Origin of the sequence: Rhizorhabdus antheiae (assembly GCF_049889055.1) — a bacterium.
Taxonomy (GTDB): Bacteria; Pseudomonadota; Alphaproteobacteria; order Sphingomonadales; family Sphingomonadaceae; genus Rhizorhabdus.
This window is the reverse complement of record NZ_JBLTWO010000015.1, coordinates 1-55,488: the sequence shown is the minus strand read 5'-3', so window position 1 is coordinate 55,488 and position 55,488 is coordinate 1. Positions and strand designations below refer to the sequence as shown.

The following is a 55,488-nucleotide window of genomic DNA, read 5'->3' as shown; positions in this document are numbered from 1 at the left end:
GGGCGCCGATATCGAGACGGTCACGACTGTCGCCAACGGCGCAGTAGCCTGGGGCAATGACTCCCGCAGTCTGGTTTATACCGAGGTCAACGAAAATTGGCGGACCTATCGCGCACGGCTCCACCGGTTGGGCAGCGACCCTTCCGGGGCCGTCACCGTCTATGAGGAGACCGAGGAACTCGGCTTCAACGTTGGCGTCGGCAAGACGCAGGACGATCGCTGGATCGTGGTCGCGACCGGCGACAACCAGACGAGCGAGGTGCGCCTCGTCCCCGCCGACGATCCTGCGGCTGCGCCGCTGCTGGTCAGCCCGCGTCAGGTGAAGCGCGAATATTCGGTCGACAGCGCCCATGGCTCGCTGTGGATCCTCACCAATGACGAGCATGTGAACTTCCGCGTCGCGAAGGCGGACCCCGCCGCACCCGGCGACTGGGAGACGGTCGTCGCCGGATCGGACGCGGTCTATATTCGCGGCATCACCGCCTTCGCCCGCCACCTGATGCTGGTCGAGCGGGTCGACGGGCTCGATCAGATCCGGCTGCGCGCCTATGACGGCAGCGAGCATCGCATCGCCTTTCCCGAGGCGAGCTATACCGTGTCGCCCGGCAGCAACCCCGAATATGATCCGCCCGCCTATCGGCTCGGCTATGCGTCGATGGTCACCCCGCAGACGGTCTATGATTATGATCCGGTCGTGCGGCAGCTGACGACGCTGAAGGTGCAGGACATACCGTCGGGCTATGATCCGTCGCTTTATGAGACCGAGCGGCTGATGGTGTCCGCGCGCGACGGGCGGAGCATCCCCGTCTCGGTGCTCTACCGCAAGGGCTTCCCGCGCGACGGATCGGGCAAGCTGTTCCTCTATGCCTATGGCGCCTATGGCCACGCCATTCCGCCGGGCTTCTCCACAGTGCGGCTGTCGCTGGTCGACCGCGGCTGGGCCTATGCCATCGCCCATATCCGCGGCGGCGACGACCTTGGCTATGACTGGTATCTGCAGGGCAAGGCCGAGCAGCGCTGGAACACCTTTCGCGACTTTTCCGATGCCGCACGAGGGCTGATCGACGCCGGACTGACAAGCGCGGGTCGAATCGCAATCAACGGCGGGTCGGCCGGGGGCGAGCTGATGGGCGTCGTTGCCAATACCGATCCCGACCTGTGGGGCGCAGTGGTGGCCGATGTGCCCTTCGTCGACGTGCTCAACACGATGCAGGACGAAAGCCTGCCGCTGACGCCGGGGGAATGGCCCGAATGGGGCAATCCGATCACCGATCCGGCGGCGTTCGAGCTGATCCGCAGCTACAGCCCCTATGACAATGTCGAGGCCAAAGCCTATCCGCCGATGCTGATCACGGGCGGGCTCAACGACCCGCGCGTGACCTATTGGGAGCCGGCCAAATGGGCGGCGCGGCTCCGCGCTACCAAGACCGACGACAATCTGCTGCTGCTCAAGATCAACATGGGCGCCGGCCATGGCGGCAAGTCGGGCCGCTATGACTCACTGCGCGAGGACGCCGAGGCCTATGCCTTCGTGCTGACTCAGGTCGGCGGGCCCCAGGTCGGCGGGGTATAGCGCGGAGGCCCGCCCAGGGCCCGGATCAGGTCGGTCCGCCTTCCTGGCGGGTCAGGCCGCGCGTTTCCGGCTTTCGTCGTTTGCACGACCTATCGTCAGAGGGGCAGGCCGCAACCCGTCGAGGTGGCGCTGGTGCGCGAGCTCATAGGCTCGCTCGATATTCCGGGTGAAGGCTTCGGTATCGAACAATGGCGCCGTTTGCCGATTTGCAGCGATCTTCTGCTTGATGGCGGCGAGGCGATCGGGCTGCCGTGCAAGATCGATGGCCAGCCGGGCATAATCCGCCTCGGTCTCGGTGACGAGTTCGGGCAGTTCCAGCCCATGGAGCAGGCTGCCTGCGACGCGGGCGGCGAAGCTCTGGCCCAGCTTGGTGATGACCGGCAGGCCCGCCCACAAGGCATCGCTGGCGGTCGTATGGGCGTTGCAGTTGAAGCTGTCGAGAAAGATGTCGGCGCAGTGGTGGCGGGCCAGATGCTCCGTCACCGACAGCTTGTCGGAGAAGATCAGGCGGTCCGGACCCACGCCGCGCGCTGCGGCTTCGCGCTTCAGATTGGCCTCCACCCATGGGTTGTCCCTCAACAGCCACAGCACGCTGCCGTCGACCTGTCGCAGGATGTCCATCCAGATGGCGAACTCCGGCGGCCTGATCTTGTAGCTGCTGTTGAAGCTGCAGAAGACGACGCCCTCGGTCGGCAGGCCCTGTTCCGCGCGGGTGTGAAGGGATTCGGGCACCGTGCGACTGTCGTCGTTGACCTGATAGCAGCCGGGGAGGCGGATGATCTGCTCCGAGTAGAACTGGCTATGCGTTTCCGGGACCACGACCTCGTCGGCAATGAGATAATCCATGAAGCTGGCGCCAGTCGATCCCGGATAGCCGAGATAGGCGATCTGCACGGGCGCCGGGCGGTGGGAGAAAATGCCCAGCCGTGCCTCGTGGGTATGCCCTTTCAGGTCGACCGCGATGTCGATCTGCCGGTCCTTGGCAAGTTGGGCGATGGCCCGATCGTCGAGGCCGCTGACGTCGTGGAACGCATCGACAGCCCGCGCGGCGCGATCGCTGAAACCGTCCTTGATCAGGCCGTAGGAAAAGGCGTGAATCTCGAAGCGGGATCGATCATGCCGCTCCAGCAGCTTCGCCATCAGGTGCATGGTGGCGTGGTTATGGAAGTCGGCCGAAAAATAGCCGATGCGGATGCGGGGATCGCTTGACCGCTTGCGCGGGAAACTGAGGCCGGGGCCTTTGACGTTCTTCCCGACCCAGGTCTTCGATCGCATCAGATGCCGTTCGGCATCATCCTCGATCGCCAGCATGGAGAAGGGCGGGATCGCATCGTCCGAGGCATTGATCACGGAGAGCGCCGCGCTGTCCTCGGCTTCGTCCCACGCGCACATCCGCGCGCGCTGATAGAGCAGATGAGCTTGCGCCTCCGCATAGTCCGGCTTCAGCGCAACGGCGCTGCGATAGCAGGCGACGGCTTCGTCGGCGCGATGGAGAAGATGCAGGACATTCGCGAGGTTGTAATGGCTCGTGGCGTCGTCTGGACGATGCTCCGCCACTTTGACGAAGCTTGGCAGCGCCTCTTCGAACCGGTGCAGCGCGATCAGCGCACTGCCGCGATTGACATGCGCATCGAGATGGTCTGGTTCGATCAGGATGGCGCGATCATAGCTCGATACGGCTTCTTCCAGGCGGTTCAGATCCTGCAGGATCGTCGCGTGGTTGTAGAGGATCGCGGCTGAATCGGGCTGGAGAGCTGCGGCCCGTGCGCAGCTTTCCAGCGCCTCGTCGCGTCGCTTCAGATCGCGCAGGACGATACCCCGATTGGAGTGAGCCTCCGAAAAGCCCGCATCGATTCCGATAGCGGCGTCGTAGCTCGCCAGCGCCTCGAATTGCAGACCCAGCTTCCGTTGGGCATTGCCGCGATTGCAATGGGCTGCCGCATAGCCTGGTCTCAGCTCGATCGCCGCGTCATAGCTGGCGATCGCGTCCTGGTGCTTGCCGAGATCCTGGAGCAGGTTGCCCCGATTGTAGCGAAGCTCGGCAGAATGCGGGTCGAGTTCGACGGCCCGTTCGTAGCCGGCGGCGGCTTCCGCCGAACGTCCCAGCAGCCGCAGCACCATGGCGCGGTTGGAATGAGCGCCTGCCGAACGCGGCGAGACTTTTATGGCGCGGTCGCTGGCCTCGGCGGCCTCCTCCAGACGGTGGAGGCGCAGAAGGGCGATGCTGCGGTTGGTATGCGCGTCCCCATCTGCGGGATTGATGCGAATGGCCTCGCCGTGGCTCGCCAGTGCATCCTCCCACAGGCTCAGGGCACCTTGAATGGCACCGGCCAGATTGTGAAGGTCGGAGCGCTTCGGAAACAGGTCGAGCATTGACCGGATGGCGTCGAGCGCCTCGGGCATGCGGCGCTGGTCATAGAGTGCAAGGACGGCTTCGAGACCTTGCTCGTAGGAGCAGGCGGCGAAGGGGTTCGACAGTTCGCGCAACCCCGCCAGCGCACGCTTGTTGGCGGGGAAGGCGGCCAGGATATCGCGGTAGATCTTTTCGGCCCCGGCGGTGTCGCCGGCGCGCGCTGACGAGAGCGCTTTGCGCAGATTCTGCTCGACATTGAATTTCATCGCATCTCTCGCAATTCCGCTCGCAGTGCGTCCGTCCGCTCTGGAGTCGTTGTCCGACAGCTTGTGGCTATCCTTCGCGACTTAAAAATCGATTAACCATTTTCCGGGGGAAAGGAGCAGGCGTTTCGGGCGCTGCTTATCGGTTTGTTAACCCTGTTTTGCTTAGCCACGGAAGTGGCCTGGGCGATCCCGATGCTCTCGTCTTCAAAGGCCGGCCGGGCCCGCACGCGCGGCGACAGACAGGGTGACGCGATGATTCCGAAGATCATGCATTTCATATGGGTCGGTGACGAAACGAAGCGCCCCGACAATTGCATAGACAGCTGGCGCGCGCGGCATCCCGACTGGCAGGTGCGTATCTGGGGCAACCGCGAGCTGCAGGATATCGAATGGATCAACCAGCGCCACATGGTCGACATGTACGAGCGTGAGCTCAACGGCGTCGCAGACCTCATGCGCTGGGAAATCCTGCACCGGCATGGCGGCATCGTCCTCGATGCCGATAGCGTCTGCGTGCGTCCGCTGGACGACCATCTGCTCGATTGCGAAGCCTTTGCATGCTGGGAGAATGAGATAGCCAGGCCGGGTATGATCGCCGCCGGCTATTTCGGGAGCGAGGCCGGTACTGCCTTCCTCGGGCGGATCGTCGCGGACATCGCCGCCGAGCCCTCGGTCGTCGGCGACATGGCGTGGAAGACCGTCGGCCCGCAGCGGTTGACCGACGCCTACCGCAAATATCAATATTCGGCGCTGCGGATCTACCCCAGCCACTATTTCATCCCCCGGCATTTTTCGGGTGTGAGCTATGGCGGCAGCGACCCCGTCTACGCGCACCAGCTGTGGGGATCGACGCTCGACGCCTATGACGACATGCATCGCCAGGACGTCGTCGCCGTAGCCGATGGCGTGGTACCGAAACCCGCCGCGCCGAAGCCCGCTGCGACGCGAGCGCCTGAAGCACGCCGCGCGCCGGTGCGGCGGCAGGCCGCTGGCGTGCCAGCCTGCGGGTCCCCGCTGGAGGCGCAACATTCGCCCTATTTCGTGCAGCGCGTGACCGTTAGCGAGGAGATCGCCGAACTCGGCCGGCTCGAGGTCTTTCGGTATCTGTGCGAGGGAAAGCGCGTCCTGCATATCGGTTGCGCCGACTGGCCGATTACCGATCCGGCAACGTCGCTTCATCTCGCGCTGGAGCCCTATTGCGCCATGCTCGACGGCTTCGACGTCCATGTCGAGGCCCTTGAACAGCTTGCGCCTTATGCCAAGGGCCGGCTCTTCTCGAGCTTCGACCAGATCGACCAGCGCTACGACGTCGTGCTCGTTCCCGAAGTCCTCGAGCATGTACCCAATGTCGCCGAGTTCATGGCACAGCTCCAGGCCATCGATGCGGATTGTTTCCTGATATCGGTGCCCGATGCCTATCAGTGCCAGACGCGTCATTTCGACTTCGTCAGTCAGTCACAGACATTCGTTGAAGTGGTCCATCCGGATCACAATGTCTGGTACACGCCCTATACCTTCTCGAACACGATCCAGAAGTACAGCGACCTGGCGATCGAGCGGATGTGGTTCTTCAACCGTATATCGTTGCTGGCATTGCTCTCGAAGCAGTCGGTGGCACTCGCCGCCTGAGCGGCCTGCCACCCAGCCTGGGTCGATCAGTCGCGTGCAGCGCGGAGCGCGGCGCCCGCCGCGAAGGGGGCGAGCGCGGTCAGCAGCAGCGCTGCGGCGCCGAGCAGCTTGAGTGCGCCCATGCCGTCGGGGCCGAGCGCGCCCGCGCCGAAGATGAGCAGCGGCACCGCGAGCGGCAGCATCAGCAGGCCCGCGAGTGCACCCGCGCCCCGCAGGCCCAGGATCAGCGCACTGGTCATCACCCCGAGAGCCGCGAGCGCGGGCGTGCCGATGGCGAGGCTGAGTTCGAGCCGCAGCAGCGTCGTGCCGTCGAGACGGAGCAGAGCTGCGGCGGGCAGGGCGGCCAGCAGCAGCGGCGGGCCGAAGCCCAGCCAGTGGGCGAGGATCTTGCCGGCGGCGATGGCCTCGTCCGAAAAGCCGCGTACCGCGAACTGGTCGAGCACGCCCTGTTCGGCGTCGGGGGCGATCAGCCGGTCGACCGGCAGCAGCGCCGCGAGCAGCGCCGCCATCCACAGCGCGCCGCCGCCGACCTTGGCGAGCAATGCGCCGTCGGGGCCGACCGCGAAGGGGAAAAGCGTTGCCACCAGCAGGAAGAAGACGAGCGGCAGCAGCGCGCCGCCACCCTGATAGGCGGTCCGCACGTCGCGCAGCACGATGGCCAGCCAGCCCTTCATGCCGTGGCCTTGCCCAGCTCGATCGGCAGCGCATCGGGCAGGTCGAGCGGCTGATGCGTCGCCAGCAGCACGATTCCGCCGCCCGCGCGATGATCGGCCATCGCGGCGGCGAGCCTGCCGAGCGAGGCGGTGTCGAGGCCGTTGCCCGGTTCGTCGAGCAGCCATATGTCGGCGCGCGCCGCGAGGATGCGGGCCAGCGTCGCGCGCTTGCGCTGTCCGGTCGACAGCATGTGCACCGGCACCTCGGCGAGGTTGGCGATCCCCATCCGGTCGAGCGCGCTGCGCACGGCGGTTTCGTCGCTGCCGTCGATGCCCGCCCAGAAGCCGAGCGCGCTTGCGAGCGGCAGGCGCATGTCGAGCGCGGGGGCTTCGCCGGCATGGGCGATCCGCCCTTCGTGATCGATCGTGCCGGCGGACAGGGGCAGGAGGCCCGCTGCCAGGCGCATCAGGCTCGACTTGCCCGCCCCGTTCGGCCCGGTCAGCAGCGCTGCGTCGCCCGCAGCCAGTGCGAAGCTCAGCCCCTCGAACAGCAGCCGGTCGCCGCGCAGGCAGGCGACCCGATCGAAGACGAGCCGCGCCGTCATCAGCCGGCCATCGCCTCCAGCGCTTCCATATCGGCATCGGACAGACCGAAATGATGTCCGATCTCGTGGATCACGACATGTGCGACAAGTGCCTCCAGCGAGACGTCGGTCTCGACCCATTCGTCGAGGATTGCGCGGCGATAGAGGTGGATCATGTCGGGCATGGTGCCCGAATGGTCGACTGACTTCGACCCCAGTGGCAGGCCGGTGTAAAGGCCGGTCAGTTCGAACGGATTTTCGATGCCCATCTCGTCGAGCGTGGCGTCGTCGGCAAATTCCTCCACCTTCAGCACGACATCGCCCAGATGGCGGGCGAATTCGGCGGGCAGGCGCGCGATCGTGGCGCGGGCGATCGCCTCGATCCGGTCGGTGGTGGGCGGGAGGGTTTGACCTTCACTCATCTTGCGTCGACATAGAGGCGAGAAACCGAACACGCCAGCGGAGGATGATTTGTCGATCGAAGCCCTGAACGAAGCCGAACGTGCCGATGCGCTCGATGCATTGCCCGACTGGGACTATGACGAGTCGCGCGATGCGATCACCCGCCGCTTCACCTTCCCCGACTTTTCGGCCGCCTTCGCCTTCATGACGCGGGTTGCGCTCTATGCGGAGAAGAACGACCACCATCCCGAATGGTCGAATGTGTGGAACCGGGTCGACGTGCTGCTGACCACGCATGACGCGGGCGGCCTGTCGCATCGCGACATCGCCATGGCGGAGGCGATCGAGGCGCTGCTCGACTGAGCCTTGCGGCTCAGTCGCGGTGCCAGCGGGCGAAGATCGCGGTCGGCAACAGCAGGCCGCGTGCTTCCTCGCGCACCGCCATCTCGCCGACCTCGACCGCGCCGCCGAGATCGGCGGTGGCCTGGCGTAGCAGTTCGCCGATCGCCAGCGCCGACATGCGGATCGCATAGACGGTCAGCACGAGGAATTTCGACTTCTCGTCGAGCAACGCGCGGCAGTCGGCGATCAGCGCCGGGAGATGCTCTTCCAGCCGCCAGGTCTCCCCATTGGGACCGCGTCCGAACTTGGGTGGATCGAGGAAGATGCCGTCGTAGCGGCGTTCGCGCCGAACCTCGCGCGCGGCGAACTTCGCGGCGTCGTCGACCATCCAGCGGATCGGGCGATCGGCCATGTCCGACAGAAAGGCGTTGGCCTTGGCCGCCTCGACCGACTTCTTCGATGCATCGACATGGGTCAGGCGGGCACCCTTGGCGGCGAGCGCGAGCGTGCCCACGCCTGTATAGCCGAACAGGTTCATCACCTCGTCGCCCTCGGCCGTACGATCGCGCATCCACGACCATTGCGGGGCCATGTCGGGGAAGAAGGCGAGGTGGCGGAAGGGGGTGTTCTGTGCGGTGAAGCGCACCTCTTCCCAGCGCATGTGCCAGCCGCCGCGCGGCACGTCGCGCGACAGGTGCCACTTGCCCCCGCCATCCTCGTCCGAAGCGCCGATGAAGTCGCCATCGGCCTCCCAGTTGGTCGAGGCGGGAGCCCACATCGCCTGTGGCTCGGGCCGGATGAAGCGGAAGCGGCCATAGCGTTCCAGCTTGCGGCCATGGCCGGAGTCGACCAGCCCGTAATCGGTCCAGGGTTCGGTGACGATCGTGGTCAGCTGCATGATATGTCCGTCTCGAAAGGCCTCGCCGCCGGTCGTGCCGGCCGCGCCATGGTCAGGCCGCCGCCTTGAGCGCCGGTCCCACCGTCGCCAGCGTTTCCGTGCCGCCGAGCATCCGGGTGCCCGCCGCCCGGACCTCGTCTAATGTGCAGGCGTTGACCTTGGCGACGATCGTCGCGGGATCGATCGGCGTGCCATGGACGAGTGTCTGGAAGCCCAGGCGGTCGGCGCGGCTCTGCACCGATTCGAGCGCCATCAGGATCGTCGCCCTGATCTGGGCCTTGGCGCGGTCGAGCTCGACCTGCGACAGGGTCACCGCAGTCTCCCGCAGCAGGTCGCGCGACAGATCCGTGGCATGTTGCGCCTCGCGCCGTGCGGTCGCCAGATAGACGGTCAGCATTCCGGTGTCGCGCCAGGCGGCGACCGATGTGCCGACCGAATAAGCAAGGCCCCGCTCTTCGCGGATCGCCTGGAACAGGCGTGAAGAGCTGCCTTCGCCGGCGGCCTGGCTGAACAACAGCAGGGGGTAATAAGCCGGGTCGAAATAGCTGACGCCTTCCCAGCCGAACAGGATATGCGCCGATTCGAGTCGCCGCCGTTCGACGAACAGCCCGCCCTGATAGGCGGCGTTCTCGGCCACCGGTCGCGGCGCCGGCTCCATGTCGCCGAAGCGGCGCTCGGCCAGGTCGACGAGTTGGTCGATGTCGATCTTGCCCGCCGCCGCCAGCACCATGCCCTGCGGCCGATAATGGGTACGCGTCCAGCCGTGGAGATCGTCGACGCCGATCGCGTCGATGCTCTGTTCCTCACCCAGGACCGGGCGGCCGAACGCCTGATCCGGCCAGGCGGTCGAATGGAAATGGTCGTTGATGATGTCGTCAGGCAGGTCGCGCGCTTCGCCCAGTTCCTGAAGCACGACGTCCTTCTCGCGGACGAGGTCGTTCGCCTCGAAATGCGGCTTGCGGACCAGATCGGCCACCAGCTCGACCCCCAGGTCGACATTCTCGGCCAGCAGGCGCGCCTGGAAGGCGGTCTGGTCGCGCGACGTATAGGCGTTCAGATAGCCGCCGACATTTTCGACCGCCTCGGATATCTGGCGCGCATTGCGACCGCCGGCGCCCTTGAACACCATATGCTCGAACAGATGCGCGAGGCCGTTGGTCCGCGCATCTTCATGCCGGGCGCCGCAATCGACATGCAGGCCGAGCGCCACCGTCTCGACGCCGATCATCGGTTCGGCGGCGATGGTGAAGCCGTTGGCCAGCCTGTGGATGTGCGGGCCGTCGGTCATGCTCAGGCGGTTGCCACAGACTGGTCGGCGACGAACTGTTCGATCGCGCCGATCTCTGCCGGCAGCACGACATAGCGCTCCTGCCGCTCGAACAGCTCACCGATCCGCGCGGGCAGCGTCGGGCGTACGCCGGTGGCGCGCTCGACGGCGTCGCCGAACTTGGCCGGGTGGGCGGTCGCCAGCGTGACGATCGGCGTCGATGCATCGAGATCGGCGTCCTGCGCCGCGGCCAGGCCGATCGCGCTGTGCGGGTCGATGGTTTCGCCGGCGCGGTCATGCGCCCAGCGCATCGCCATCTGCATCCGGTCGGAATCGATCCGGGCGCTTGAGAACAGGCCTGCAGCCTCGCTTCGCATCGCGGCGGGAATGTCGAGCCGGCGACTGGACTCGAAGCCTTTCATCGTCGCATTCAGCGCGGTGCCGTCGCGGCCGTGCAGGTCGAACAGCAGCCGTTCGAAGTTGGAGCTGACCTGGATGTCCATCGAGGGAGCGGCGGTCGGCGTCACCGTGCCGACCGAATAGTCGCCGGCCGAAAGCGCGCGGTGGAGGATGTCGTTGACGTTGGTCGCGACGATCAGCTTCGCGACCGGCAGGCCCATGCGCGCGGCGACATAGCCGGCGAAGACGTCGCCGAAATTGCCGGTCGGGACCGAGAAGGCGACCGGGCGGTCGGGCGCGCCGAGTTGCACGCCCGCATAGAAATAATAGACGATCTGGGCCATCAGCCGCGCCCAGTTGATCGAATTGACCGCCGACAGGTTGAAGCGGCTGGCGAAGCCCGCATCGGCGAACATCGCCTTCACCAGCGCCTGCGCGTCGTCGAAGCTGCCCTCGATCGCGATATTGTGGACGTTCGGCGCCAGCACCGTCGTCATCTGGCGGCGCTGGACCTCGGACACACGGCCCTTGGGATGCAGCATGAAGATGTCGACCTTGGCGCGGCCCGCCAGCGCATCGATCGCCGCCGACCCGGTGTCGCCGCTCGTCGCGCCGATCACGGTCAGATGGGTGTCGCGCTTGGCCAGGAAGCGCTCGAACAGCAGGCCGAGCAGCTGGAGCGCCACATCCTTGAAGGCGAGGGTCGGGCCGTGGAACAGTTCGAGCAGCCACTGGCGATGGTCGAGTTGCTTGAGCGGCACGATCGCGGCATGGGCGAAGCGACCATAAGCGGCCTCGCACAGCGCCTTCAGTTCCTGGTCATCGAGCGCGCCCGCGACGAAGGGCCGCATGACCGCGACGGCGGTGTCGACATAGGACAGGCCGCGCATCGCCGCGATCTCGGCGGTCGTGAAACTCGGCCACTGATCGGGCACATAAAGTCCGCCGTCCGAGGCGAGGCCCGCGAGCGTGACGTCTTCGAATCCGAGGCGGGGGGCCGAGCCCCTGGTGCTGACATACTGCATGACCGGCGGCCCTTAGCGAGCGCGCGCCGTTGCGGCAAGGAATTGGGAGTATGAAGGCCCGAAACATCGCGCCTGTGGCGGATCGGCATCGCCCAACCGCTTCGTGCTGTTGTTGATCAGGAGAACCAGGCGATCAGAAAAGATATCAAGGTCGCGCCGCCGATGGGGGCGACGAGGAGGAGCAGGAGGTTGATCGCCACCACGATCGCCAGCGTCTTTTGTTGGCCGGCGTTCAGCGTGGGTCGCCGGTCGGGTTGCTTAGGCTGCCAGGGCGGCGGCGGCGGTTGATCGCGGAAGTCCATGAACATGATGGCTGCCTCGCTCGTTTCGGATGCTCCGGCGTGGCGGCTGGGGCTTGTGCCGTCGACCTGCCGTTTGGGGTAGCGGCTAGAAGTCGAGGCCGACCGACAGCCGTACGTCGCGCGCCGAAATCTGCCCGGTGTCGGGCACTGCGCGGTAATTGCCGATCCGCGCACCGACATTGACGGGTCCCTTCGCCTCGGGCGGCTGGACCGTGATCGACTGACCCTCGCTCGCCATCCGGCGATAGCCGGTCCGCGTGGCCGAGGTGGTCGATCGGTCCTCGACTCCGAGGGCTCTCGCCGCGCGCTTCGCCTCATTTTCGGCGCGCGCTGCGCGGGCAGCGTCTTCGATCGGCGCGATCGCGGCGCCCGCGGGCAGGTTGCGGGGCGGGTCGCTCAGGCGGAAGGAACCCGACCAGTCGAGCACGACCGGCTGTGGCAGAGCGGGGGAAACGGAGGGCTCGTCCTCGACCGGCGCGGCCTGGCCGGGGGGGCTCGTGACAGCGGTCGCCAAGGCCGCTCCGGTCAGCAGAAACCGGCAGCATCGGTGCTGCGAGTCGACAAGAAGCGTCCACATGCCGTTGCCCTAGCATCGCGGGCTGGTTTTTCCCATCCGGTCGCAGGGGAATCGCGCGACGAAGCGTTTGACGAGCATGGGGCTGCGTCACTATATGCGCGCTCCGTCAGGCGGCCGGTGGCCGCCTTTTTGCATTTTCGGAGCGATTTCAGAGCCGATCGAAAGGAAAGGGAGTTTTTGCCATGACCATCACCCCGCTCATGCCGGTATATCCGCGGTGCGGCGTGCGTCCGGTGCGAGGCGAAGGCTGCTACCTGATCGGCGAGCGCGGCGAGCGCTATCTCGACTTCGCGAGCGGTATCGCAGTCAACCTGCTCGGCCATGGTCATCCCGAACTGGTCCAGGCGATCGCCGACCAGGCCGCGACGCTGATGCATGTGTCGAACCTTTATGGCAGCCCGCAGGGCGAGGCGTTCGCCCAGAAGCTGGTCGACCGCACCTTCGCCGACACGGTCTTCTTCACCAACTCGGGCGCCGAGGCGGTGGAGTGCGCGATCAAGACGGCGCGCCGCTACCATCATGTGAACGGCCAGCCGAACCGGACCAAGATCATCAGCTTCACCAACGCCTTCCATGGGCGGACGCTGGGGACGATTTCGGCCACCAACCAGCCGAAGATGCGCGACGGCTTCGAGCCGCTGCTGCCCGGCTTCGAGGTGGTCGCGTTCAATGATCTGGACGCGGCCCGCGCTGCAGTCGACGCGAACACGGCCGGCTTTCTGGTCGAGCCGGTGCAGGGCGAGGGTGGCATGACGCCCGCCAAGCCCGAATTCCTTCAGGGTCTGCGCCAGATCTGCGACGAACAGGGGCTGCTCCTGATCCTCGATGAGGTCCAGTGCGGCTATTGCCGGACCGGTACCTTCTTCGCGCATGAGCAGTACGGCATCACCCCCGACATCATGGCGGTGGCAAAGGGCATCGGCGGCGGCTTCCCGCTCGGTGCCTGCCTGGCGACCGAAGAGGCTGCCAAGGGCATGGTCGCGGGCACCCATGGCTCGACCTATGGCGGCAACCCGCTCGCCATGGCTGCTGCCGAAGCGGTGTTCCGGGTCGCGGTGAACGACGCGTTCCTGGCCAATGTCCAGACGATGGCCGCCCGCCTGCGCCAGGCGATCGAGCAGATGATGCCGAACCACGATTCGGTGTTCGACAGCACGCGGGGTCTGGGCCTGATGATCGGCATCAAGCTGAAGGACGCCGTCGAGGCACGCGCCTTCGTCGCCCATCTGCGCGACAATCACGGGTTGCTGACGGTCGCGGCCGGCGAGAACGTCGTTCGCATCCTGCCGCCGCTCGTCATCGACGACAGCCATGTCGCCGAGTGCGTCGAGAAGCTGTCGGCCGGCGCCCGGACGTTCGAGGCCGCGCAATGAACCGGTCCTTCATCGACCTCGCCGATGCCGGCACCGCCGGACTCACATTGATGCTCGACGAGGCGATTGCTCGCAAGCAGGCCCGCATAGGCCTGCCCAGGGGCCGGATCGACGCCGATGCGCCGCTCGCGGGCTACACGCTGGCGATGATCTTCGAGAAGAACTCGACCCGTACCCGTGTGTCGTTCGACATGGCGATGCGCCAGCTGGGCGGCACCACGATCGTGATGGACTCGGGCAGCATGCAGCTCGGGCGGGGCGAGACTATCGCCGACACCGCGCGCGTGCTCGGCCGCTATGTCGATGCGATCATGATCCGCACCGACGATCATCAAAAGGCGCTCGATCTCGCGCGCTATGCCGATGTGCCGGTGATCAACGGTCTGACCGACCAGTCGCACCCGTGTCAGATCATGGCCGACATGCAGACGGTGATCGAGCATCGCGGTTCGCTCGCTGGCTCGCGCTGGGCGTGGTTCGGCGACGGCAATAACGTCCTTCATTCGATCGTCGAGGCGGGCAGCCTGCTCGGCTTTCCTGTCGGCGTTGCTTGCCCTGAAGGCTATGATCCCGATCCGGCGGTGATCGCAGCGGCGCGGGCACGCGGCGGCGACATCCGCCTGTCGCGCGACGCGGCCGAGATCGCCGCCGGTGCAGACGTCATCGTGACCGACACCTGGATCTCGATGGGGCAGGCGCATGCCGAGGAAAAGCTCAAGGCGATGATGCCCTATCAGGTCGACGAGGCGCTGATGGCGCGTGCGGCACCGGGTGCGGCCTTCCTCCACTGCCTGCCGGCGCATCGTGGCGAAGAGGTCGTCGATGCGGTGATCGACGGGCCGCAGTCGCTGATCTGGGAGGAGGCCGAGAACCGGCTGCATGCCCAGAAGGCGGTGCTGCTCTGGTGCCTGGGCAAGATCGGCTGAACATGGCCGGGCAGGCGGTGGCATCGGCTCCTGCCTGCCCGCTTCAGCTTGAAATCCATAGGATCCGTATCGATTTGGTGGCGGACAGGAAATCGCTTTGACCATCAACACCACCCTCGACACTGCCCTCGGCTTCACCATTCCGGAGCGCCATGTCCGCGGCCGCGTCGTGCGTCTCGGGCCGACGCTCGACCGCATTCTCGGCGCGCATGGCTATCCGCCCGCGATCGAACGGCTGCTGGCCGATGCGCTGGTGCTCGCGGCCTTGCTGGGCTCGACCTTGAAGCATGAGCAGGGGCAGCTCACCCTGCAGGCGCAGGCCGAAGGCGGAGCCGTCGAACTGCTCGTCGCCGATTACAAGGCCGGCGAAATGCGCGGCTATATCCGCCACGATCCCGAGCGGGTCGCCGAAATGCCCGCCGATCCGACGCTGTTCGCGTTGTTCGGCAAGGGCTATCTGGCGATCACTTTCGACCAGGCCGTCACCGGTGAACGCTACCAGGGCATCGTCCCGCTCGAGGGGGCGTCGCTTGCCGAGGCGGCTGAAGCTTATTTCACCCAGTCGGAGCAGTTGCCCAGCCTCGTGCGCCTGCACAGCAAGCGGCTCGACGACGGCAGCCATGTCGCAGGGGGCATCCTGATCCAGCATCTGCCGGAAGGCGAAGAGGGCAGGGAGCGACTCCATACGCGGCTCGACCACCCCGAATGGGAGCATGTCCTGGCCCTGGCCCAGACGGTCACGACCGCCGAGCTGGCCGATCCGAAACTGACGCCCTCGGCTATCCTGTGGCGACTGTTCAACGAGGACGAGGTTCGCACCTTTGCGGCGGTAGACCTGCAGCGCGGTTGCCGCTGCGATCCGGGGCATATCCGGTCGGTTATCGCGCGCTTCCCGGTCGAGGAGCGTGCCGAGATGGCTGATGCGGCGGGCCAGATCCATGTCGACTGCGAGTTCTGCGCCAAGCGCTTCTCGCTGTCGCTCGAATCGATTTGATGCAGCGCTTCCCGAATCCGTAACGCTTTCGGTACAATACAGCTTTCTTCAGCGTTCTCGCTGTCCGTCATCGGCTATCGACACTTGGTCGAAAAGGGATGGCGCGGACGGCGGGGCAAGCGAATCGCGACGTCGACTTTGATCGAGCGGGGGATGTGATGCGTAGGGTGGTCGTAGCGGTTACGGGGATGGCGATGATCCTGGGCGTGATCGCTGGCGCGCGCCTCATCGCCGCACCCGCCGCTCCGTCAGCGCCCGTCTCGCCTGCGACGGCATCGGTGCCGGACGCGCTCAAGCAGCTTGAGCCCGGCTCGTGGCAAATCGAAGTCGAAGGGCGACCAAATCGTCAGCTCTGCCTCGCCGAGCCGATGGCGCTGGTCCAGATCGAGCATGATCAGACGGGCTGCACCCGCTTCGTCGTCGCCAACGAGCCGCGCAGCGCCACCGTCCAATATAGCTGCCCGCGCGCGGGCTGGGGTCGCAGCACCCTTCGCGTCTCCACGCCGCGCCAGGTTTCGATCTCCACTCAAGGCATCGCTCACAACGAACCGTTCGACTATAATGTGATAGCGCACCGGGTCGGAGATTGCAGCGCGGCAGAAGCCGGTTCGTCGCGCTGAGCGGTAGCGTCATTTGGCTCGGCCGGGCTTGGTGCCGCACCCGATCAGACCAAAGTCGAATCGCCCAGTGCAGTCATGACGTCGGCTGGTTAATCCTTTGTTTAGGCAGGCCGTAGTAGAGAGAGGATGTGCCTCCCCCTTGGGCACATTTTCCTCCCTTAGCAGGCTTTCAGCCTCCCTGGGCCGCCTCCGGGCGGCCCTTTCTTTTGGCATGCCGCCTCCGGGCGGCCCCTTCCTTTTGGCACTCCGCCTTCGGGCGGCCTTTTCTCTTTTGGAAAGATCCTCACCCCTTGGCGCGGAGCCGGTCGACGATGTCGCTGGCGGGATCCTCGGAGCGCAGGAAGGGCGGATCCGGGATCGAAGCGCGGGATTCGTTCAGCAGCATCGACCAGCGCGCCGAGAGGTTGCGGAAATAGGCGTCGTCGGCCTCGATCCGCCGCGAGACGACCGGAGCCGTAACATCCTGCCGGATGAGGATCAGGTCGAAGGGCAAGCCTACCGACAGATCGGACCTGATGGTGGAATCGAACGACAGCAGCGCCACCTTCACCGCCTCTTCCAGCGAACTGTCATAATCCATGGTCCGGTCGAGGATCGGCTTGCCATATTGGGTCGCGCCGATCTGGAAGAAGGGGCTGTCCTGCTGGCACTCGATGAAATTGCCGGCGTCGTAGATCAGGAACAGCGACAGCGGCCCGCCCGCGATGCGCCCGCCCAGCAAAAGCGAAATGCCCGAAGGCACGCCCGCTGCGTAGAGTGCAGGCTTCAGCTGCGCGCCGGCCGCCATGACCGCTTCGCCGACCAGCTGGGCGGCCTGGAACATGCTGGGCATATGTTCGATCCGACGGGGGCCTTCCTCGTCGTTTCGCGGCGGCAAGCCTTCGGACAACATGCCGCGCACGAGCTGCGTCACCGACAGATTACCTGCGCTGGCGAGGACGACGAACCTGTCCGGCTCATCGGCGAGGATGTGGAGCTTGCGATAGGTGGAGATGTTGTCGATGCCGGCATTGGTCCGCGTGTCGCCGATCATGATCAGCCCCTCACGCAGCATGATTCCCAGACAATAGGTCATTCTGCCCCCGCTTCGCCTCTCCACTCCACCGCGCAGGATATCCTATGGGCGGGATTTGTCAGCGGTCGAATTGTCGGGGCGGGCGGCGAGAATCATGTGCCAGACTAGCGGTGGATTCGCGCGATCGAATCGCCTAAACGCGCGCCATGTCTGACATTGCGAACAGCGAAAGTCGCCGCGCCATCGTGCTGCTGTCGGGCGGGCTCGACTCGATGGTATCGGGTGGTCTCGCGCGGGAGCAGGGCTATAGCCTCGCTGCGCTGACGATCGATTACAACCAGCGGCACCGGGTCGAACTCGAAGCGGCCAAGCGGGTCGCTTATGCCCTGGGGGTCGACCGGCATGTCACATTGCCGCTCAACCTGCGCGCCTTCGGCGGGTCGTCGCTGACCGACGACATCGACGTGCCCAAGGACGGCGTGCAACCCGGCATCCCGTCGACCTATGTGCCGGCGCGGAACACCATCTTCCTGTCGCTGGCGCTCGGCTTCGCCGAGGCGACCGGCGCGCGCCACATCTTCCTGGGGGTGAACGCGCTCGACTATTCGGGCTATCCCGATTGCCGGCCCGAGTTCATCTCCGCCTTCCAGCATCTGGCGGATCTTGCCACCCGCATGGGGGTGGAGGGGCAGGGGTTCACCATCCATGCCCCGCTCCAGCACATGACCAAGGCCGACATCGCGCGCGAGGCCGATCGCCTGGGGCTCGACGCCGGCATGAGCTGGTCATGCTATGATCCGACGCCCGACGGGCGCCACTGCGGCCTGTGCGACAGCTGTCGCTTGCGGTCCAGGGGGTTCGAGGAAGCGGGACTTCCCGATCCGACGGTCTACGCCTGACATGGGCAGCTATGCGGTCAAGGAGATGTTCCTGACCCTGCAGGGCGAAGGCATGCAGGTCGGGCGTCGTGCCGTGTTCCTGCGCTTCGCCGGGTGCAATCTGTGGAGCGGGCGCGAAGAGGACCGGGCGACCGCCATATGTCGCTTCTGCGACACCGATTTCGTCGGTCTCGATGGCGACAATGGCGGGCGCTACGACGCCGCTATGCTCGCCGACAGGGTGCTGGCGCTATGGGGCGCGCTTCCCGAGCCGCTGGTCGTGATGACGGGCGGCGAACCGCTGCTGCAGGTCGACGCCGAGTTGATCGACGCGCTGCGCGCTCGGGGAATCGAGACAGCGGTGGAAACCAATGGCACCCAGCCGGCCCCCGACGGGATCGACTGGATCTGCGTCAGTCCCAAGGCCGGCAGCGAGGTTGTTCAGCGCAAGGGGCAGGAACTCAAGCTGGTCTGGCCCCAACCCGGCATCGACCCGGCCGAGCTTGAACGCTGGGACTTCGAGCACTTCCTGCTTCAGCCGATGGACGGCCCGGACCTTCCGGCCGCGCGCGAAGCGGCGATCGCTTACATCCTCGATCATCCCCGCTGGCGGCTGTCGACCCAGACCCACAAGGTCGTCGGGATCCGATAGCCGCTGCGTGGCGGCTGTCTCAGCCGCCGGTCTTGCCCACCTCGGTGCTTGCCTGCTGCATGCGCGGCGCGCAAACCGCCTTGAGCTGATCCTTTTTCGTCCAGCAGGCCTGATCCATCGACGGGGTCTGGACCGAAACCTGAATGTAACGGCGCGCATGGATCATGTCGCCGGTCGGAATCAGGCTGTTGCGGAACTCGCGCATGCGATCGACGGCGAGCTGCGTCAGATGGCCGCGTCCGAGCTTGCGGGCGTCGCGCCCGATCGCCGAGGCTGTCTCGCAGAAGCCCAACTGGGCGTGCATGGTCGAAAAGCCGTTATAGGTCCGGGTCGTGTAATCGTCGAACGCCTTTTGCCAGCTCTTGCCCTGGGTGCGTTTGAAATAGGCACCGAGCGTCTTGTAGGCAGCGTTGAGCTCGTCGGCATTCTTCGACAGCAGATCGTTATAATTGGGAACGGCGAGGAGGATGGGTGAAAACTGACACTGAAGCGCGGCGACGTTGAGACCCGCGCGCATGTTCCAGAGGAGATGCGCTCTGAGCTCGGCCGGGGTTGCCTTCGGCATCGCGATGCCAAGGCCGGGCTCGTCGCCCTGGACGGGCGCCGCCTTGAAATTGGGGCCGAACCAGAAAAGATAGGCCGACGCTGGTGCCGCCTGCACCGTCATCGCCACCAAGGCCAAGGTCGAGGCCAAAACGCGCACCATATTACCGTCCTCCGATATGTCTGAACCCGGCCGGCCCCACGGCCCGGTTCTTCATGCATTACATTGCGTTGCTTGCGTTCCCCGCTTCGATCCCGTTGGCAACTTCGCTGCCGGCCTTGTCGAGAACCGAGCTTTCCACGATCGTCATGTCGTTCATGGTGCCATCGCTGGCGTTCATCTCGACCACGTTGGTCTCGGCGCCTTTATCCTTGCTCCCGCAGCCGGACAGGCTTGCGCAGGCCAGAATCAGGCCGGCAACGACGAGACCGTCGATCGAACGCTTCATGATGTCCCCCGGAAAGGCTGTTCGGGGCAGGATATAGCTAACGACTCGGCGGCTCAAGAGTCCGTGGTGGTGCAGGCCGAGCGCGACATAAGGCTGAGAAGATCCGGAAAATGGCGCAGGAGCGCGCTGTCGAGTGCCTCCATGCCGGTCGGTGCCCCCAATTGCGCCATGCTGGTTACCGGATATTCGCCGAGGCCGCACGGCACGATGCCCGAAAAGTGCGACAAGTCGGGCTCCACGTTGAGCGAAAATCCATGAAAGCTGACCCAGCGGCGAACGCGAACGCCGATCGCGCCGATCTTCGCTTCACTGGGACCATGGCCGACCCATATACCGACCCGGCCCGGTTCGCTGCGTCCCTCGATTCCGAAGTCGCCGAGCGCCGCGATCAGCCAGCGCTCGATTCCCGAGACGAAGCAGCGTACGTCGCGTCCGCGCTTCTCAAGATCGAGCAGGACATAGCCGACCCGCTGGCCGGGCCCGTGATAGGTGTATCGTCCGCCGCGCCCGGCGCGAAACACCGGGAAGCGATCGGGCACCAGCAGTTCGTCCTCGGCCGCGCTTGTCCCCGCAGTGTACAGCGGGGGGTGTTCCAGCAGCCAGATCAGCTCGCGCGCCTCACCCATCCGGATCGCCGCGGCGCGCGTCTCCATTTCGGCCAGGGTTTCGGCATAGGGCGAGAGGCCTGGGGTTACGCGCCACTCAACGCCGTCGAGAAGGTCGTTCATCATTCCGCATATCGCCGCTTTTTTCGTCCGATCAAGAGCCATGGATTGCGCTGCCGTCGAAGCGGGAATAGGCGAGCGCGATGACGATCGGAGCAGCATGCGCATGACATCCTTCTCGCTGGGCTCGGTCTGGGAGGAGACCATCGCCTTCCTGCGGCGCGAATGGGCGCTGGTTTTCCCGGTCGCGGTCGCCATCTTCGCGCCCGCGCAACTCCTGATCGGGCAGGCGATGCCGGCGATCGCGGAGGCGAGCGCGTCGGCGTCGCCGACCATGCCGGTGCAGATACTTCTCCTGGGGCCGGCGCTGCTACTGACCTTGTTCGGCCATATGGTGCTGGCCCTGCTCGCTACCGTTCCCGGCATCAGCGTGGGCGAAGCGCTCGCGGGGGCCACCCGGCGCTTCGGTGCGGCGCTTGTCGCCATCTTCGTCGCCATGTCGGTGGCCTTCGCCGCCGCGCTGGCCGTGATGGTCGCCGCTACGCTTGGCGTCATGATCTTTCAGTCGGGGGTGCCCTCGGCTAACCTTTCGGCGCAGATCGCGACGCTGTTCATCATCCCTTTCGCGGTCGTCTGGGTGCGGCTTCCTATGCTTCCCGCCGTGGCGGCGTGCGAGCGGCAGGGGGCGGCTCTGACCCTCCGCCGCGCCTGGATGCTGAGCCGCGACAATGTCATGCGGCTCGTCGCCATCTGGCTGGTCATGATCCTGCTCGGAACCCTGCTCGCCTTCATCGACCGTATGGTCGTGGGCTCGCTGTTCGAGCTGATCAAGCTCGGGACCGGGTTCGAGGCGGTGCCTGACGCGCTTCGCCTGATCGTCAGCCTCGGGCTCGAAGCGACGCTCTCGCTCGGCTTTTCGGTCTATGTGGCGCTCGTCTATCGACGGCTCGCCGCCGGCGCCTAATCGGTCTGGATCGCCGTTCCGCCGAACAGCGGGACATGGGACGCCGATTCCACGGGAAGCACCCCCGCCAGTCGCGGATCGGCAAAGGTCTCGACCGCCCGGGCATAGGGTGTGAAGCCATGCTTGCGGTAGAAGCCGAGCGCGCCGGGATGGTCGAGCGTGCAGGTGTGCACCCACATCCGGTCGATGCCGGTCCGCCAGCCCAGGCCCAGCGCCTGCGCCATCAGCCACCCGCCATGGCCCTTGCCTGCCAGTTCGGGCACCAGGCCGAAAAAGGCGATCTCCGCTTCGCCCGCGATACGGAAGTCGAGTTCGAGCATCCCGATCTCGATGCCGCGCCGATCCTCGACCGCGTAGATCTCGACCGCCTCGTCCTGGATGATTGCGAGCAACTCCGGCTCGGGCATGACGAGCCGGGAGAACCACATCCAGGGTTCGCCGACCCGGCGGAACAGGGCCCGATATTTCTCGGCGCCGGGCTGCTTCCAGCGGTTGAGGCGGAAAGGGGCCGCCGGCATCGGGCGCGGACGCGGGCGTTCGCGCATCTCGAGCGAGGTGACGATAGTCGCGACCTGATCTGGCGCCACGGGGGTCAACGGCATGGGGCTACTCCCAGGTCGCGACTGGCGGCAGGCTCATCAGGATCGCGTCGATGTTCCCGCCGGTCTTCAGGCCGAACAGAGTGCCCCGGTCGTAAACCAGGTTGAACTCGGCATAGCGCCCGCGGAAGTTCATCATCCGGCGCATGTCCTCGGCATCGGCCGCCATGCCCATGCGGCTCCGCACGATGCGGGGGAAGATGTCGAGAAAGGCCTCGCCGACATCGCGGGTGAGGGCGAAATTGGCCTCGAAGCCGGCATCGTCGGCGCATTCGAGATGGTCGTAGAAGATCCCGCCGACGCCGCGATGGACCTGCCTATGCGGAATCCAGAAATAGTCGTCTGCCCAGGCCTTGAACCGATCATAATAGTCGGCACCGTGCGGATCGCAGGCCGCTTTCAGCCGGGCGTGAAAGGCTGCCGTGTCTTCCTCATAGGGAATGGGTGGATTGAGGTCCGCGCCACCGCCGAACCAGCGCTTTGTCGTGACGAGGAAGCGGGTATTCATGTGGACCGCCGGCACATGCGGGTTCGTCATATGCGCGACCAGGCTGATGCCGGTGGCGAAGAAATCGGGATTCTCGTCGCCCGCGCCATGGATCGTCCGGGCGAAGTCGGGCGCGAAGGCGCCGCCGACGGTGGAGACGTTGACGCCCACCTTTTCGAACACCTTGCCCTTCATCAGGCCGCGCACGCCGCCGCCGCCGCGGCCCTCGGGGTCGTTGTCGCGGTTCCACGAGGTGTAGCCGAACCGTGCATCGCTGCCGGCTTCGACCTCGATCGCCTCGAAGGTCGCGCAGATCCGGTCACGCAGCGTTTCGAACCAGGCTCGTGCGGCGCTCTGCTGCGGATCGAGTACGAGCGTCATTCGGGCCATCCTCCGGTCTGTCTCAAAGCTTCGGCAAGCGCGATGCCAGCCGAGACGGCGACATTCAAGGATCGGAAATTCGGCCGCATCGGAATCCGGACCCGCAGATCGGCGCGATCATGCACCTTGTCGGGCACGCCCGCGCCTTCCGAGCCGAACAGGAGCGTATCATCGGCGCAGAAGGCGGCTTCCCAAAGGGGAACTGCAGCCTTGGTCGACAGCAGCACGAGGCGGCCGGCAAGTCGTGCTTCAAAATCAGTCCAGTCGGCATGGCGCGCTATTTCGACACCGTCGGCATAGTCCATGCCCGAGCGTCGCAAGCTCCTGTCGGAAAAGGCGAATCCACAAGGCTCGATGATATCGACCGGGACCCCGAGACAGGCCGCTAGTCGCAGAATCGTACCGACATTTCCTGCGATATCGGGTTGGTAAAGAGCTATCCGCATGACTTTGCAGAGTAACGAATGCGTGCCGATGCGCCAATAAACGGAAAATGGGATTGGCAAAGCCGCCGAAGCAGCGCTATCAGCGCGCAGCCGCCGGGAATTTTCGCGGGCGGTTGCGCATGCGCAGGGGGCATGGAGCTGTCGGCTCGAACCCTGGGACGCATGTGTCTGATATCGTGGCAGCGCAAGGGTTCCGGAATGGCGACGCTCGAAACTATGGAAACGCCCGGCGAAGAGGCAGGTGACGGCGTCCGTCGCCGCGACTTCATCAACGTGGCAGCGGTCAGTTTTGCGGGCGTGGGTGCCGCGACCGTACTGATCCCCCTCATCAATCAGATGAATCCGTCCGCCGACGTGTTGGCGCAGGCATCGATCGAAGTCGATCTGTCGGCAATCCAGGAAGGTCAGGCGGTCAAGACCATCTTCCGCAAGCAGCCGTTGTTCGTCCGGCACCTGACGGCCGCCGAAATCGCGCAGGCCGACAAAGTCGATCCGAGCTCGCTGCGCGATCCGCAGACGCTCGAGCAGCGCACCGTCGGCGGCAAGAAGCAGTGGCTGATCACGATGGGTGTCTGCACCCATCTCGGCTGCGTTCCGCTCGGCGCGGGTGAGGGCGAGGTCAAGGGCGAGTTCGGCGGCTATTTCTGCCCCTGCCACGGGTCGCACTACGACACTGCGGCACGCATTCGCAAAGGCCCGGCACCGAAGAATCTCGAAGTGCCGAAATATGCGTTCAAATCCGACACCGTCGTCCAAGTCGGCTGAGGTAGAGAGATATGAGCTTTCCCTGGGCAAATCAGTACGAGCCGAAGAATCCGGTGATGAAGTGGCTGGACAGCCGCCTTCCGCTCCCGCGCTTCGTCTATAACGCCGTCGGCGGTGGATATCCGGTTCCCCGGAACCTGAACTACTTCTGGAATTTCGGCGTCCTCGCGGGCGTTGCGCTGACGATTCAGCTGGTCACGGGCATCGTTCTTGCGATGCACTATGCGGCCAACGGTCTCGTCGCGTTCGACTCGGTCGAACATATCATGCGCGATGTGAACTCGGGCTGGATGCTGCGCTATGCGCACGCTAACGGCGCGAGCTTCTTCTTCATCGTCGTCTACCTCCACATATTCCGCGGTCTCTTCTACGGGTCGTACAAGGCTCCGCGCGAAATGGTGTGGCTGCTCGGCCTGGTGATCTTCCTGCTGATGATGGCGACCGCCTTCATGGGCTATGTCCTTCCCTGGGGCCAGATGAGCTTCTGGGGCGCGAAGGTGATCACCGGTCTGTTCTCGGCCATCCCGGTCGTCGGCACGCCGATCCAGACCTGGCTGCTCGGTGGCTTTGCGCCTGACAACGCCGCGCTGAACCGCTTCTTCTCGCTGCACTATCTGCTGCCGTTCGTGATTGCGGGTGTCATCATCCTGCACATCTGGGCGCTGCACATTCCGGGTTCGAACAACCCGACCGGCATCGACGTGAAGGGTCCGCAGGATACGGTTCCGTTCCATCCCTATTACACGGCAAAGGACGGTTTCGGCCTGGGCGTGTTCCTGATCGTCTACTGCTCGGTGCTGTTCTTCGCGCCGAACTTCCTCGGTCACCCGGACAACTATATCCCTGCCAACCCGCTCTCGACGCCCGCGCACATCGTTCCGGAATGGTATTTCTGGCCGTTCTACGCGATCCTTCGCGCCTTCACCGTCGATTTCATCCTGCCGGCCAAGCTGTGGGGCGTCGTCGCCATGTTCGGCGCGATCCTCCTGCTGTTCTTCCTGCCGTGGCTCGATAAGTCGCCGGTCCGTTCGGGCAATTACCGCCCGGCGTTCAAGAAGTTCTTCTGGCTGCTGGTGATCGACGTTCTCGTCCTCGGCTATTGTGGCGGTTCGCCGGCTGAAGAGCCTTACGTCATGATCAGCCAGCTCGCGTCGGCTTATTACTTCGCGCACTTCCTGATCATCCTGCCGATCGTTTCGAAGATGGAGCGTCCGCTCCCGCTGCCGAACTCGATCACGGAGGCGGTTCTCGAGGGCAAGAGCGGGGCTACCCTCGCGACGAGCACCCAGGCCTAAGGGGATATAGAAACCATGGTTCGTCCCATTGCATTCTTCGCAGGCGCTGGCTTCGTCTTCGTCCTGCTCTTCTCGCTGGTGATGGGCGCGATCGCCTTCATCAGCGAGCCGCCGGCCAAGACGGTGGAGCATGAGTTCCACCTCCATCCGAAGCATGTCTCCTTTGCTTCGGACGGCCCGCTCGGCAAGTTCGACCGCCAGCAGCTGCAGCGCGGCTTCCAGGTCTACAAGGAAGTCTGCTCGGCCTGTCACTCGATGAATCAGGTCGCCTTCCGCGATCTCGAGCAGATCGGCTTCACGCCTGCGGAAGTTAAGGCCATCGCCAAGAACTGGGCGACCGAGGTTCCCTCGATCAACCCGGAGACCGGTGAACCGGCAACTCGCAAGGCCACTCCGGCCGACAAGTTCCCGTCGCCATACGCGAACGAAGTCGCTGCTCGCGCCGCAAACAACAATGCGCTGCCGCCGGATCTTTCGCTGATGGCCAAGGCACGCCATGACGGCGGCGCTTATGTCTACTCGCTGCTGACCGGCTACGCCGATCAGGCGGGTTTCAAGAACGAGAAGGGCGTCGAGCTGCTCAAGGAGTTCCCCGAAGCAGCGACCCCCGTGGGTCTGCATTTCAACCCCTATTTCGCCAATCTGAACATCGCCATGCCGCCGCCACTCGCGGCTGACGGCCAGGTGACCTATGCGGACGGCACGACGGCGACGATCGACCAGATGGCAAAGGACGTTTCGGCGTTCCTGATCTGGACGGCAGAACCCAAGCTGGAAAATCGCCATTCGCTCGGCTGGGCGGTGGTCGGCTTCCTGCTGATCGCCACCATCCTCGCCTTTATGGCCTATCGGAACGTCTGGGCCGGCATCAAGCACTGAGCCTGACCTGACGAGATGACAGGGGGCCGTCCGGATCACCGGGCGGCCCCTTTTCTTTTGCGGAGAACAGCATGCGCGATCAGGGGCGACTGGGGCTGATCGGGGGCAGCGGACTGTACCGCATGCCCGGTCTTTCGGACGGCGAGTGGATCGAGGTCGAGACGCCTTGGGGGGCGCCTTCCGATGCGCTGCTGATGGGAGAACTGGCTGGGCGCAAGGTGGCTTTTCTGCCGCGCCACGGTCGCGGCCACCGTGTCGCGCCCGGGGAGGTCAATTATCGGGCCAATATTGCCGCGTTGAAGGCGGCGGGATGTTCGGAGATTCTGGCGGTGTCGGCGGTCGGCGGCTTCCACGAAGAGGTACCGCCGGGCACCTTCGTGCTCGTCGACCAATATGTCGACCGCACGGTGCGTGGCGGGCGCAGCTTCTTCGGCGACGGCATCGTTGCCCATGTTGCTTTCGCGCGGCCGACCTGCGGGCGTCTGGGCAGCGTCGTCTCGGACGTGCTGGCTGCGCAGAGCGGCCCCTATCGGATCGGAGGGACGATGCTCGTGATCGAAGGCCCGCAATTCTCGACGCGCGCGGAATCGTTGCTGCACCGTCAGTGGGGCTGCGATGTCGTCGGTATGACCGGCCTGCCCGAGGCGCGCCTCGCGCGTGAGGCGGAGCTTTGCTACGCGAGCGTGGCGATGGTCACCGATTTCGACGCCTGGTCGGACAGCGAGGTCGACGTGGCGAGCGTCCTGTCGACGATGAACGCCAATGTCGCTCGGGCGCAGTCACTCGTCGAGGCGGTTGCAGCACGAGCGGGTGGCGGACACGGTTGCACGCAAGGCTGCGACCATGCCCTCGACGGAGCGCTCATCACCGCACGGGAGAAGTGGCCGACGAAAACGAGAGCCAGGCTGGCAGCGCTGGCGCCTCGCCTGTTCGGCTGATTTCCTTCAGGCTGCCTGGCGCAGGGGCTGGATGTTGGTGACTTTCATGGTCATCACGACGTCGCCGTCCTGATTGAAGATGGTCAGGCGAAAGTTGATGAAGCCCATCGATGGCCGCGACCGCGGCACGGACTTCGACAGAACCTCGCTCTCGACCGTAAGTATGTCGCCCGGATAGACCGGACGGGTCCAGCGCAGCTCGTCCACGCCGGTGCCGCCCAGCGAGAAATGACCGTCTTCCATCCACTCGTCGGTGAGCATGCGCATCACCATCGAGCAGGTATGCCATCCGCTTGCGGCCAGTCGGCCGAAGATCGGGGAGGCGGCGGCGGCCTCGTCGTCGAGATGGAAGGGCTGCGGATCGAACTTCGATGCGAAGTCGATCACCTCTTCGCGCTGCACCGGATAGGCGCCGAAGCGGTCGACCCGCCCGATCTCGAAATCCTCGAAATATCGCATGCCCTGTCCCCGAAGATCGGCCGCTGCGTGGCGCGCCGCCCTGTTGATATCGTTGGCTGTCGGCCGGTTCAGACGTTGAAGCGGAACAGCATGATGTCGCCGTCCTGCACGACATAGTCCTTGCCTTCGGACCGCAGCTTGCCCGCTTCGCGCGCCGCCGCTTCGCCGCCCAGAGCGACATAGTCGGCATAGGCCATCGTCTCGGCGCGAATGAAGCCGCGCTCGAAATCGCTGTGGATCGCACCGGCCGCTTGCGGTGCCTTGGATCCCTTTTCGATCGTCCAGGCGCGGGCCTCCTTGGGACCGACCGTGAAGAAGGTGATCAGGTCGAGCAGTTCGTAGCCGGCGCGGATGACCCGGGCGAGACCGGTCTCGTCAAGGCCGAGGTCCGACAGGAAATCGGCCCGGTCGGCGGGATCGAGCGTCACGATTTCGGCCTCGATCGCGGCCGAGACGATCACGGACTTGGCGCCTTCGGCCTTGGCCTTCGCGGCGACCCGCGCCGACAGTTCGTTACCGTCGGCCGCTGCGCCTTCGTCGACGTTACAGACATAGAGCACCGGCTTCGCGGTGAGCAACTGGGCCTGCGCGAACAGGCGGGCCTCATCGTCGTCCTTCGGCTGGGTCAGGCGAGCGGGCTTGCCTTCGCGGAGCAGGTCGAGCGCCTGGCCGAGAACGGCGGCGGCCGCTTTCGATTCCTTGTCGCCCTGCGCAGCTTTCTTGGCGAGGTTGGGAACGCGCTTCTCGAGGCTTTCGAGATCGGCGAGCATCAGCTCGGTTTCGACCGTCTCGGCATCGGCGATCGGATCGACCTTGCCTTCGACATGGGTGACGTCGCCATCCTCGAAGCAGCGCAACACGTGCACGATCGCATCGACCTCGCGGATATTGGCGAGGAACTGGTTGCCCAGACCTTCGCCCTTGGACGCGCCGCGCACGAGACCGGCGATGTCGACGAAGGCCAGCTGGGTTTCGATGATCTTGGCGGAACCGCCGATCTTCGCGATCTCGTACAGGCGCGGATCGGGGACGGCGACCTGCCCGATATTGGGCTCGATCGTGCAGAAAGGGTAGTTAGCCGCCTGCGCTGCCGCGGTCTCGGTCAGTGCGTTGAAGAGGGTGGACTTGCCGACGTTCGGCAGCCCAACGATACCACAGCGAAAACCCATATCGATTCCAGACTTGTTCGGTTGCGCGCGCGATAGCGGGTGCGGCCGCCAAAGGCCAGTCTCTGCAAGCAGTCCGCACCTTTGGATGAGAAGGCTTGGCTCAGACGGATGTGCTCAACAGGCGCGGCGTCCGGAGGATCAGCGTCACGCATGCCCCCTGATCGTCTTTGCTGACCGTCAATGTGCCGCGATGCCGCTCGGCTATGGCGCGGACGATCACCAGGCCGAGGCCGTGCCCGCCGAGCGTCGAGCGCGGCTCACCTGGTTCGGCCGGCATATTTGCGAAGCCCGGCCCTTCGTCGGTCACGGACAGGGTGAGCGCGGCCTCGCCATCCAGTTCTCCGCTCTGCGCCGCGACACGGATGGCGCTGCCGTGCGGTGCGACCTTGAGGGCATTGTCGATGAGGTTGGCCAACGCGCGGACCAACAATTCCCGGTCGCCGATGAAATATGAGGCGCGGATGTCGCGGACGATGCGCACGCCCTTTTCGTCCTCGGCCACCGCTTCGTAGAGTTCGACCGCCGTCTCGACAGCTTCGGCCACATCGAACGGGCTTGCCGGGATTCCGACGTCGGCCTCGATCTCGCGCAGTTCGAGGAGGGCGTTGAACGCTGCCATCAGCCGCTCGAGCTCCTCTGCCGCCCGGGCGGCCTGGAGCGCTACCGCTTCGTCGGGAGCATTCTCCATCGTCGACAGGCGCGCGCGGACCCGCGCAAGGGGCGTTCGCAAGTCATGCGCGATATGGTCCGACGCCGCCCGCAGTCCGTGGATGCGGCGTTCCAGTTCGGCGAGCATGCCGTTCATGTGCCGCGCGAGGATGCCGATCTCGTCGGCTGGTCCGGCTTCGGCGATCCGCCGGCCAATGTCGCCCTCGGCGACCTGGTCGCACACATCGTTGAGCCTGCGGATGCGCGCGGCGGTCTGTCCGCCCACCATCAGCGCGGTGACGACCGAAAGGCCCAGAAGGAGCAATACGATGCCGCCGCCCCATAGGCCGAGCGAGGTGCGCAGCGCGCTGGCCGACTGAACGGGGCGTGCGAAGAGAAGGGTGCCGCCGCGCGGCAGCGGCCTGATGAGGGCGACGATATCGCTCCCCGACGCGGTCTTGCCGATCGCATAGCCGTCCCGCCATGGACGCAGGCGCGGCCAGGCGGGGGCGCTGCCGCTGACCCCGCCCTGCGCATCGCGATAGAGGAGTATGCGAGGCTGCCCTGTGCGTGCCGCATAGCTGCCGATCTCGCGGACGGCGCCTGCGAGCAGAGGGGTGGCTGCGGGATCGTCGAGCACGCCCGGAAGCTTTTCGGCAAGCGCTTCATAGTCATAGCGTGCGGACTCGGCCGCCGCGATCCGCCGGGCGTCGCGGTCGACCATGAACAAGGCGGCGGCACTGAGCGTCAGGGCAAGCGCCGAGAAGAAGGCAAGCAGCAGCGCGGTCTTGGCCGGGAGCAGCAGGGTCTTCAAACGGCGTCGTCCAGCCGGCGCAGCATCAACCCCTGACTTCGCACCGCCACGATCAGCGGGCTGAGATGCGGCGGAATGCAGCTGGCCGCCGCCTCCAGCTTGCGGCGCAGCCGCGACACATGAACGTCGATCGTGTTGGCAAAATTGGCGGGCACGAAATTATAGGTGGACCAGCAGGTCGACCACAGCATCGAGCGCGTCACCGGCAATCCGGCATTGCGGGCGAGGAGGCTGAGGATCGCAAACTCCCGTGCAGTCAGGTCGAGCTGCGTACCGCAGAGCGAGGCCGTCATGCTGCCGGGGTCGATCCTGAGCGGACCGCACAGAAGCGTTCCATCTTCCCCGGCGCCGGAGTCCCAGGCGCGGCGACGGAGCAGAGCGGCGAGCCGTGCCAGAAGCTCGATCTCGGACAGCGGTTTGACGGCATAATCGTCCCCGCCGCCCGCCAGCCCTTCCACCCGATGTCGTTCCGATCCGAGCGCCGTAAGGAACAGTGCCGGGGCCCGCATCGACTGGCCCGATGCGTCGCGGATGCGGCCCAGCGCGCCGAGCCCGTCGATGCCCGGCGTCTGGCGGTCGAGGATCAGCACGTCGAAGCTCCGTTCGTCCGCGAGCCTGACCGCATCGAGACCATCGCCCGTCACTTCGACCTGTTCGAAACCTGCGCGCCGCAATGCGCTTGCAAGCAGGTCTGCCACTTCCTCCTCATCCTCGAGAATGAGCGCGGAGCGCCCCAGGAACAGACGCCGAAACGTCTGTTCGATCCCCTTCTCGTCTCCCTGCTCCATCGACCCATCATGCCCAGTGCACAGCGAAAGAAAAGCGTTCGAAGCCGCAGCGTCAGATAAATTCAGGTGTCTGATGCTGGTACGTCGCTGGGGGGAGGGCTAGACCGGCATCATGAAGCCACTGACCGCTCTTGTCTGTCTGCTCGCGGTGGGGGCTACCGCGCCTTCGCCGATCGAGGACGCCATATTGGGCTTCCGCCTCGCCGAAGCGGCCCGACGGGCCAGCGATGCCGATCTGATGCTCTCCGCTGCACGGCTGGTCGCCGGTAGCGGGCTGCGTGGCGCGACCTTGAAAAACGGCAGGCTGGAGGCGAGGGAGGGCTTGCCCGATACATCCGACGAGGCCTTGGCGCTGGCCGAAGAAGCGCGCCTGCTGGCGCCCCGCGACAGACGAATCGCAGAGGAGGTCGATCGCCTGCGCAGCGCACGCCCCAAGGGGATCATCGGTGGAAGCTGGGGAAGCGGCCCGCTCGAGTTTCGTGAGGTGCTTGCACCCGGAGGCATCATCGCCTGGACGGTCGAGGCACGGGGCGCGGAGACGGCACTGGTATCGGCGATCGGCGATGGCGATGCCGGGCTGCGCCTGCGTGTGGTCGACGGGCGTGGACGTGCGGTGTGCGACCAACGGGGCGACAGCCACTACCCCCTCTGCCGCTGGTCCCCGCCGAGAGCGGGGCAGTACCGGGTTTCGCTTGGCAATGCCGGTCGCGTACCCACGCGCGTCGTCGTCCTCAGTAACTGATCGACCTCAGGCTTCGTTGTCCGGGGGACTGTGCATCGCCACGCAATCGCGACCGTTGTTCTTGGCGATGTAGAGCGCCTCGTCGGCACGCTTGATCAACTCATGCCGAGTCATGCCGGGTTTGGCCTGAGCGACGCCGCAACTCAGCGACATGACGAGCCGCTCTCCATCACCCAGCACCACCGGGTCGCTCGACACGGCGATGCGGAGCGCATCGGCGATCGACTTCGCCAGTTCGGGCGAGGTTCCGTCGAGCACGATCGCCAACTCATCCCCGCCGAGCCGTCCGATCACGTCATGGTCGCGCAGCAATGCGCGGAGGCGATTGTGGAGCTCGACCAAGACCTGGTCGCCTGCGAGGTGACCGAAGCTGTCGTTGACGCTCTTGAACCGGTCAACGTCGATCATCAGGAGCGACAGGTTGGAGGAGGGCAGCGCGCTCATGAGCCGATCGAGGTGGCGCATGAACGCGGCATGGTTGAGCGCGCCGGTGAGGCTGTCGGTAGAGGCCGCCAGCGCAAGGGTCTGCTCGCGCTCCTTGCGCAGCGAGATGTCGCGGACCGCTCCGACGACCCCATAGGACCGCCCCTCGTCGTCGACCAGGGCGCGCATCGTGCACTCGAGATAGTCGGTGGGCCGGCCGAGCGGGCGGAATTCGCAGCGCGACACCGATCCGGGACTGACGAAGGCTGCCGAGAAGGCCATTTCGACCTGTACCGTATCCGCTTCCTCGGCGAATGCAGACAGTCGCGATCCGATCAGTTCGACGCCGTGTCGTACGGCCAGCAGCGCGGCGTTGCCCGAAGCCTGAACGCACCGCCCGCGATGGTCCAGCCGCACCAGCATGTCTGCCGAGCTGGAGGCGAGCAGCCGCAGGCTCTCCTCGCTTTCGCTCAGCTGCCGGGCAAGGCGCCGCCGCGCATTGAGATCGGCTGCGACAGGCAGGGTCGTAAGCAGCATCAGCAGGAGATAGATTTGCAGGAAGGTCGAACGCTGGGTGAGCTCGGCGAAAGCGCGTGCGATCGGGCCCTCACCCGCCATGGTCAACTGGCTCGCCATGGTGGCGAGCAGGATCAGGGATAAGGTGGTGCCGACCGGGCCCAGGCGGAAGATGGCGAGCAGCAGGGGCGCGCTCATCAGAAAGAGTAGCGGATTGCGCGCGTAGCGGAAAATCAGCAGCGCTATCAGGGCCACGATCAGGAAAATGATGACGGCTTCGACTCTGCCGCGACGCCCAAGACCGTCATACCATCGTGGCAATCCACCCGCGAGCGCCGTCATGAACAGCGGAGCGAACAGAATGAGGCCCAGAGCATCTGCCAGATAGCGGCTCTGGAGCGTGATCCAGAACATGTCCTGGCCGAAGCCATGGGCTGCCACGGCCGCACCGGGGGCACCGACGACGGCGGCGGCAAAGGCGGAAAGGACGAACAGCAGGATCGACCGCACGTCGTGGAACGGCTCGGACGCAGCGATCGACCCACGCAGGAGAGCGACCGCGACCATCACCTCGGCCATGCTGGTGGCAGCACCGATGAGCGCGCCGGGGATCGAATCGAGGCTGGCGTAATCCGCCAGCGTTGCTGCGACGAAGGCCGTCGCGACGAAGGTCGGCCAGCGCGAGGGGGCCAGCGGCAGCAGCAGTGCGAGCAGGAGCGCATTTTGCGGCCATATGGCCACGATCGGTTGCGCCTCGCTGGTCAGGGCGACCGTTCCCCATGCCAACAGGAAATAGCCGGCCGCTCCGAATAGCGCACCGACCACGTCCCGCCGACCTTTGTCGTCGTCACGTCCGCCCACGATCAGGAATGCCCCCGCACTCTTTCGCCGTTCTTTGCCGTACATGGACGTCGACGCAACCGATTCCGGTAAAGAAATGGTGAGGCGTGTCTTTGCTATGACCGCTGTTGCGGTAACGCCACGATCATTTGCCTCGAAAGTGCAGGATAGTCGCTGCCGTCGCAATTCCCGCTTCGTCCCGCGCGATCAGGATCAACTGCTCTTCACCCATCGGCAAGGGGCGCTGACTGACCGGATCACGCGTGACGAACGTGAAACCGACATTGGCCCACCGGCCGGGCAGCAGTGCCAGACCGGCTGGTGGTGCCAGTCCGGAATAGCCTCCTCCAGCGTCGCGATACCAGGCTTCGAGGCGCAGCGGCACGCCCGGTTCGCCGAAATCGACCCGGACATGATCGCAATGGTCGAGCGTAACCGTGCGGCCCGCGTCGATCCGCAGCGGCCCGGTGACCCGCCCCTTCTTCGCACAGGCACCCCGATCGTCGATCGATAGTCGTGTGGCGAAGGGCAGGGGTGGCAGCCCCAGCGCAATCTCGATCAGATCGGGTGAGCGCCCGTCGAACAGGACCGGAGCGGAAAGCTCTCCTGTCGTCCAGGGTATGGCAGCTGCGCCGCCCTTGGCGGCGAGAGCCGCAAATGAGTCCGGACGGGTCTGAAGCGCGGCAGCGAGGGCTTTGGTGAAGCGACCACCGTCGCCATCGTCCCATGCCACCTGACCTGGCCCCGCAGCGGCAAAGACGACGAGGCGTCCGCCCCCTGCCAGTCCCGCGTCGACGAATCCGCTGGCGTCCGCTGCACCGCGCGAGGGCGCCACCTGAGCTATGCCGAGCAGGGCGCCAGCGATACTCTTCGCCGTCGCCTGGCTGCCACGCAAAAGGCCGCCGCCGGCGCAGCTGTCGATCAGCACCCAAATATCGACCCCGGCAGCGCGCATCGCGCGCACCCGGCGACCGATTTCGTCATCTTTGATGGCCCCGGCCAGCGTCTTTGAGGCGGGATCCCATGGGCCGGCATCGGCCGCCAGAAACCATTCGTCGAGGCCGTCAGGTTCCAGTCCGTCATCGGCCGATGTCGGCGCTTGCGCTCCATGGCCCGACAGGAAGAGGATCGCACGATCGCCGCTGGTCGACTGACGGGCGAGATCGTCGAGCGCGGCGCGGATCGCGTCGGCAGTGGCGGCGCGGCCGGTCAGCAGGCGCAGGTCGCCCGCATCCAGATCATAGCCGGTGAGGGCATCTGCCATGCGATGCGCGTCGTGCGCTGCTCCGGGCAGAGCGAAACGCTGGAGCGAGGTCTCCTCGAATTCGGAGGCGCCGACCAGCACCGCCCTTATGCGGGCCTCCGCTCGCCCGGCGGAGAGCCCGATAGCAAGCGGCACGGCGACCAGTGCGAGCAGCGGGGCGATCCTGATCATGATGCCTGTGTACAGGCGCCAGCCGCCACCCGCCAGTTCATGTCAGGAAACGTCAGTCGGGAAACGACTCTGGCCCGTGGCACATCGCCGTAGGGGAAATCAGGGGAGTTCTCGTGACACGTAGCATATGTTTCACCGCCGGGGCGGCTCTGGCCGTCATGCTGGCATCGGCGCCGGCGACGGCCGCGATGGATGAGGTGCTGACGCGCGCCGTAGCGCTGCAGAAGCAGGGCAAGGCCACCGAATCCTATGATCTGCTGGCGCCTCTGCTCGCCAGCCGGGCGCAGGATGCCGACTATAATTACGCCTTGGGGCTGGCGGCGGCCGACAGTGGCAGGACCGGTGAGGCGATCCTCGCTTTCCAGCGCGTCCTCGCGGTGCAACCGGGCAACAGCCAGGCGCGCGCGGAACTGGCGCGCGCCTATGCGCTGTCGGGGGACGTCGACACCGCGCGCGCCCAGTTCAACACGGTGGTGCAGGATCCGACCCTGCCCGATCCTGTGCGGCACCGTTTCGATAGCATCGTCCGCCGCTATGATCGCGCAGTCGCCGGTGGCGGCACCGACGTCTCGGGCTTCTTCGACCTGTCGGGCGGCTATGACAGCAACATCAACAGCGCGACCAGCCTGACGAACATCACCATTCCCCTGTTCGCGGGTCTCGGCCCGGGCCAGCTCGGCGGCGCGGCTCGACGGATCGACAAACCCTTTTATGAGGCGCAGGGCGGGCTCAGCATCGCAACGCCGGCCAGCCGGCAGATGCGGGTGTTCGGGAGCGTGCTCGGCAGCTGGCGCGACAATGTCGGGGACAGTCGCTTCGATCAGGCAAGCCTGACGGGCACGTTGGGTGGCTCGTACAGCTTTGCCAGCCGCGACGTGCTGTCGCTTTCCGGGCAGGTGCAGAAATTCTGGCTCGGCAATGACGGTTTCCGCAACGCCTATGGCGCGATTGGCCAATATACCCATCTGCTGGGCAATGGCGCGGCGCTCAGCCTGGGCGCGCAGCTGTTCCGCTTCGACTATGCCAACGACCGGCTCCGCGATGTCGATCGCTATGCGCTGGCGGCCTCCTATGCCGATCGGACGATCGTCGCGAGCATCGCAGGCGGCAAGGAGGAAGCCCGGCGCGCTGCCGGCGACAATTTCTCCAACGGCTTCGTCAACGCCAATCTGGGCTTCGAATATTCGATCGCGCCCAGCTTCAATCTGGTTGGCGGCATTTCGGGCGAGGTGCGCCGATACGACGACCCCGACCCGCTGTTTCTGCGCAAGCGGCGGGACGAGCAGATCGATGCGTCGGTGGGGTTGAAATATCTCGTCGCCAAGTCGGTCTATCTGCGTCCGCGGGTCACCTATTCCCGTAATTTCAGCAACATCGGCCTGTATGATTTCGAGCGTTGGACCGCCAGCATGGGCGTCCGCGTCGAGTTCCGGGGGAACTGACCATGACGAACATCCATAGCATTTCGCGCCTGTCGCTGGGTCTCCTGGCGTCGGTCTCGGCCTTGGCGGTGTCCATGCCGGCCGCCGCCGGCAAGATTATCTTCTCGGACGATCCGGCCCTGGTCGGAACGGAAGCGACAAATGGCGGCGAGGTCCGGACCTCGGGCGGCACGACCCAGATCATGACCGACAGCGGTGCGATCGTCTCGCTCGTCGGAGCGGCCTCCGTGAAGGTCGACGGCAGTGCCGTCTCGATCCTGTCGGGCAACGTCACCGTGGCGGCACCGAGGAACGCGATCGACACGACCATCAGCTTGCCGGGCGGTGCCACGGCGCGGCTCGCGGGGAGCAACCCCTCAGGTTCGTTCACCGTGCAGGGCAACAGCTTCACCGGCCACACGCTGGGCGGCAGCGTCGCGATCACCAGCGGCGGCCAGCGGCGCATTTACAGTGTGGGTTCGGCTTGGCAGGGCGAGGCCGGCCGGGGCTCGGACCGTGTGTTCGCCAACCGCGCCGATGCGGCACCTGCGGCACCGTCTTCGACCTCCGCCGAAGCGGAACCCGCCGGCGACACCGCAAAGGCCGCCGCAGCCGGCATTCCCGTCAATCTGGGTGAGGCCCTGGCAGCCGTCGGCGCAGCGGGCGATGTCGTCCAGGCCGCCCGCAATGTCGAGGCCGCAGCCGCCAATCCTGCCATCCCCGCCTTTCCGGCAGGCGATGTGGCGACCCTCGTGGGCTTCGCGACGCAACTGCAGGAGGCCTATGGCGGGCGTGCTTTCGTCGGTGCCGAGCCGGGCATCATCCAGGCCTATCTGGGCTTCCTGGCCGAAGGCGGCGCTGCCGACCAGTTCAAGGCGACCTATGCCGCGCTGATCAACCAATATATCGAGCTGATCCGCAGCGGCGCGGCGCCTTCGAGCTTCGAGGGGGCAAACCAGCAGGCGGTGAACGCCTATCTCAAATATCTGTCCACGACGGGCACGCTCCAGGGTCTGTCCGAGCAGAATGCCGCGCTGGCGAGCGCCTATCTGAACTTCCTCTCGACCGGCGGTGGAGCCGACGGCTTCGTCGACAGCTACACCGACCTGGTCAACGCCTATATCGACTTCATCCGGGCCGGGGGCGCTCCTGCCGAGTTCACCGGCGCAAGCCAAGAGGTGATCAACGCCTATTTCACCCTCCTCCAGTCGAGCGGCTTGGTCGACCTGATCGGCCAGTCGAACCGGGCGATCTTCGATGCCTATGCGCAGTTTCTCGCCAATGGCGGGACCGGTGTGTTCGTGCCGCCGGCCACGGGTGGAAATGGTGGTGGAACAGGAGGCAATGGCGGCGGTACGGGCGGAGGCACGGTCGTACTGCCCGAATATGCGTCGATCCTCCAAGCCTATATCGACTTCCTGCGCGGTGGGGGAAATCCCAACGGCTATGCGGGGATCTCGGCGGATCTGATCCGCCAATATCTCAATCTTGCGATCGACAACGGCCTGTTTGCCGGGGTGCCGCAGGCGACAGTCCAGCTGATCCGCAATGCGGTCGACTTGATCGCCCAGACGGGCACGCTCGATGCGGTTGCATCGATCCTGGCCGGATTGACGCTGACCCTGCCAACTGTTCCCACGACTCCGGGCATCCCGACCGGGCCGGGCACGCCGACGGCGCCCGTCAACGGGAACGAGCTCTCGGGCCAGATGGTCGCCTATGCGGGAGACGTGATCGGGATCGACGCGCGCGATGAGAGCCGGACGACCCTCGGCGATGGCGGCCAGCTGCTGAAATATGTCTGGACCGTCAATCCCACGGGCGAAGCGCCGGAGATCGGCACGAACAAGGCATTGGAGACAGGCAGCGTCGCCGGCGTCATCGGCTGGACCCGCTGGGCTGGGGGAACGACGGCCGGAACCTATTTCGGCAACCCGCCGGTGACACGTTCCGAGCGGCAGGGGCTGCATCTGGTCCATGGCACACCCGCGACGAATCTGCCGGCGAGTGGCACGGCCACTTATGCACTGGTTGGAGCAACGCGCCCGACGATCAATGATGGCTCGCTGGAACCTGGCACGCTCAGCGGGAGCGCCGCAGTTGCCTTCGGTTCCACGCCCAAGGTTGGCGTCGACCTGCAGGTCGGCATCGGCGGACACAGCTATGCGGTGGCGACCACAGGCGGCGTGACCGATCCGACGCGCAGTCAGATGAGCGTCGGGAGCGGCATGAACTTCTCGGCCTATGGCCTCTCTGTAGCACCGGGCGGTCCGGTGTGCACCGGGGGGAACTGTGAAGCCAATATAACCGGTTTTCTCGCCGGCCCCGGAGCAAGCCATCTCGGCCTGAGCTTCCACGTCTATGCCCCGGGAACCAGCACGACCGTTACCGGCGCGGCCGCCTTCGGCAAATGAGCTCGCGGGGGCAGGCACTCCCACCACCTGCTCCCACGGGAAGCGGCGCCGGGCCTGGCAGTCCGGCGCCGCTTTTCGGCTGCTAGCCGTTGCAACCTTTTCTGCTCACCCCTAGGCGAGATTGCAAAAGGGGCGTGCGACATGGCTCAGGAAAAGCCGGTAATTGTCGGATTGATTTGCGGAGACGACGCCACCCGCGAGCTTATCTGGGAGTATCGGCGGGAAGCGATCGTCGCCGGGAACAATGATGCGCTCGTCCTGCTCAAGCTGCTGCGTCCGTCGATCGAATTGCGGCGCATGCATGTCGCACCCAGCTATTTTCGTCAGCCCCGTCGCTATGATTTCCAGGCTTGCGACGTCCTGTGGAACGCGATCACGGACGAGATGCAGAATCCGAAAACGCTGGAAATCGTCCAGCGCATCGTGGCGAAGGAAAAGCGTCCCGTCATCGGCAACCCGTTCGAGGTGCCGAAGACGAGCAGGACCGAAACCGCAAAGCGCCTTGCCGGGATCGACGGCGTTCATGTTCCCAAGGTCCTTCAGATCAAGAATCCCTCGCGGGAGCGCGTCGCCCGTGCCGTCGAGCAGGCCGGTTTCCGCTTTCCGGCAATTGTCCGGCGGGTGGGTACGCATAACGGAGAGGTCGTCGGCATCGCTCAGGACCTCGACGGCCTGTCGGCGATATTCGGCGATCGCACCCATCTCTACAATCTGATCGAATTCGTGGATGTCCGGCAGCACGACGGCTTCTATCGCAAGACGCGCTTCTTCTTCGTCGGCGACCGGATCATCACGCGGCAACATGTGGTCTCGGACGACTGGATGATCCACGGCCGAAGCTCACGCCGGGTCATGGAAGCGCATCCCGAACTGGTCGAGGAAGCGCGCGATCGTCTCGTAAACGGCTTCGCCTCATTGCCCGATGCCGTTCGTGAGCGCGTCCAGGCGATACGGTCGCGCGTGGATCTCGATTATGTCGGACTCGACTGCTGCATCCGCGAGGATGGCGAAATCGTGCTGTTCGAGTGCAACGCTACGATGAACTTCAACCCCAGCTTCGCCAATCCGATCACGCAACACAACCGGGCAGCCTTGCCGCGGATGATGTCAGCCATCAGGGCCCTGATCGAGCAGCGCACCGGGCGCGCCGTGCCGCCCGTGCCGTCTCCGGACCCTGCGCGAAGCATCGCTTGACCGGGGTTCAGGTGGTCGCGACGAAGATGTGGCTTCGTTTGACGATGGTCTGACCGGCAGCTTCCAGCCGGGTGCTCTCTCCGCTTTCCTGATGTTGGACGAGGACGAAGCCAGCTTCGCGGAGAAGATCGGTCACTTCGTCGGGAGTGTGGAACGCGTGTAGGCGGGATGTGCGGACAGCCATATAGTCCTTAAGCCTCAACGGCAGCTCGGGGCCGGCGAAGCGACTGAGGTCCTGATGATCGGCAAACAGGCGCATGGCACGCTCGAACCAGACATCATCATGCGCGAGCGCTGCAGCCTCGGTCGGTTTCGGCGCGGTCCGCAGGACAAGCAGAAGCGTCCCGCCCGGAACAAGCGCGCGTCTCAGCCGGTCGAGGAACGGCGCCCTCGATGCAGCAGGCACGAAGGACAGCATCGAATGCGAAAGGATCAGATCGTAGCGTCGCTCGTGGGTCAGTTCGCGCAAGTCCAACTGCATCGTCCTGATCGACACCCTATCGGGCGCCTCGATGCGATCGATGAGGGCGAGCGGGGCAGGACAGCGATCGGCGACGCAGACATCGAGCGGCCGATCGGGTAGTGCGTGGACGACCAGCTGGAGAAGCCCCGCATCGGCGGCGCCCGCGATCAATATGCGGCCCTGACCTGCTTTCACGTTTCCCAGCACCGGGCCGAGAAAATCCTCGTCGACCTTCGGCCCGCCGACTGCGCCTGCCAGGCGCATCAGGCCCCAGATCTGATGATAGGCGCCGCAGCTGGTGCACAGCTTGGAACCTATGTCCCACGCTGCCCGCGCCTGGGCTTCCACATCGTCCAGCGGCAGCAGGGCGTTCACGGGCATATCCTTGTCATGAGTCACAGGGCGGGTCTCAGCAGTGTCAGGCCGGCCGTGGCTAGCGCCGTGAGCGCGCCGGCGAGGATGGTCTTGGTTCTCCATCCATCGAGACGGACGAGCAGGCCGATGACGACCAGCCCCGCTGCGGATGCCACGCCGATGATAGGTATTGCCACGGCAAAGCAGACGAGGCCGGCCAACTGAAAACTGTCGGGGGAGGAGGGGGCGGTATCGGCACCGCGCGGTGCTGTCCCGGCGATACGCCAGAACAGCTGCAGGCTTGCGCAGAGCCCGGCAATCCCGGCCAGGCCCGGCAGCAGGCGTGTAGGCGTCGGATGATGCCAGAGGGCTGCAAGCGAGCCCACCATCAGTACGCCAAACAGCGTCACTACGAGCGGCAAAATGGCGGCCCGCTCGGCGGGCGCCGTGTTGCTGCCCCGGCGCCAGCGGGCTAGCGCAGGAACCGCAATCACCGCGCCGATACCGAAGATCAGCAGCACGCCCGGGCGGTAAAGGGCGGCGTCGCCATAGATGGCAACCGAACGAAACAGGCCGGACTCGAGCATAGGTGCAAGGACGAAGCCCAGCAGCAGCGGTGCGCGGGGAATGTCGGTCGCCTTCATCACAAGGCCGAGCAGGGTCATGGCGGCCAGTACGAGCAGGGTGACCGGCGAAGGATCGGTCATCCACGTGACGCCGATCGCTGCGGTCAGTGCGAAGATCGATACCGCATCTTTGCGGAGCGTTGCGATCCGGCCGATCACTGGCAGCACCGGAAGGCTGATGGCGACGGCAAGAAGATTGGCGAGAATGATCGTCGCCGCCATCAGATAGACGAAGGAAGGCTGTCCGCCCGCCATGCGCGGCCCCACTTCCAGCCCGATCAGCGCGAATGCGGCGAGGAGGATGCCCATGCCGGATGAGCTGGGGATGCCGAACAGCAGGGTCGGGCCCAGGGCGCCACCCTCCTTGGCATTGTTGGCGGCTTCGGGCGCGATTACGCCCGCCAGCGCCCCTTGACCGAACGGGACTTCGGGCTTTTCGGTCTGGCGGGCATGGCCATAGGCGACCCACACGGCGACGCTGGCACCGAGCCCGGGCGCGAGGCCCACGGCCGCGCCGATGATCGAGGTCCGCAGGAGCAGCCACCGCCGCGTGAGCGCTTCGCGGAAGCCCGCTCGCACCGCTCCGGGATCGATATTCGCTTCGACATGCGTCGCGTCCTTTGCCGATGATGTCCGGATCAGCTCGGGGATCACGAAGAGCCCCGTCACTACGGCAGCGGGACTCAGGCCTTCATGCAACTCGATCAGGCCGAAGCTGAACCGCGCCACGCCGGAGAAGTTGTCTAGGCCGACCAGCGCCAGGATCACGCCCGTGGCGGTCGACAGAATGCCGCCGGCCAGGCCTCCAGCGACGCCGCTGCCGGACAGGGCCGCGATCGACAACAGTCCAACCAGGGAGAGCGCCGCAATCTCGGGAGCGCCGATCTGCCGGGTCACGGCCAGCGCAGCAGGCGCGAGGGCCATCAGGAAGAGCGCGCCGATCACACCTCCCGCCGCCGAGGCGCCGAGGGCGGCCCCGATGGCGCGCCCGGCTTCGCCGCGTCGCGTGAGCGCATAGCCGTCGATGACCGTCGCCGCCTCGGTCGCCGAGGTCGGAGCGCCGAGAAGGATGGCGGGGATTGCACCAGTGCTGTGCACGACGGCGTGGAAGGCCACCAGGAAGGTCGCCCCCGCCACGGGACCGAGACCGATCGCGAAGGGCGTCGCAAGCAGCAGCCCCGCCCGGCCGTTGATCCCCGGGGTAAGCCCTGCCAGCACACCGCCGACGGTTCCCAGCAGCAGCGCCAGACCGATCAGCTCGATCGATGTCCCCAGAATCTCCGGCATGTCAGAAGATCGGCGGTTGCGCCGCGATGGCGCGGCGGAGGGCGGGTACCAGCGCCGATCGCCGGCGGTGGAGCAGTTCGTCGAGCATGTTCGCTACGGCTGCTCCGTTCAGCCCGCCTATGACGAAACCGGCAGTCGCGGCTTCGCGGCGAAATCCATGGTCCCCGATCACCAGATCGAACAGCGTGCGCCACCGTTCGACGATGGCGGGTGGCGTAGCCGGCGCCATCGCAACGATACGGCCAAGCTTCGCATGCCCTTCCACCAGATCGAGGAGAGCGGGTGCGTCCACACCGCGGGAGACGTCGCGGAGTAGCGGCGCGCGCTCGGGTGCTCCGGCGGTCCCGGGCGGAATGGGAAGCCCGTTAAGGCGCAACAGGACGGTCGCACCGGGCATGGCCAGCAGCTTGGTCAATCCGTCGATCGAGGCGATCACACCGTCCATTTCGCCGGAGATCAGCGCAAAATTCCGCGCCCCGCCGGTGTAGCCGGGCACGCTTCGGATATTGGCTCCGGTCAGATAGCGGACGATGGCCGCCTCATAATAGCCGGGCGACACGGCGCTGACTGTGGCCAGAAGCATCGGGCGTTTGCGCCCGGCCAGATCCTGAAACTGGCGGACCGTACCGCCGGGTCGGCCCATCAACACCCTGCGGTCGCTGGAGAAATTGCCTATCCACTGGAAGGCGGCGAGATCGGTCGTCAGGCCTTCTTCGCGCAACAGATCTGCGTAGAGCAGGCCGGTCGGAAGCATGGCCATCACCGTACCGTCGGCCGGTGCCTCGAACAGATGGCGGGCCGCCAGCTTTCCACCCGAGCGGGGTACCGCCTCGACCGAGGCATCGATCCCATAGCGGTGGAGGTGGCGCGCGAAGATCGCGAGCAGGTGGCTCGAAGCCGATCCGGCGCCGCTGCCGCTGATGATACGAAGCCGCCGCGCCCCGCCGGAGCAGCCCACGACCGATGTCGCGGCCAGACCGGCAAGCACTGCGCGGCGCGTGGGAGTTGCGACTCGACCCATTCTAAAGCGTGTAGCGCAATCCGACGAAATACTGCCGGCCGGTATGCGACGATTCCTCGATTTCCAGCCGCTCGAGGCTGATCCAGCGATTATCCGTCATGTCGGTCAGGTTCAGCGCCTGTAGCGTTGCCAGCAGCTTCTCGGTGATTTGCACAGTCAGCTGGGAATCGAGGGTGAAACTGTGCAATTTCCCGCGGGCGTCATTGCCATTGCCGGCCGGCACGCCGCCGACATAGCGGCTCCGATAGGCGCCCGATATCCGCGCCGAGAAGCGGCCCTTTTCATAATAGGCCGTGGCGTTCCAGGAATTGCGAGACATGCCCGCCAGCGGGAGGCTGAGTGTCACGGGCGGGTTTGCGCCTGCATCGAGGATATAGTCGACGTTCGAGCTGGCGCGGGTAAAATTGGCCTGGATCCCGAACCCATCGAAGGGTGCGGGCAGATAGCGCATGGCGTGCTGCGCGCTCAGCTCGAACCCTTTCAGCTCGCCGCCGCCCGTGTTCGTGAACTGCGACACGAGGAAGATGGTGCTCGCGTCGTTGCCGTTGCTGAGCAGTTCGGCCGGCAAGCCCGTAGCGCTGAAGGGCACGGCGATGCTGGAATTCTGGATGTAGGAGGAGAGCTTCTTGTAAAAGACGCCGATGGCCAGTTGCGTGTCCCGGTTCGGATACCATTCCACATTGAGATCGGCCGCCCGGGCGCGGATGGGATTGAGGCGTGGATTGCCGATGGTCAGCGACCGGCCCGTATTGCTGATCGAGCCCCCGGGCGTCAGCGCGGCGAGCTGAGGACGTGCCATCTGTTTGGCAAGCGCAATCCTGACCAGCACGTCCTCGCCCGGTTCGATCGTCACATTGGCCGTCGGCAGGACATCGTCATAGCGGTTTCGCACGCGGACGAAGCGGGTGCTTGCGAAGCCGCCAGATCGCAGACGGGTCCGCGCATAGCGCAAGCCGACATCCCCGCGCACGCGCATGCCCGCCACCGATGTGTCGAAATCGAGCTGCAGATAGCCGGCGAGCGCCGTTTCCCGCACGTCGCGATTGGCGCCGAGCTGGTTGGCGGAGTCGACCCGGAAGTCGCCATATTGGTTGACGCAGTCGCAATCGAGATCGAGCAGGCGTGAAATCAGTCGGACATCGGGCGCAAGCCAGCTGGTGGGCGTGCCCGACGGAACGCCGAACCCTTTGCCGAAGCCACCGACCAGCCGGCTGATGTCGGTAACGCCGATTCCTGCAGGCAGCGGCACTGCCGCATCGGTCTGCCCATTGATGATGAAGCGCCGTTCCTCGCTGGTCGCGAAGTCGTAGCGCTTCGCGAGAAGGCCGCTCTTCAGCTGAATATCTGAGCTCAGTTCGTACCGCGTGTCCAGCCGAGCGGTGCTGATCCTGTTGGTCGTCCGGTTCGGACGAAGCCGGATCAGCGACGCATCTCCCTGAGCCGCGCTGCTGCTGAACGTCCAGTTGGCCGCGTCGGTGACATCGAAGCCATAAAGGAACGTCGGGCGCTTCTGGCTCTGCGAGAAATCGTAGGAATAGCCGTCGCTGTCGTAGTGATCGAGCGACACGGTGGTCTGCACCGGATTGCTCTGGACGGAGCGAGCCTGGCCGATGTTGACATCGACGCTCAGTCCATCGCCGATTTCCTGCTCGAGGCGCACGCCGAACTGACGAAAGGTAGAACGCAGGACGTCGAACCGCGCCTCCGAACGGATGTCGACATCGTCGAAGGTGGCTTTGATCAGCTGATTCTTGGCATTGATCACATAATCGCGAACGTCGGTCTGTCGGTTCGACTGGTTGCCGCCCCGATTGAGCGAAGCGACCTCGAGATAGTTTTCGAGGCGCGTTCCGGACACGCGCGAGAACAGCCCGCTCAGCGTGATCAACGACGTTTCCGTTGGGCGGAGCTGGACGGAGCCGGTGACGCCGAGGCGTTTCCAGTCATAATCGAGCCGGCCATAACGCGGGAAGCGCGCGTGCCATGCCGAGTTGACGTCGCTGTAGACGCCCGCCGGGCTGTTGCAAGGGCCCGGCGACTGGAAGCATCCGGCCGAGGCGCCGGCGACGCTGGGATTTTCCCACCGTCCGCTGCTGGAGCCTTCCTCCCTGATCCGCCGCGAGCCATAGGCAACGGATAGCAGGGCTCCCAGCTTGCCGTCCGCCCAGCTGTTGCCGATCACCGCGCTGAAGCGTGGATCGTGGCGCTTGGAGAGATCGTTATAGCCGACCTCGGCGCTCATCGACCCGAATAGCCCCTCATGATCGAAGGGCAGGGCGGTCTGCAGGTCGACCACGGCGCCCAGCGCGCCTTCTTCGGTTTCGGCCGACAGCGTCTTTCGGACCGTTGCCCGATCGAAAAGTTCGGCTGCGAACAGCTGGAAGTCGAAACCCCGCGACCGGTTCGCCCCGCCTTGCCCGCTTGCCTGATCTTTTCCGCCGGTGGTGGCGAGCGCCTCGATCCCGTTGATCCGAACCCTGGTGAAATCCGGGGATAGGCCGCGCACGGTGATCTGCCGCCCCTCGCCGCCATCGCGGTCGATGGCAACGCCCGGAACGCGTTGCAATGCTTCTGCCAGATTGAGGTCGGGAAAGTCGGCTATGCCTTCGGCGTCGATCACTTCGGTTATGCCGACCGCAGCCCGTTTAGCCGCAGCTGCAGTCGCCAGGCTTTCGCGATAGCCGCTGACGACGATCGTCTGTTCGCTTCGCTGCGGCTCTTCGGCGGCATCTGCGGCCATCAGGCTGCCTTGCCCGGCTGCAAGCCAGGCCATGACTACGCTAAGCACTCTGATCGTCCTTCCCCAAAAGGCGCTTGCGGCATTCGGCTTTGCACGTGCCTGTGTCAATCGCCGCGCCGCGCCGCGCCGCGCCGTCCCTTCTACCGTGTCGCAACGAGGATGAATGGCGCCCACAGCGACGGATCAGCGCCGTCGGCCTGCGATCGATCATCGATCAGGTCGAGCATTGCGCGGCGCAGCGCCTCGGCGCGGCTCCTTCCGTGCCTTGCCTGCTGCGCCGTCTCGACCGTCAGCCTAGCCGCGACATCGTCGCGGACGGCCCAGTGGCTGACCAGCAGCGATCGGCCCCCTGCGTAGAGGAAGGCGCGCGCCAGGCCGGACAGAGCCGGTGCGGAGGTGCTCGATCCGGCTGCGGTATTGCAGGCGGACAGCACCACCCAGTCCGCATCGATGTCGAGCGCCGCGATCTCCGACGCGGTGAGCAGGCCATCGTCGGTGGCGTCGGGCCGGTCCGGCGGAGTGAGCACCAGACCGGGCTCGGAGTTGCGATCGACTGCCCCGGCGACCAGGCCATGGGTCGCGAAGGCGAGGACGCGGACATTGCGCAGGTCCTGCCGCTTGACGGCAGCTTCGGTCGCCGCCGCGCCGACCAGCAGTGCGGGTTGCAGGCGCAGCGCATCGCGCATCCGGTTCAACTCGCGTTCGGCCTGCGGCAGCGGCGCCAGAGCTGCGATCGCGTCGCGGTTTATGACACCGCCGCGATAGAAGCTGCGAACCTCGCCGGGGGCGGCCTTGCCGTCGAGCAGGGGCGCTCCGATACCGACGAAGCGCTCGCCCGGCTTCGTCGAGAGCGTTTCGGTGCCTAGGCCCGACACCGCCGGTATCTGTGTGAGCGCGGCACGACGGATCAACCATGCTGTCCTGCGCAGCGTGGCGGCTTCGCCGTCCTTGCCTTCGGGCGAGCGCGTCACGAGCGCAGCGAAGGGCAGGGCGGCGAGCGGGCCGCCCGGGGCCACGATCCAGCTCTGGCTGCCGGCCAGCGCCTTCTCCAGCCGCTCGGCTATGATCGCCCGGTAGATGCGATAGGCGAGCGCCCGGTCGAAGGCGGGCCGGGCGGCGGCCTGGTCGGCGAGCGCGCCGCGTGCCGACAGGTCGACGTTCAGCGAAGAGCGCATCGCGGATATGTCCGCCAGCACCGTCGATGCCTCGGATCGCGCCCAGTCGGCGCGGTCGCGGCGGACCACGAAGGTCAGGATGTCCTTGCCGAGCGGCACCGGCATCAGCAGGGCCTCCTTCCCGTCGAGGCGGGCGGCAACCGACTTCTCGTCCAGCGATTGGAATCGGGTCAGCGCGGTATCGGCAGGGCTCAGGCTTCGCAGAGCGGTCTCGGTTTCGACCAGTGCCGCATCGACCTTGGCCACCGCGGCGGTCGCCTCGCGATAATCGGCGTCGCCCTTGCCGTAGGCGCGCAGCGCAGCCTGGGTCGACCGGTCGCGTTCGGCCAGCAGATCCTGCCGCCTGCGGACCAGCACGGCCGCCTCGGGAACACGCGCTGCGGTGCGGGTCGAAACCGCGTAGATGGCGCGTCCGGCCTCGTCCAAGGCCATTAACTGCGCGATGCGAAAGCCTGTTGCGCGGTCTCCGGTAAGCCAGCTCGCGTCGAGCAGGCGCGCAAGCAGGTCGGCGACCGAACTGGCGCGGCGATCGGGATCTGCGTTGGCGAACAGTTCGCGTTCGACATCGGCTGACAGGGCGGTCAGCCGCGCTTTCGCGTCAGGTTTTCCGAGCTTCGCAGCGAGCAGCACGCCATAGCTGCGGATCTCGATCCGATCGGGATGGGTGTCGGGTAGGGTCCGGGCCTGCCATTGATCGACCAGGTCGAACTGCTGCCGGGCGCCCTCGTCGTCGCCCATCTTGAGCAGCGTCTTGCCGAGCGAGCTGCGCAGCCGCATCGCCCGCTGCTGGTTGCCATTGCCCAGTCCCGCGATGGCCCCGCGCCGGATCTCGACCGATTCCGCTTCCCGGCCGAGATCGACGAGCTGGTCGGCGAGATTGTCGCGGAAAGCCGCCAGCACCTGGTCGGCGGGATCTCGCGTCTTTTCGCCTATGGCGACCGCGCGGCGTGCATAGGGCTCGCCCTCCGCCGCCCGGCCGAGAAACAGCAGATTGCGGGCGAGGTTGTTGTAGGTGATGGCCAGCGGGGGATAGTCCGGGCCGAACCGCTTCTCGCGCAGCGCGGCGATGCGCTTCAATATGTCGACCGACTCCTCGCGCCGGTTCTGCGCCGCCAATACGGCGACCCAATTGGTGAGCGCGACGATCGCGGTCGGATGGTCCTCGGGCAGGATCCGGCCCGCCAGTGTCATCGCCTCGCGGGCATAGGCCTCGCTCGCCTCCAGCTTGCGCGCCTGCAGCGTGATCGTCGACATGTTGCCGATGAAGCCGACCAGTTCGGCATCCTCGGGCGCGCCCGACCGGCGGTAGAGTTCGATAGACTGGACGCCGACCCGCTCGGCTTCGGCGAGGTCGCCCGCCGCGAAGTGGACCGTCGCCAGGATGTTCAGAGCGATCGCCTCTTGTCCGCCGCCCTGCGGAGACATGCCGCGCCATGCGCCGATGGCCCCGGCCAGTTTCGCCTTCGCATCGTCGAGCCGGTTGGCGTCGGCGAGGGCCGAGCCGAGCAATGTCATCGCCCTTGCGCGCTGTTCGGGCCTCGCGTCGCTGGCACGCTCCACCTGCTCGAGGATGGGGATAGCCTCGTCGCTTCGCGAGGCGGTTACCAGCGCTTCGCCAAGGCCCAGCAGCGCACGGGCCCGCGCGCGGGCGCCGGCTGGCGTAGTCGCGAGCACATTCTGCCACGCGATCACCGCGCCGCCCGGATCGGCGGCGGTGTCGATGCTTTCCGCCCGCGTCAAAAATGAAGGGCTCGCTGCCGTCACCGGGCCGCAAGCCAGAAGCCCGGCCAGAACGGCCGTGCCCATGATGATCTTCCCCACGCCACTTCCCCCGTAACGCCACACCCACCGGGAATCACCCTAATCCCGGCCTGACGTTACGTCACCCCTTGGGCTGCGGATCAGTCGGCGAGACGGAGGGCGACCTCGCTCATGAAGCGGGCATCGTCGCCTGCAGCGAGCCAGGGGGCTTCGGCGGCGACGGCTCCGAGCATGTCGGACAGCGGATCGATCTCCGCCTTCGCGAAATTGCCCAGGACGTGACCGGTGACGCGGTCCTTGTGGCCGGGATGGCCGATGCCCAGGCGCACCCGGCGGAAGGCGTTGCCGATATGCGCCTCGGTCGAGCGCAGGCCGTTATGACCGGCGGTGCCGCCGCCGGTTTTCACCTTGACCCGGAAGGGCGCGAGATCGAGTTCGTCGTGGAACAGCGTGACGTCGCCGACCTCGCATTTGAAGAAGCGCATCGCCTCGCCCACGGCGCGGCCGCTTTCGTTCATGAAGGTGGCGGGCTTGAGCAGCAGGATGCGCTCGCTGCCGATCCGCCCGGTCGAACTCCAGCCCTGGAATTGCTTCTTCCACGGATCGAAACTATGGATCTCGGCGATCGCGTCGACCGCCATGAAGCCGATATTGTGCCGGTGCATCGCATATTGCGCGCCGGGATTTCCCAATCCTACCCAGATCTGCATCGCGGCTTCCTACAGTCTGATGTGCGAAGGGCAAAGAAAAAGGCCCTGCCGGACCTGGACCGGCAGAGCCTCTGTCTCGTGCGACGAAAGGCGATCAGCCCTTGGCGGACTCTTCGCCTTCGGCAGCGGCCTCACCCTCTTCGCTCTTCAGAGCGGAGGGGGCGACGATCGTCGCGATGGTGATGTCGTCCTGGTCGACCGCAGTCGCGCCCTTGGGGAGCTTGATCTGCGACAGGTGGACGTTGTCGCCAACCTCGAGACCCTTGAGCGAGACCACGATCTCGTCGGGGATCATCGCGGCGTCGACGGTCAGGCCGAGGTCGTGAACGACGATGTTGAGAACGCCGCCACGCTTCAGGCCGGGCGACAGGTCCTCGTCGATGAAGCGAACGGGAACGTCGACGGTCACCGTGCTGTGCTCACCGATGCGGAGGAAGTCCGCATGCAGGGGGCGGTCGGTCACCGGATGGAACTGAACGTCCTTCGGCAGGGTCCGGATCTTTTCGCCACCAACGTCGAGCATGACGACGCTGTTGAAGAAGTGCCCGGTGTGAAGCATCTTCATTAGGATCTTCTCCTCGATGTGAATCGAGGTCGGTTCCTGCTTGTTGCCGTATACAACGGCGGGGACGCGGCCTTCGCGGCGGATCGCGCGGGAGGCTCCCTTGCCTGCCCGCTCGCGCACCTCGGCCGACAGGTCGAGCACTTCGCTCATGACATGTCTCCAGTTCGCTTAGTGTTAAAAAAAAGCCCGCACTGCCTCCAGGGATGACCAGAGCGGGATGGGGGCGCATAGCGGCGAAGCGGGGAAAAGGCAAGGAACCACTTTGCAGCCGCGCTCCGGCAGTGCATGGGGGCGGGGTGCTGGACGAACATATTCTTTTCATCGATGGCGAGGCCATTGTCATCGACAAGCCCGCGGGCCTGCCCGTCGATCCCCCGCGTGACGGAAGTCTGAGCCTGGAGAACCATCTCCAGTCGCTCACCTTCGGTTTCAAGCGCTGGCCGAGCGCGGTTCATCGCCTCGACCGCGATACCTCGGGTTGCCTGCTGCTCGCGCGCAATCCGAAGGCGCATCGGCGCTACTCGCAGAGCTTCGAGGATGGGCGGGTGGAAAAAGTCTATCTCGCGATCCTCGACGGCATGCCCGAGGCGGCGGAAGGCGTAGTCGACCTGCCGCTCGCCAAACAGTCGAGCCGCGAACAGGGCTGGCGCATGGTCGGCGATCCCAGGGGCAAGCCGGCGACCACCGCCTGGCGGGTCCTCGAGAGCGTCGGCGGCAAGGCGCTGATCGAATTTCGCCCCACGACGGGCCGCACGCACCAGATTCGCGTTCATGCGGCGACCGGCGTCGGCGTGCCGATCCTGGGCGATCCGGTCTATGGCCGTGGCGGCAAGGACGGGCGGACGATGCTCCACGCCGCGCGCCTCGTCCTGCCGCGCGAGGGCAAGCCGGCGATCGAGGCCGACGCCGCCATGCCCGACCGCTTCCGCGCGCTGGGCTTCGGCACCGGCGCCTGACCCGTGCCGCGCATACCGGTCACGCAGCATATTTCGATCGACGAGGAGGAGGTCGAGGAGCGCTTCGTGCGGGCAAGTGGCCCCGGCGGGCAGAATGTCAACAAGGTGTCGAGCGCGGTCGAACTGCGCTTCGACGTTCGTCATTCGCCGTCGCTTCCCGCAGCGGTGGCTGAGCGGCTGGAGCGGCTGGCGGGGTCGCGGTTGACGCAGGAGGGCGTCATCGTCATCCAGGCGCAGGAATATCGCGATCAGCCGCGCAATCGCGAGGCGGCGCTGCAGCGCCTGATCGACCTGATCCGCGACGCGACCTTCGTCCCCAAGAAGCGCAAGCCGACCAAGGCGACCTATGCGTCGAAGCTGCGGCGGCTGGACGGGAAGACCAAGCGGTCGGGGGTAAAGGCGGCTCGGGGGCGGCCGAAGATCGACTGAGCGGGCTCGTCAGAAACCGGCGAGGTGGAAGATGCCGAAGGCGGCCACAGCGCCCATGAACAGGCCGCCGGACAGAATCGCTACCGTCATGGCGGGGGGCCTCACGACGTCTTCCTTGAGCGCCGCGCGCCACAGCAGCAGCGACAAGGGCAGATAGACCAGCGCGCCCGACAGCATGCCGGGCGAATAGCGCGCGAACATCAGCATCAGCACCGCGTGGAAAACGAAGTTCCAGAACTGGTGAGCGGCGCTCCAGCCGATCAGCCAGGCATTGGCCCTGTCGGTTCGCAGGCTGACCGCCCGGCGCTGGAGCAGGACGAGGATCACGAGAAAGGCCAGGTTGCTGCCGAGGAACAGCGGCAGATCCATGGCGTGGCCGCTAATCTCGCCCGCATAGGCCGGGAAGCCGGTGACATATTCCTCGGCGACGTGCAGGGCGAAGGCTGGTGCGAGCAGGGCGGTCAGTCGATAATAGGACAAGGCCATCGGCTCCGCTCCCCCGGAATTTTGGCGAGGATATCGTTCGGCGCTTGAAGCGCAAGCCAAGTGCCGCCAGATCGGGAGCCATGTACAAGTTCGATATCGACAAACATGGCGACAAGGCCGTTCTCTACGACGATCTCTCGGCGGCGCTCGCGGCACTGACGGCGGACGAGCCCGACGCGATCGCCAACATGGCCAATGCCGCCGCTCTGATCTGGGAATATCTGCCCGACCTCAACTGGGCGGGCTTCTACCGGGCGGTCGACGACGGGCTGGTGCTCGGCCCCTTCCAGGGCAAGACGGCCTGCATCCGCATCCCGTTCGGAAAAGGCGTCTGCGGCACTGCCGCCGCCACCCACGAAGCGCAGTGTGTTGCCGACGTCCACGCCTTTCCGGGGCATATCGCCTGTGATTCGGCCTCGGCGTCGGAACTGGTGATGCCGATCGTCCATGAAGGTCGGCTGATCGGCGTGCTCGATCTCGATAGCCCGGTGAAGGGGCGGTTCGACGAGCAGGACGTCAAGGGATGCGCCGAGCTTATGGCGGTGCTCGGTCCGCGCATCGCGGGCTGAACCGGCTCAGCTGACCCGGTCGAGCGCATCGTCGCTCAGCGATCCGGGGATGATCATGACGGGGCAAGGGAACTGCCCTGCATCGGCGCCCGCGAAATGCGACACCAGCTTGCCGGGATTGCCGGCGGCAGCGGCGCCCAGCACGAGCGCGGCGACGTGCGGCTGTTCGGCCAATATCTCCCGGACGACCGCAACCGGGTCGCCCTGTCGGACGGTGATCGACGGCATCACGCCGGTATCCTCGATCAGCGCACTCGCCGCCTGGGCGACCATCGCCTCCGCGCGCAGCCGGGCTTCCTCCTCCATCGTCGCCTGGACCGCGCCCCACTGGACGAACTCCTGCTGCGGCACGAGCGCCAGGATTTCGACGGCGCCGCCCGTCTTCGTGGCGCGACGCGCAGCGAAGCGCAATGCGACCCGCGAGGCGTCATTTTCGTCGATTACCACCAGATAGGTACGCACCCTTCGCCTCTCCCATGATTTTTCACCAGATAGGTGAAAGGGTCTATGAATTTACCGTCCAGCGACCATTCCCGGCCTTGACCTGCCACCGAGGAGGGGGAATGAGTGTGGACCGCATCGACCCCAATTCCTTCCCCAGGGGACAGTTTATGCCGATAGAGTTGAAGATGCCTGCCCTCTCTCCGACGATGGAAGAGGGTACTCTCGCCAAATGGCTCGTCAAGGAGGGCGACAAGGTCGGCCCCGGCGATCTGCTCGCGGAGATCGAGACCGACAAGGCCACGATGGAATATGAGGCGGTCGACGAGGGTGTGATCGCCAAGCTGCTGGTCGAGGAAGGCGCCGAGGGCGTCAAGGTCGGCACGGTGATCGCCCTGATCGCGGAAGAGGGTGAGGACGCCTCGGCGGCCTCCCCGGCGCCTGCGAAGAAGGAGGCTGCGCCGGCACCTGCCGCACCCGCCGCCGAGGCAGTAAAGCCGGCTGCAGAGGAAAAGCCTGCGGCTTCTGCGCCTGCTGCCGCCAAGGACAGCGGCGGTGAGCGCGTCAAGGCCAGTCCGCTGGCCCGCCGCCTCGCGGCCGCGCAAGGCATCGATCTTGCCCAGGTCGAGGGTTCGGGCCCTGGCGGCCGCGTGATCAAGGCCGATCTCGAGACTGTTTCCGGCGGCAAGAGCGCGCCTGCGCCGACTGCCTCGGCTCCTGCGGCGGCCAGCGCCCCGGCGGAGACGCCCAAACCGGCGCCTGCACCGGTAGTGGCGGCGGACGAAATCCCGCACGAGGTCGTCAAGCTCTCCAACATGCGCAAGACGATCGCGCGCCGGCTCACCGAGTCGATGCAGCAGAGCCCGCACATCTTCCTCACGGTCGACATCATGCTCGATCCGCTGCTGAAGCTGCGCGGCGAGCTCAACAAGGCGCTCGAGGCGCGTGGCGTGAAGCTGTCGGTCAACGATCTGTTGATCAAGGCGCTCGCCGTGGCGCTGGCCGAGGTGCCGGACTGCAACGTCTCCTTCGCGGGCGACACGCTGATCCGCTACCAGCGGTCCGACATTTCGGTCGCGGTCGCCATTCCGGGTGGCCTCATCACGCCCATCATCAAGGGCGCGGACACCAAGTCGATCGCCACCATCGCCAGCGAGGCGAAGGACCTCGCGCAGCGTGCCAAGGACGGCAAGCTGCAGCCCGTCGAATATCAGGGCGGGACCGCCTCTATCTCGAACATGGGCATGTTCGGGATCAAGCAGTTCACCGCCGTGATCAACCCGCCCCAGGCGATGATCATGGCCGTCGGCGCAGGCGAGAAGCGGCCCTATGTCGTCGGTAACGAGTTGACGACGGCGACGGTGATGTCGGCGACGGGCAGCTTCGATCACCGGGCGATCGACGGCGCGGTCGGCGCTCAGCTGATGCAGGCGTTCAAGCGGCTGGTCGAGAACCCGCTGGGCCTGCTCGCCTGATGGACGAGGCGGTGGAGCAACCGCCGACGGGCGATCCGGCCATCCGGGTCGTCGCCATGCCGGCGGATACCAATGCCAATGGCGACATCTTCGGCGGCTGGCTCGTCAGCATGATGGACCTTGCCGCCGGGACGATCGCGTCCCAGCGCAGCCGGGGGCGTACGGCCACGATCGCGATCGACGGGATGACCTTTCATCGCCCGGTCAAGGTCGGTGACGTCGTGTCGGTCTATGCCGATCTGGTGTCGATCGGGCGGACATCGATGAAGATCGACATCACCGCCTGGCGACGCTCGCGCGATGGGCTCGAAGTCCACAAAGTGACGCATGCGACGTTCACCTTCGTCGCGATCGATGAACAGGGGCGGCCGCGCGCCGTCGACGAATAGAGCTGCAAGGAGCGGACAGTGGCGGATACCTACGATCTT

At 65.8% G+C, this 55,488-nt stretch carries 54 protein-coding genes (1 of these 54 only partly in view); 23 read left to right on the top strand and 31 right to left on the bottom strand.

Annotated elements, in window-relative coordinates; all coding sequences use genetic code 11:
• On the top strand, positions 1-1,573 hold the 3' portion of the coding sequence (locus ACNI3R_RS19585; protein WP_426186638.1) for a S9 family peptidase. It extends 500 nt beyond the left edge of the window; the window shows 1,573 of its 2,073 coding nt (coding positions 501-2,073); its start codon lies beyond the left edge, outside the window; the stop codon is at positions 1,571-1,573.
• 51 nt (positions 1,574-1,624) lie between these two features.
• On the opposite strand, the gene ACNI3R_RS19580 is transcribed toward ACNI3R_RS19585, so the two are convergent.
• Entirely contained in the window at positions 1,625-4,192 is a 2,568-nt protein-coding gene (locus tag ACNI3R_RS19580) for a tetratricopeptide repeat protein (RefSeq protein WP_426186634.1), read from the bottom strand.
• Between the two features lie 252 nt (positions 4,193-4,444).
• Here ACNI3R_RS19580 and ACNI3R_RS19575 point away from each other — a divergent pair, with 252 nt between their 5' ends.
• Entirely contained in the window at positions 4,445-5,821 is a 1,377-nt protein-coding gene (locus ACNI3R_RS19575) for a glycosyltransferase (protein ID WP_426186631.1), read from the top strand.
• Between the two features lie 26 nt (positions 5,822-5,847).
• On the opposite strand, the gene ACNI3R_RS19570 is transcribed toward ACNI3R_RS19575, so the two are convergent.
• The 3 genes from ACNI3R_RS19570 to ACNI3R_RS19560 are packed head-to-tail and all read right to left on the bottom strand — an operon-like array spanning position 5,848 to position 7,480.
• A complete protein-coding gene (locus ACNI3R_RS19570; protein WP_426186628.1) occupies positions 5,848-6,495 on the bottom strand; it encodes a heme exporter protein CcmB in 648 nt (215 codons plus the stop codon).
• Positions 6,492-7,079 carry a heme ABC exporter ATP-binding protein CcmA gene (ccmA, locus tag ACNI3R_RS19565; RefSeq protein ID WP_426186625.1) on the bottom strand — a complete coding sequence of 196 codons (588 nt, stop codon included), beginning with the start codon at positions 7,077-7,079 and terminating at the stop codon, positions 6,492-6,494. The genes ACNI3R_RS19570 and ccmA overlap by 4 nt, the downstream gene beginning before the upstream one ends.
• Positions 7,079-7,480 carry a metallopeptidase family protein gene (locus tag ACNI3R_RS19560; RefSeq protein ID WP_426186622.1) on the bottom strand — a complete coding sequence of 134 codons (402 nt, stop codon included), beginning with the start codon at positions 7,478-7,480 and terminating at the stop codon, positions 7,079-7,081. Before ACNI3R_RS19560 ends, ccmA begins: the two co-directional genes overlap by 1 nt.
• Before the next feature lie 49 nt (positions 7,481-7,529).
• Here ACNI3R_RS19560 and ACNI3R_RS19555 point away from each other — a divergent pair, with 49 nt between their 5' ends.
• The gene (locus tag ACNI3R_RS19555) at positions 7,530-7,823 is read left to right on the top strand and encodes a 4a-hydroxytetrahydrobiopterin dehydratase (protein WP_426186619.1); all 294 of its coding nucleotides are present in this window, start codon (positions 7,530-7,532) and stop codon (positions 7,821-7,823) included.
• A gap of 10 nt (positions 7,824-7,833) precedes the next feature.
• Here the strand turns inward: ACNI3R_RS19555 and ACNI3R_RS19550 are convergent, their stop codons facing one another.
• The 5 genes from ACNI3R_RS19550 to ACNI3R_RS19530 all read right to left on the bottom strand — a co-directional run bounded on the left by ACNI3R_RS19550 (position 7,834) and on the right by ACNI3R_RS19530 (position 12,207).
• Positions 7,834-8,700 (bottom strand): class I SAM-dependent methyltransferase, encoded by an 867-nt coding sequence (locus ACNI3R_RS19550; protein ID WP_426186616.1) that lies wholly within the window; start codon positions 8,698-8,700, stop codon positions 7,834-7,836.
• A gap of 52 nt (positions 8,701-8,752) precedes the next feature.
• Positions 8,753-9,988 (bottom strand): M16 family metallopeptidase, encoded by a 1,236-nt coding sequence (locus tag ACNI3R_RS19545; protein WP_426186613.1) that lies wholly within the window; start codon positions 9,986-9,988, stop codon positions 8,753-8,755.
• Between the two features lie 2 nt (positions 9,989-9,990).
• Positions 9,991-11,391 (bottom strand): threonine synthase, encoded by a 1,401-nt coding sequence (thrC, locus tag ACNI3R_RS19540; RefSeq protein WP_426186610.1) that lies wholly within the window; start codon positions 11,389-11,391, stop codon positions 9,991-9,993.
• A 116-nt stretch (positions 11,392-11,507) separates the two neighbouring features.
• Positions 11,508-11,699, bottom strand: coding sequence for a hypothetical protein (locus ACNI3R_RS19535; protein ID WP_426186607.1), 192 nt, complete (start codon positions 11,697-11,699; stop codon positions 11,508-11,510).
• Between the two features lie 79 nt (positions 11,700-11,778).
• Positions 11,779-12,207, bottom strand: a complete 429-nt coding sequence (locus tag ACNI3R_RS19530; RefSeq protein WP_426186605.1) for a hypothetical protein — start codon at positions 12,205-12,207, stop codon at positions 11,779-11,781.
• A gap of 245 nt (positions 12,208-12,452) precedes the next feature.
• On the opposite strand from ACNI3R_RS19530, the gene ACNI3R_RS19525 reads away from it, so the two are divergent.
• From ACNI3R_RS19525 to ACNI3R_RS19510, 4 genes are all read left to right on the top strand, one after another.
• On the top strand, positions 12,453-13,643 hold the full coding sequence (locus ACNI3R_RS19525) for an aspartate aminotransferase family protein (RefSeq protein ID WP_426186602.1): 1,191 nt from the start codon (positions 12,453-12,455) through the stop codon (positions 13,641-13,643).
• Positions 13,640-14,569 carry an ornithine carbamoyltransferase gene (argF, locus tag ACNI3R_RS19520; protein ID WP_426186599.1) on the top strand — a complete coding sequence of 310 codons (930 nt, stop codon included), beginning with the start codon at positions 13,640-13,642 and terminating at the stop codon, positions 14,567-14,569. Before ACNI3R_RS19525 ends, argF begins: the two co-directional genes overlap by 4 nt.
• A gap of 97 nt (positions 14,570-14,666) precedes the next feature.
• A complete protein-coding gene (gene hslO, locus ACNI3R_RS19515) occupies positions 14,667-15,563 on the top strand; it encodes an Hsp33 family molecular chaperone HslO (RefSeq protein WP_426186596.1) in 897 nt (298 codons plus the stop codon).
• Between the two features lie 158 nt (positions 15,564-15,721).
• A complete protein-coding gene (locus tag ACNI3R_RS19510; protein WP_426186593.1) occupies positions 15,722-16,183 on the top strand; it encodes a DUF3617 domain-containing protein in 462 nt (153 codons plus the stop codon).
• 283 nt (positions 16,184-16,466) lie between these two features.
• Here the strand turns inward: ACNI3R_RS19510 and ACNI3R_RS19505 are convergent, their stop codons facing one another.
• Positions 16,467-17,258, bottom strand: a complete 792-nt coding sequence (locus ACNI3R_RS19505; RefSeq protein ID WP_426186590.1) for a peptidase — start codon at positions 17,256-17,258, stop codon at positions 16,467-16,469.
• A 146-nt stretch (positions 17,259-17,404) separates the two neighbouring features.
• Here ACNI3R_RS19505 and queC point away from each other — a divergent pair, with 146 nt between their 5' ends.
• Complete coding sequence (gene queC / locus ACNI3R_RS19500) at positions 17,405-18,097, top strand: 7-cyano-7-deazaguanine synthase QueC (protein ID WP_426186587.1); 693 nt, start codon at positions 17,405-17,407, stop codon at positions 18,095-18,097.
• A 1-nt stretch (position 18,098) separates the two neighbouring features.
• Positions 18,099-18,728 carry a 7-carboxy-7-deazaguanine synthase gene (queE, locus tag ACNI3R_RS19495; protein ID WP_426186584.1) on the top strand — a complete coding sequence of 210 codons (630 nt, stop codon included), beginning with the start codon at positions 18,099-18,101 and terminating at the stop codon, positions 18,726-18,728.
• A 19-nt stretch (positions 18,729-18,747) separates the two neighbouring features.
• Here the strand turns inward: queE and ACNI3R_RS19490 are convergent, their stop codons facing one another.
• Genes ACNI3R_RS19490 through lipB form a run of 3 tightly spaced genes read right to left on the bottom strand, consistent with a single transcriptional unit; the run spans position 18,748 to position 20,448 of the window.
• Positions 18,748-19,434 carry a hypothetical protein gene (locus tag ACNI3R_RS19490; RefSeq protein ID WP_426186581.1) on the bottom strand — a complete coding sequence of 229 codons (687 nt, stop codon included), beginning with the start codon at positions 19,432-19,434 and terminating at the stop codon, positions 18,748-18,750.
• A gap of 58 nt (positions 19,435-19,492) precedes the next feature.
• Positions 19,493-19,720: a hypothetical protein gene (locus tag ACNI3R_RS19485; RefSeq protein WP_426186578.1), complete on the bottom strand. Its 228-nt coding sequence runs from the start codon at positions 19,718-19,720 to the stop codon at positions 19,493-19,495.
• A 53-nt stretch (positions 19,721-19,773) separates the two neighbouring features.
• Positions 19,774-20,448 (bottom strand): lipoyl(octanoyl) transferase LipB, encoded by a 675-nt coding sequence (lipB, locus tag ACNI3R_RS19480; RefSeq protein WP_426186693.1) that lies wholly within the window; start codon positions 20,446-20,448, stop codon positions 19,774-19,776.
• Positions 20,449-20,551: 103 nt separating this feature from the next.
• On the opposite strand from lipB, the gene ACNI3R_RS19475 reads away from it, so the two are divergent.
• A complete protein-coding gene (locus ACNI3R_RS19475) occupies positions 20,552-21,349 on the top strand; it encodes a hypothetical protein (RefSeq protein ID WP_426186575.1) in 798 nt (265 codons plus the stop codon).
• Here ACNI3R_RS19475 and ACNI3R_RS19470 read toward each other — a convergent pair.
• From ACNI3R_RS19470 to ACNI3R_RS19460, 3 genes are read right to left on the bottom strand one after another with little or no spacing between them, the layout of a single operon-like run.
• A complete protein-coding gene (locus ACNI3R_RS19470; RefSeq protein WP_426186572.1) occupies positions 21,346-21,951 on the bottom strand; it encodes a GNAT family N-acetyltransferase in 606 nt (201 codons plus the stop codon). The genes ACNI3R_RS19475 and ACNI3R_RS19470 overlap by 4 nt on opposite strands.
• Positions 21,952-21,955: 4 nt before the next feature.
• Positions 21,956-22,816, bottom strand: a complete 861-nt coding sequence (gene hemF / locus ACNI3R_RS19465; RefSeq protein ID WP_426186569.1) for an oxygen-dependent coproporphyrinogen oxidase — start codon at positions 22,814-22,816, stop codon at positions 21,956-21,958.
• Entirely contained in the window at positions 22,813-23,262 is a 450-nt protein-coding gene (locus ACNI3R_RS19460; protein ID WP_426186690.1) for a tRNA (cytidine(34)-2'-O)-methyltransferase, read from the bottom strand. The genes hemF and ACNI3R_RS19460 overlap by 4 nt, the downstream gene beginning before the upstream one ends.
• Positions 23,263-23,460: 198 nt before the next feature.
• Between ACNI3R_RS19460 and petA the strand changes: the two genes are divergently transcribed.
• The 4 genes from petA to mtnP all read left to right on the top strand — a co-directional run bounded on the left by petA (position 23,461) and on the right by mtnP (position 27,139).
• Complete coding sequence (gene petA, locus ACNI3R_RS19455; RefSeq protein WP_426186566.1) at positions 23,461-24,027, top strand: ubiquinol-cytochrome c reductase iron-sulfur subunit; 567 nt, start codon at positions 23,461-23,463, stop codon at positions 24,025-24,027.
• An 11-nt stretch (positions 24,028-24,038) separates the two neighbouring features.
• Positions 24,039-25,322 (top strand): cytochrome b, encoded by a 1,284-nt coding sequence (locus ACNI3R_RS19450; protein WP_426186563.1) that lies wholly within the window; start codon positions 24,039-24,041, stop codon positions 25,320-25,322.
• Positions 25,323-25,337: 15 nt separating this feature from the next.
• Positions 25,338-26,201, top strand: a complete 864-nt coding sequence (locus ACNI3R_RS19445) for a cytochrome c1 (RefSeq protein WP_426186560.1) — start codon at positions 25,338-25,340, stop codon at positions 26,199-26,201.
• A 71-nt stretch (positions 26,202-26,272) separates the two neighbouring features.
• Positions 26,273-27,139 (top strand): S-methyl-5'-thioadenosine phosphorylase, encoded by an 867-nt coding sequence (gene mtnP, locus ACNI3R_RS19440; RefSeq protein ID WP_426186557.1) that lies wholly within the window; start codon positions 26,273-26,275, stop codon positions 27,137-27,139.
• Between the two features lie 6 nt (positions 27,140-27,145).
• Here mtnP and ACNI3R_RS19435 read toward each other — a convergent pair whose 3' ends face one another.
• The 4 genes from ACNI3R_RS19435 to ACNI3R_RS19420 form a co-directional block, all read right to left on the bottom strand.
• Positions 27,146-27,598 carry a MaoC family dehydratase gene (locus ACNI3R_RS19435; protein WP_298199391.1) on the bottom strand — a complete coding sequence of 151 codons (453 nt, stop codon included), beginning with the start codon at positions 27,596-27,598 and terminating at the stop codon, positions 27,146-27,148.
• Positions 27,599-27,666: 68 nt separating this feature from the next.
• Positions 27,667-28,767 (bottom strand): redox-regulated ATPase YchF, encoded by a 1,101-nt coding sequence (ychF, locus tag ACNI3R_RS19430; RefSeq protein WP_426186553.1) that lies wholly within the window; start codon positions 28,765-28,767, stop codon positions 27,667-27,669.
• A gap of 100 nt (positions 28,768-28,867) precedes the next feature.
• Positions 28,868-30,229, bottom strand: a complete 1,362-nt coding sequence (locus ACNI3R_RS19425; RefSeq protein WP_426186550.1) for a sensor histidine kinase — start codon at positions 30,227-30,229, stop codon at positions 28,868-28,870.
• Positions 30,226-31,017 (bottom strand): response regulator transcription factor, encoded by a 792-nt coding sequence (locus tag ACNI3R_RS19420; RefSeq protein WP_298199397.1) that lies wholly within the window; start codon positions 31,015-31,017, stop codon positions 30,226-30,228. Before ACNI3R_RS19420 ends, ACNI3R_RS19425 begins: the two co-directional genes overlap by 4 nt.
• Before the next feature lie 112 nt (positions 31,018-31,129).
• Here ACNI3R_RS19420 and ACNI3R_RS19415 point away from each other — a divergent pair, with 112 nt between their 5' ends.
• Positions 31,130-31,759, top strand: a complete 630-nt coding sequence (locus ACNI3R_RS19415) for a hypothetical protein (protein WP_426186547.1) — start codon at positions 31,130-31,132, stop codon at positions 31,757-31,759.
• Positions 31,760-31,765: 6 nt separating this feature from the next.
• Here ACNI3R_RS19415 and ACNI3R_RS19410 read toward each other — a convergent pair whose 3' ends face one another.
• Positions 31,766-33,559 carry a sensor domain-containing diguanylate cyclase gene (locus ACNI3R_RS19410; RefSeq protein WP_426186544.1) on the bottom strand — a complete coding sequence of 598 codons (1,794 nt, stop codon included), beginning with the start codon at positions 33,557-33,559 and terminating at the stop codon, positions 31,766-31,768.
• 124 nt (positions 33,560-33,683) lie between these two features.
• Positions 33,684-34,973 (bottom strand): caspase family protein, encoded by a 1,290-nt coding sequence (locus ACNI3R_RS19405; RefSeq protein ID WP_426186541.1) that lies wholly within the window; start codon positions 34,971-34,973, stop codon positions 33,684-33,686.
• Positions 34,974-35,086: 113 nt separating this feature from the next.
• Between ACNI3R_RS19405 and ACNI3R_RS19400 the strand changes: the two genes are divergently transcribed.
• From ACNI3R_RS19400 to ACNI3R_RS19390, 3 genes are all read left to right on the top strand, one after another.
• Positions 35,087-36,415 (top strand): tetratricopeptide repeat protein, encoded by a 1,329-nt coding sequence (locus ACNI3R_RS19400; RefSeq protein WP_426186538.1) that lies wholly within the window; start codon positions 35,087-35,089, stop codon positions 36,413-36,415.
• A 2-nt stretch (positions 36,416-36,417) separates the two neighbouring features.
• Positions 36,418-38,808, top strand: a complete 2,391-nt coding sequence (locus ACNI3R_RS19395; protein WP_426186535.1) for a hypothetical protein — start codon at positions 36,418-36,420, stop codon at positions 38,806-38,808.
• A 141-nt stretch (positions 38,809-38,949) separates the two neighbouring features.
• Positions 38,950-40,002 (top strand): ATP-grasp domain-containing protein, encoded by a 1,053-nt coding sequence (locus ACNI3R_RS19390; protein ID WP_426186532.1) that lies wholly within the window; start codon positions 38,950-38,952, stop codon positions 40,000-40,002.
• 7 nt (positions 40,003-40,009) lie between these two features.
• On the opposite strand, the gene ACNI3R_RS19385 is transcribed toward ACNI3R_RS19390, so the two are convergent.
• The 7 genes from ACNI3R_RS19385 to ACNI3R_RS19355 all read right to left on the bottom strand — a co-directional run bounded on the left by ACNI3R_RS19385 (position 40,010) and on the right by ACNI3R_RS19355 (position 50,854).
• Positions 40,010-40,840, bottom strand: a complete 831-nt coding sequence (locus tag ACNI3R_RS19385) for an SAM-dependent methyltransferase (protein WP_426186529.1) — start codon at positions 40,838-40,840, stop codon at positions 40,010-40,012.
• Between the two features lie 20 nt (positions 40,841-40,860).
• Positions 40,861-42,732 (bottom strand): tripartite tricarboxylate transporter permease, encoded by a 1,872-nt coding sequence (locus ACNI3R_RS19380; protein ID WP_426186526.1) that lies wholly within the window; start codon positions 42,730-42,732, stop codon positions 40,861-40,863.
• Position 42,733: 1 nt separating this feature from the next.
• Positions 42,734-43,753: a hypothetical protein gene (locus ACNI3R_RS19375; protein WP_426186523.1), complete on the bottom strand. Its 1,020-nt coding sequence runs from the start codon at positions 43,751-43,753 to the stop codon at positions 42,734-42,736.
• 1 nt (position 43,754) lies between these two features.
• Complete coding sequence (locus ACNI3R_RS19370) at positions 43,755-46,541, bottom strand: TonB-dependent receptor (RefSeq protein ID WP_426186520.1); 2,787 nt, start codon at positions 46,539-46,541, stop codon at positions 43,755-43,757.
• Between the two features lie 92 nt (positions 46,542-46,633).
• A complete protein-coding gene (locus tag ACNI3R_RS19365) occupies positions 46,634-49,489 on the bottom strand; it encodes a CHAT domain-containing tetratricopeptide repeat protein (protein WP_426186517.1) in 2,856 nt (951 codons plus the stop codon).
• A gap of 80 nt (positions 49,490-49,569) precedes the next feature.
• Entirely contained in the window at positions 49,570-50,139 is a 570-nt protein-coding gene (pth, locus tag ACNI3R_RS19360; RefSeq protein WP_426186514.1) for an aminoacyl-tRNA hydrolase, read from the bottom strand.
• A 94-nt stretch (positions 50,140-50,233) separates the two neighbouring features.
• The gene (locus tag ACNI3R_RS19355) at positions 50,234-50,854 is read right to left on the bottom strand and encodes a 50S ribosomal protein L25/general stress protein Ctc (RefSeq protein WP_426186511.1); all 621 of its coding nucleotides are present in this window, start codon (positions 50,852-50,854) and stop codon (positions 50,234-50,236) included.
• Between the two features lie 146 nt (positions 50,855-51,000).
• Here ACNI3R_RS19355 and ACNI3R_RS19350 point away from each other — a divergent pair, with 146 nt between their 5' ends.
• Together ACNI3R_RS19350 and arfB are read left to right on the top strand one after the other, a co-directional pair.
• Positions 51,001-51,660, top strand: coding sequence for an RluA family pseudouridine synthase (locus tag ACNI3R_RS19350; protein ID WP_426186508.1), 660 nt, complete (start codon positions 51,001-51,003; stop codon positions 51,658-51,660).
• A gap of 3 nt (positions 51,661-51,663) precedes the next feature.
• Positions 51,664-52,089: an alternative ribosome rescue aminoacyl-tRNA hydrolase ArfB gene (gene arfB, locus ACNI3R_RS19345; protein ID WP_426186505.1), complete on the top strand. Its 426-nt coding sequence runs from the start codon at positions 51,664-51,666 to the stop codon at positions 52,087-52,089.
• Positions 52,090-52,098: 9 nt separating this feature from the next.
• On the opposite strand, the gene ACNI3R_RS19340 is transcribed toward arfB, so the two are convergent.
• Entirely contained in the window at positions 52,099-52,575 is a 477-nt protein-coding gene (locus tag ACNI3R_RS19340; RefSeq protein ID WP_426186502.1) for an HXXEE domain-containing protein, read from the bottom strand.
• 80 nt (positions 52,576-52,655) lie between these two features.
• Here ACNI3R_RS19340 and ACNI3R_RS19335 point away from each other — a divergent pair, with 80 nt between their 5' ends.
• The gene (locus tag ACNI3R_RS19335) at positions 52,656-53,144 is read left to right on the top strand and encodes a GAF domain-containing protein (protein WP_426186499.1); all 489 of its coding nucleotides are present in this window, start codon (positions 52,656-52,658) and stop codon (positions 53,142-53,144) included.
• Positions 53,145-53,150: 6 nt separating this feature from the next.
• Here ACNI3R_RS19335 and ACNI3R_RS19330 read toward each other — a convergent pair whose 3' ends face one another.
• A complete protein-coding gene (locus ACNI3R_RS19330; RefSeq protein WP_426186496.1) occupies positions 53,151-53,606 on the bottom strand; it encodes a universal stress protein in 456 nt (151 codons plus the stop codon).
• Between the two features lie 149 nt (positions 53,607-53,755).
• Here ACNI3R_RS19330 and ACNI3R_RS19325 point away from each other — a divergent pair, with 149 nt between their 5' ends.
• Positions 53,756-55,060, top strand: coding sequence for a pyruvate dehydrogenase complex dihydrolipoamide acetyltransferase (locus ACNI3R_RS19325; protein WP_426186687.1), 1,305 nt, complete (start codon positions 53,756-53,758; stop codon positions 55,058-55,060).
• 56 nt (positions 55,061-55,116) lie between these two features.
• Positions 55,117-55,449: an acyl-CoA thioesterase gene (locus ACNI3R_RS19320; protein ID WP_426186684.1), complete on the top strand. Its 333-nt coding sequence runs from the start codon at positions 55,117-55,119 to the stop codon at positions 55,447-55,449.
• The last annotated feature ends 39 nt before the right edge of the window (positions 55,450-55,488 follow it).

What these genes read in the sequence shown, in the direction of transcription:
- ACNI3R_RS19580 (WP_426186634.1), bottom strand. Translation starts at nt 4,192, where the DNA reads ATGAAATTCAATGTCGAGCAGAATCTGCGCAAAGCGCTCTCGTCAGCG.
- ACNI3R_RS19575 (WP_426186631.1), top strand. Translation starts at nt 4,445, where the DNA reads ATGATTCCGAAGATCATGCATTTCATATGGGTCGGTGACGAAACGAAG.
- ACNI3R_RS19570 (WP_426186628.1), bottom strand. Translation starts at nt 6,495, where the DNA reads ATGAAGGGCTGGCTGGCCATCGTGCTGCGCGACGTGCGGACCGCCTAT.
- ccmA (WP_426186625.1), bottom strand. Translation starts at nt 7,079, where the DNA reads ATGACGGCGCGGCTCGTCTTCGATCGGGTCGCCTGCCTGCGCGGCGAC.
- ACNI3R_RS19560 (WP_426186622.1), bottom strand. Translation starts at nt 7,480, where the DNA reads ATGAGTGAAGGTCAAACCCTCCCGCCCACCACCGACCGGATCGAGGCG.
- ACNI3R_RS19550 (WP_426186616.1), bottom strand. Translation starts at nt 8,700, where the DNA reads ATGCAGCTGACCACGATCGTCACCGAACCCTGGACCGATTACGGGCTG.
- ACNI3R_RS19545 (WP_426186613.1), bottom strand. Translation starts at nt 9,988, where the DNA reads ATGACCGACGGCCCGCACATCCACAGGCTGGCCAACGGCTTCACCATC.
- thrC (WP_426186610.1), bottom strand. Translation starts at nt 11,391, where the DNA reads ATGCAGTATGTCAGCACCAGGGGCTCGGCCCCCCGCCTCGGATTCGAA.
- ACNI3R_RS19535 (WP_426186607.1), bottom strand. Translation starts at nt 11,699, where the DNA reads ATGTTCATGGACTTCCGCGATCAACCGCCGCCGCCGCCCTGGCAGCCT.
- ACNI3R_RS19525 (WP_426186602.1), top strand. Translation starts at nt 12,453, where the DNA reads ATGACCATCACCCCGCTCATGCCGGTATATCCGCGGTGCGGCGTGCGT.
- argF (WP_426186599.1), top strand. Translation starts at nt 13,640, where the DNA reads ATGAACCGGTCCTTCATCGACCTCGCCGATGCCGGCACCGCCGGACTC.
- ACNI3R_RS19510 (WP_426186593.1), top strand. Translation starts at nt 15,722, where the DNA reads ATGCGTAGGGTGGTCGTAGCGGTTACGGGGATGGCGATGATCCTGGGC.
- ACNI3R_RS19505 (WP_426186590.1), bottom strand. Translation starts at nt 17,258, where the DNA reads ATGACCTATTGTCTGGGAATCATGCTGCGTGAGGGGCTGATCATGATC.
- queC (WP_426186587.1), top strand. Translation starts at nt 17,405, where the DNA reads ATGTCTGACATTGCGAACAGCGAAAGTCGCCGCGCCATCGTGCTGCTG.
- queE (WP_426186584.1), top strand. Translation starts at nt 18,099, where the DNA reads ATGGGCAGCTATGCGGTCAAGGAGATGTTCCTGACCCTGCAGGGCGAA.
- ACNI3R_RS19490 (WP_426186581.1), bottom strand. Translation starts at nt 19,434, where the DNA reads ATGGTGCGCGTTTTGGCCTCGACCTTGGCCTTGGTGGCGATGACGGTG.
- ACNI3R_RS19485 (WP_426186578.1), bottom strand. Translation starts at nt 19,720, where the DNA reads ATGAAGCGTTCGATCGACGGTCTCGTCGTTGCCGGCCTGATTCTGGCC.
- lipB (WP_426186693.1), bottom strand. Translation starts at nt 20,448, where the DNA reads ATGAACGACCTTCTCGACGGCGTTGAGTGGCGCGTAACCCCAGGCCTC.
- ACNI3R_RS19475 (WP_426186575.1), top strand. Translation starts at nt 20,552, where the DNA reads ATGACATCCTTCTCGCTGGGCTCGGTCTGGGAGGAGACCATCGCCTTC.
- ACNI3R_RS19470 (WP_426186572.1), bottom strand. Translation starts at nt 21,951, where the DNA reads ATGCCGTTGACCCCCGTGGCGCCAGATCAGGTCGCGACTATCGTCACC.
- hemF (WP_426186569.1), bottom strand. Translation starts at nt 22,816, where the DNA reads ATGACGCTCGTACTCGATCCGCAGCAGAGCGCCGCACGAGCCTGGTTC.
- ACNI3R_RS19460 (WP_426186690.1), bottom strand. Translation starts at nt 23,262, where the DNA reads ATGCGGATAGCTCTTTACCAACCCGATATCGCAGGAAATGTCGGTACG.
- petA (WP_426186566.1), top strand. Translation starts at nt 23,461, where the DNA reads ATGGCGACGCTCGAAACTATGGAAACGCCCGGCGAAGAGGCAGGTGAC.
- ACNI3R_RS19450 (WP_426186563.1), top strand. Translation starts at nt 24,039, where the DNA reads ATGAGCTTTCCCTGGGCAAATCAGTACGAGCCGAAGAATCCGGTGATG.
- ACNI3R_RS19445 (WP_426186560.1), top strand. Translation starts at nt 25,338, where the DNA reads ATGGTTCGTCCCATTGCATTCTTCGCAGGCGCTGGCTTCGTCTTCGTC.
- mtnP (WP_426186557.1), top strand. Translation starts at nt 26,273, where the DNA reads ATGCGCGATCAGGGGCGACTGGGGCTGATCGGGGGCAGCGGACTGTAC.
- ACNI3R_RS19435 (WP_298199391.1), bottom strand. Translation starts at nt 27,598, where the DNA reads ATGCGATATTTCGAGGATTTCGAGATCGGGCGGGTCGACCGCTTCGGC.
- ychF (WP_426186553.1), bottom strand. Translation starts at nt 28,767, where the DNA reads ATGGGTTTTCGCTGTGGTATCGTTGGGCTGCCGAACGTCGGCAAGTCC.
- ACNI3R_RS19420 (WP_298199397.1), bottom strand. Translation starts at nt 31,017, where the DNA reads ATGGAGCAGGGAGACGAGAAGGGGATCGAACAGACGTTTCGGCGTCTG.
- ACNI3R_RS19415 (WP_426186547.1), top strand. Translation starts at nt 31,130, where the DNA reads ATGAAGCCACTGACCGCTCTTGTCTGTCTGCTCGCGGTGGGGGCTACC.
- ACNI3R_RS19405 (WP_426186541.1), bottom strand. Translation starts at nt 34,973, where the DNA reads ATGATCAGGATCGCCCCGCTGCTCGCACTGGTCGCCGTGCCGCTTGCT.
- ACNI3R_RS19395 (WP_426186535.1), top strand. Translation starts at nt 36,418, where the DNA reads ATGACGAACATCCATAGCATTTCGCGCCTGTCGCTGGGTCTCCTGGCG.
- ACNI3R_RS19390 (WP_426186532.1), top strand. Translation starts at nt 38,950, where the DNA reads ATGGCTCAGGAAAAGCCGGTAATTGTCGGATTGATTTGCGGAGACGAC.
- ACNI3R_RS19380 (WP_426186526.1), bottom strand. Translation starts at nt 42,732, where the DNA reads ATGCCGGAGATTCTGGGGACATCGATCGAGCTGATCGGTCTGGCGCTG.
- ACNI3R_RS19375 (WP_426186523.1), bottom strand. Translation starts at nt 43,753, where the DNA reads ATGGGTCGAGTCGCAACTCCCACGCGCCGCGCAGTGCTTGCCGGTCTG.
- pth (WP_426186514.1), bottom strand. Translation starts at nt 50,139, where the DNA reads ATGCAGATCTGGGTAGGATTGGGAAATCCCGGCGCGCAATATGCGATG.
- ACNI3R_RS19355 (WP_426186511.1), bottom strand. Translation starts at nt 50,854, where the DNA reads ATGAGCGAAGTGCTCGACCTGTCGGCCGAGGTGCGCGAGCGGGCAGGC.
- ACNI3R_RS19340 (WP_426186502.1), bottom strand. Translation starts at nt 52,575, where the DNA reads ATGGCCTTGTCCTATTATCGACTGACCGCCCTGCTCGCACCAGCCTTC.
- ACNI3R_RS19335 (WP_426186499.1), top strand. Translation starts at nt 52,656, where the DNA reads ATGTACAAGTTCGATATCGACAAACATGGCGACAAGGCCGTTCTCTAC.
- ACNI3R_RS19325 (WP_426186687.1), top strand. Translation starts at nt 53,756, where the DNA reads ATGCCGATAGAGTTGAAGATGCCTGCCCTCTCTCCGACGATGGAAGAG.
- ACNI3R_RS19320 (WP_426186684.1), top strand. Translation starts at nt 55,117, where the DNA reads ATGCCGGCGGATACCAATGCCAATGGCGACATCTTCGGCGGCTGGCTC.